This is a genomic window from Cytobacillus oceanisediminis, assembly GCF_003182355.1.
Classification (GTDB): domain Bacteria; phylum Bacillota; class Bacilli; order Bacillales; family Cytobacillaceae; genus Cytobacillus; species Cytobacillus oceanisediminis_A.
In genome coordinates, this window is record NZ_QGTW01000002.1 from 477,666 (window position 1) to 522,283 (window position 44,618).

General features: G+C 43.3%; 36 protein-coding genes (1 of these 36 only partly in view). 33 read left to right on the plus strand and 3 right to left on the minus strand.

From position 1 onward, the window contains the following. The 16 genes from DFO73_RS06525 to DFO73_RS06600 all read left to right on the plus strand — a co-directional run. A protein-coding gene (locus DFO73_RS06525) for a carbohydrate ABC transporter permease (RefSeq protein WP_110063964.1) crosses the window boundary here: on the plus strand, positions 1-610 show its 3' portion. Its footprint begins 281 nt before the window's first position; only the last 610 of its 891 coding nucleotides appear in the window; its start codon lies beyond the left edge, outside the window; the stop codon is at positions 608-610. A gap of 154 nt (positions 611-764) precedes the next feature. Then, on the plus strand, positions 765-1,535 hold the full coding sequence (locus DFO73_RS06530; RefSeq protein WP_258309287.1) for a carbohydrate ABC transporter permease: 771 nt from the start codon (positions 765-767) through the stop codon (positions 1,533-1,535). A 135-nt stretch (positions 1,536-1,670) separates the two neighbouring features. Continuing rightward, positions 1,671-3,134 carry an arabinan endo-1,5-alpha-L-arabinosidase gene (locus DFO73_RS06535; protein ID WP_181395938.1) on the plus strand — a complete coding sequence of 488 codons (1,464 nt, stop codon included), beginning with the start codon at positions 1,671-1,673 and terminating at the stop codon, positions 3,132-3,134. Between the two features lie 25 nt (positions 3,135-3,159). Next, positions 3,160-5,415, plus strand: coding sequence for a glycoside hydrolase family 127 protein (locus tag DFO73_RS06540; protein ID WP_110063967.1), 2,256 nt, complete (start codon positions 3,160-3,162; stop codon positions 5,413-5,415). 496 nt (positions 5,416-5,911) lie between these two features. After that, positions 5,912-7,615, plus strand: a complete 1,704-nt coding sequence (araB, locus tag DFO73_RS06545; protein WP_110063968.1) for a ribulokinase — start codon at positions 5,912-5,914, stop codon at positions 7,613-7,615. After that, entirely contained in the window at positions 7,600-8,295 is a 696-nt protein-coding gene (araD, locus tag DFO73_RS06550; protein ID WP_110063969.1) for an L-ribulose-5-phosphate 4-epimerase, read from the plus strand. The genes araB and araD overlap by 16 nt, the downstream gene beginning before the upstream one ends. A 69-nt stretch (positions 8,296-8,364) precedes the next feature. Beyond that, complete coding sequence (gene araA, locus DFO73_RS06555; protein ID WP_110063970.1) at positions 8,365-9,849, plus strand: L-arabinose isomerase; 1,485 nt, start codon at positions 8,365-8,367, stop codon at positions 9,847-9,849. A gap of 180 nt (positions 9,850-10,029) precedes the next feature. Further along, positions 10,030-11,517 carry an alpha-N-arabinofuranosidase gene (locus tag DFO73_RS06560; RefSeq protein ID WP_110063971.1) on the plus strand — a complete coding sequence of 496 codons (1,488 nt, stop codon included), beginning with the start codon at positions 10,030-10,032 and terminating at the stop codon, positions 11,515-11,517. 21 nt (positions 11,518-11,538) lie between these two features. Further along, positions 11,539-11,811 carry a DUF6171 family protein gene (locus DFO73_RS06565; RefSeq protein WP_110063972.1) on the plus strand — a complete coding sequence of 91 codons (273 nt, stop codon included), beginning with the start codon at positions 11,539-11,541 and terminating at the stop codon, positions 11,809-11,811. A 187-nt stretch (positions 11,812-11,998) separates the two neighbouring features. Beyond that, positions 11,999-13,051, plus strand: coding sequence for an aldose epimerase family protein (locus DFO73_RS06570; RefSeq protein ID WP_110063973.1), 1,053 nt, complete (start codon positions 11,999-12,001; stop codon positions 13,049-13,051). Positions 13,052-13,081: 30 nt separating this feature from the next. Beyond that, positions 13,082-14,308, plus strand: a complete 1,227-nt coding sequence (locus tag DFO73_RS06575; RefSeq protein WP_110063974.1) for a sn-glycerol-1-phosphate dehydrogenase — start codon at positions 13,082-13,084, stop codon at positions 14,306-14,308. A gap of 17 nt (positions 14,309-14,325) precedes the next feature. Further along, complete coding sequence (locus tag DFO73_RS06580; protein WP_110063975.1) at positions 14,326-15,276, plus strand: glycoside hydrolase family 43 protein; 951 nt, start codon at positions 14,326-14,328, stop codon at positions 15,274-15,276. A 27-nt stretch (positions 15,277-15,303) separates the two neighbouring features. Beyond that, a complete protein-coding gene (locus tag DFO73_RS06585; RefSeq protein WP_110063976.1) occupies positions 15,304-16,254 on the plus strand; it encodes a glycoside hydrolase family 43 protein in 951 nt (316 codons plus the stop codon). Between the two features lie 166 nt (positions 16,255-16,420). Then, entirely contained in the window at positions 16,421-17,776 is a 1,356-nt protein-coding gene (locus tag DFO73_RS06590) for an MATE family efflux transporter (protein WP_181395939.1), read from the plus strand. Between the two features lie 41 nt (positions 17,777-17,817). Continuing rightward, on the plus strand, positions 17,818-18,792 hold the full coding sequence (locus DFO73_RS06595) for an aldo/keto reductase family protein (RefSeq protein WP_110063977.1): 975 nt from the start codon (positions 17,818-17,820) through the stop codon (positions 18,790-18,792). Between the two features lie 149 nt (positions 18,793-18,941). Next, positions 18,942-19,856, plus strand: a complete 915-nt coding sequence (locus DFO73_RS06600; protein WP_110063978.1) for an ArsR/SmtB family transcription factor — start codon at positions 18,942-18,944, stop codon at positions 19,854-19,856. Positions 19,857-19,922: 66 nt separating this feature from the next. Here DFO73_RS06600 and DFO73_RS06605 read toward each other — a convergent pair whose 3' ends face one another. Further along, complete coding sequence (locus DFO73_RS06605; RefSeq protein WP_110063979.1) at positions 19,923-22,472, minus strand: LamG-like jellyroll fold domain-containing protein; 2,550 nt, start codon at positions 22,470-22,472, stop codon at positions 19,923-19,925. A 375-nt stretch (positions 22,473-22,847) separates the two neighbouring features. Between DFO73_RS06605 and DFO73_RS06610 the strand changes: the two genes are divergently transcribed. Continuing rightward, positions 22,848-23,789 (plus strand): family 43 glycosylhydrolase, encoded by a 942-nt coding sequence (locus tag DFO73_RS06610; protein WP_110063980.1) that lies wholly within the window; start codon positions 22,848-22,850, stop codon positions 23,787-23,789. A 293-nt stretch (positions 23,790-24,082) separates the two neighbouring features. Then, complete coding sequence (locus DFO73_RS06615) at positions 24,083-26,089, plus strand: methyl-accepting chemotaxis protein (RefSeq protein WP_110063981.1); 2,007 nt, start codon at positions 24,083-24,085, stop codon at positions 26,087-26,089. Between the two features lie 120 nt (positions 26,090-26,209). On the opposite strand, the gene DFO73_RS06620 is transcribed toward DFO73_RS06615, so the two are convergent. Further along, the gene (locus DFO73_RS06620; protein ID WP_110063982.1) at positions 26,210-26,773 is read right to left on the minus strand and encodes a hypothetical protein; all 564 of its coding nucleotides are present in this window, start codon (positions 26,771-26,773) and stop codon (positions 26,210-26,212) included. A gap of 225 nt (positions 26,774-26,998) precedes the next feature. Between DFO73_RS06620 and DFO73_RS29790 the strand changes: the two genes are divergently transcribed. The 11 genes from DFO73_RS29790 to DFO73_RS06675 all read left to right on the plus strand — a co-directional run bounded on the left by DFO73_RS29790 (position 26,999) and on the right by DFO73_RS06675 (position 38,188). Beyond that, positions 26,999-27,112 carry a peroxiredoxin family protein gene (locus tag DFO73_RS29790; protein ID WP_110063983.1) on the plus strand — a complete coding sequence of 38 codons (114 nt, stop codon included), beginning with the start codon at positions 26,999-27,001 and terminating at the stop codon, positions 27,110-27,112. Positions 27,113-27,127: 15 nt separating this feature from the next. Then, a complete protein-coding gene (locus DFO73_RS06630) occupies positions 27,128-27,763 on the plus strand; it encodes a peroxiredoxin family protein (RefSeq protein ID WP_110063984.1) in 636 nt (211 codons plus the stop codon). A gap of 145 nt (positions 27,764-27,908) precedes the next feature. Further along, the gene (locus DFO73_RS06635) at positions 27,909-29,213 is read left to right on the plus strand and encodes a hypothetical protein (protein WP_110063985.1); all 1,305 of its coding nucleotides are present in this window, start codon (positions 27,909-27,911) and stop codon (positions 29,211-29,213) included. An 88-nt stretch (positions 29,214-29,301) separates the two neighbouring features. Beyond that, on the plus strand, positions 29,302-30,417 hold the full coding sequence (locus DFO73_RS06640) for a mandelate racemase/muconate lactonizing enzyme family protein (RefSeq protein WP_110063986.1): 1,116 nt from the start codon (positions 29,302-29,304) through the stop codon (positions 30,415-30,417). A gap of 13 nt (positions 30,418-30,430) precedes the next feature. Continuing rightward, positions 30,431-31,852: a YfcC family protein gene (locus DFO73_RS06645; protein WP_110063987.1), complete on the plus strand. Its 1,422-nt coding sequence runs from the start codon at positions 30,431-30,433 to the stop codon at positions 31,850-31,852. A 251-nt stretch (positions 31,853-32,103) separates the two neighbouring features. Continuing rightward, positions 32,104-32,502: an acyl-CoA thioesterase gene (locus tag DFO73_RS06650; RefSeq protein ID WP_110063988.1), complete on the plus strand. Its 399-nt coding sequence runs from the start codon at positions 32,104-32,106 to the stop codon at positions 32,500-32,502. A gap of 228 nt (positions 32,503-32,730) precedes the next feature. Next, positions 32,731-33,666, plus strand: coding sequence for a 3-hydroxyacyl-CoA dehydrogenase family protein (locus tag DFO73_RS06655; protein ID WP_110063989.1), 936 nt, complete (start codon positions 32,731-32,733; stop codon positions 33,664-33,666). 18 nt (positions 33,667-33,684) lie between these two features. Then, positions 33,685-34,446: an SDR family NAD(P)-dependent oxidoreductase gene (locus DFO73_RS06660; protein WP_110063990.1), complete on the plus strand. Its 762-nt coding sequence runs from the start codon at positions 33,685-33,687 to the stop codon at positions 34,444-34,446. Positions 34,447-34,500: 54 nt separating this feature from the next. Continuing rightward, entirely contained in the window at positions 34,501-35,784 is a 1,284-nt protein-coding gene (hisD, locus tag DFO73_RS06665) for a histidinol dehydrogenase (protein ID WP_110063991.1), read from the plus strand. Positions 35,785-35,835: 51 nt separating this feature from the next. Then, positions 35,836-36,840 carry a LacI family DNA-binding transcriptional regulator gene (locus tag DFO73_RS06670; RefSeq protein ID WP_110063992.1) on the plus strand — a complete coding sequence of 335 codons (1,005 nt, stop codon included), beginning with the start codon at positions 35,836-35,838 and terminating at the stop codon, positions 36,838-36,840. Positions 36,841-36,877: 37 nt separating this feature from the next. Then, positions 36,878-38,188, plus strand: a complete 1,311-nt coding sequence (locus DFO73_RS06675; protein WP_110063993.1) for a GntP family permease — start codon at positions 36,878-36,880, stop codon at positions 38,186-38,188. Here the strand turns inward: DFO73_RS06675 and DFO73_RS06680 are convergent. Continuing rightward, positions 38,171-38,395, minus strand: coding sequence for a hypothetical protein (locus tag DFO73_RS06680; protein ID WP_110063994.1), 225 nt, complete (start codon positions 38,393-38,395; stop codon positions 38,171-38,173). The two genes, DFO73_RS06675 and DFO73_RS06680, sit on opposite strands and share 18 nt — an antisense overlap. A gap of 85 nt (positions 38,396-38,480) precedes the next feature. On the opposite strand from DFO73_RS06680, the gene DFO73_RS06685 reads away from it, so the two are divergent. The 4 genes from DFO73_RS06685 (at position 38,481) to DFO73_RS06700 (ending at position 44,492) form a co-directional block, all read left to right on the plus strand. Beyond that, positions 38,481-40,289 carry a sigma 54-interacting transcriptional regulator gene (locus DFO73_RS06685; RefSeq protein ID WP_110063995.1) on the plus strand — a complete coding sequence of 603 codons (1,809 nt, stop codon included), beginning with the start codon at positions 38,481-38,483 and terminating at the stop codon, positions 40,287-40,289. A gap of 152 nt (positions 40,290-40,441) precedes the next feature. Next, entirely contained in the window at positions 40,442-41,638 is a 1,197-nt protein-coding gene (locus DFO73_RS06690) for an iron-containing alcohol dehydrogenase (protein ID WP_110063996.1), read from the plus strand. 22 nt (positions 41,639-41,660) lie between these two features. Beyond that, the gene (locus DFO73_RS06695) at positions 41,661-43,013 is read left to right on the plus strand and encodes a GntP family permease (protein WP_110063997.1); all 1,353 of its coding nucleotides are present in this window, start codon (positions 41,661-41,663) and stop codon (positions 43,011-43,013) included. Positions 43,014-43,034: 21 nt separating this feature from the next. Then, positions 43,035-44,492, plus strand: coding sequence for a CoA-acylating methylmalonate-semialdehyde dehydrogenase (locus DFO73_RS06700; protein ID WP_110063998.1), 1,458 nt, complete (start codon positions 43,035-43,037; stop codon positions 44,490-44,492). The last annotated feature ends 126 nt before the right edge of the window (positions 44,493-44,618 follow it).

Here is a 44,618-nt window from a genome sequence, read left to right on the forward strand (position 1 = left end):
GGCATTAAATAGAGGGATTCCTGGAACCAATACTTTTAGAGTGCTGTACTATATCCCGGTTGTTTCTTCTATTGCTGCAGTATCGATTTTATGGCAATGGGCTTACAACGGTGATTATGGATTAGTCAATCAGTTTTTGGCTATTTTCGGAATAGAAGGGCCTAACTGGCTGCAGAACACATCTACCGTCAAGCCTGCGCTGATCATCATGGCGGTGTGGAAAGGTTTGGGGTTTACGATGCTGCTTTATTTGGCTGCTCTTCAAAGTGTTCCGGCTACTTATTATGAAGCGGCCAAACTAGATGGTGCTAACGCATTTCAGGCTTTTTGGCATATTACTCTCCCGATGGTAAAACCAGTTACTTTCTTCATAGTTGTAACCAATATTATTGGCGGCGCCCAAATATTTACTGAAATTAATGTTATGACACCAACCGGTGGTCCTGAATATAGTTCTGCCTCTGTTGTATTTTATATCTGGCAAAAAGCATTTGGAAGCTTCCAACTAGGTTATGCATCGGCTATGGCCTTGGTACTTGGGCTTTTCATCTTTATCATTACGCTAATCCAGTTTAGGATAAACGAAAAAAATTCCTTTGACATGGATTAAATAAAGGTGAGTAACTAGCAGAAAGGGGCTTAATAGGATGGAAACTGTACTTGCAGAGAAAAAGGAAATAGTGGCTGCGCTCAGGTCAGAAAAAAAAATAAATAGAACGACAAATATTTTTGTTTTTATCTTTTTAAGTATTGGCGCCGTATTTATGGTAGCGCCATTGCTATGGATGTTCTCGACTTCTATTAAAACAAAAGAAGATGTATTTGCTTTACCGCCGGTTTGGATTCCGGAAACCATTTCGTTCAGTAAATATACAGAGATTTGGGAAATGGGGCCCCTCCTTTCGGGTATTTCAAATAGTTTGATAGTAGCCGTTACAGTAACGGTGATAGGAACCTTCACTTCTAGCCTGGCCGCATTTGCCTTTGCGAAACTTAAGTTTCCAGGAAGAAACAATATCTTCATTATGCTTTTTGCATCCGTGATGATTCCATACCCGGTGGTTATGATTCCCCAATTTATTATGTTTTCAAGTATAGGTTGGGTTGATACATTATTGCCCTTAATTGTACCTGGCCTATTTGGGAATATATTTATGATATTCTTCCTGCGCCAATATTTAACAAGCGTTCCAAATTCAATTATCGAAGCGGCGAAGATTGATGGATGTTCATATTTCCAAATTTTTTACAAGATTATTTTTCCATTAATAAAGCCGGCAGTAGCAGCACAGTTGATTTTATGGTTTATGGGCATTTGGAATGATTATTTGGGTCCGATCCTTTACCTGAACTCACCTGAAAAACAAACACTGCAGCTGGTAATCGCAAACTTTAACGCGTCATATGCGATTCAAAGTGATTATCCATTAATTATGGCGGCTTCAGTGGTTGCTTTGCTTCCAATGCTTATTGTATTTATCATCTTCCAAAAGCAAATAATTGAATCTATTGCCATTTCCGGAGTAAAAGGATAAGCAAATTTAGAAATAATCTTTTTGATGCCATTTGAAAATAAAACAAGGGAAGGCACTTATCATTTTAGCGATAAGTGCCTTTGTTTTAGCAGTTCTCTTAAACAGAACAAAATATATATAAGTGCGGGGATTATTATGAACAAAGCGGGAAAAGCAGCTATCTTTGCAGCGGTCACAGCATTGTTGTTATTTTTAGGCTTTTATCTAATTGATATAAACAATCAACCAGAAGGCAAAGACCTTTCGAATTTGAACCTGCCTTCTCCTCCTGCTGTGAATCCTTTAAACAAGGTAAACACCGATATCCTTTATAAGGAAGAGGCGTGGACGACTAATTTCACTCATGATGGAGCCATTATCAAAACAGGAGATTGGTTCTATGTGTTTTCAACGGATTATATGGTTGGAGCTCCGCCAACACCTGGAATTCAGGTGAGAAAGTCCAAGGACTTAATTCATTGGGAGTTCGTTGGCCGTGTGTTTGATCAGGTCTCTGAAGAGGCATGGAAATGGACAAAAGGAACGACTTTTTGGGCACCAAACATTATCGAGATGAATCATAAATTTTATTTATACTATTCCGTTTCCGAAGTTGGGAAAAGAAACTCGTACATAGGTCTGGCTACCAGCAGCTCCATAGAGGGTCCCTGGAAGGATGAGGGGGTTGTATTTAAGACAAGGGAAGGCGATAAATACACGGTCAATGCGATTGATCCCGATATAGTCATGGGTAAAGGTGAGAAGGCCTGGATGGTGTATGGCTCTTATTTTGGAGGCATTTTTATCACGGAGATTGACCAGGTGACCGGGAAATTGGTAAATCCCAATGAGGAAGGGACGCTTATTGCCCAAAGGAAAAATATGAATTTTGGAATTGAAGCTCCCGAAATTATTTATAACCAGGATACGGATTATTATTATTTAACCGTTTCCTATGAGTGGCTTGAAGATACCTATAATGTAAGGGTAGGCAGGTCAAAAAACGTTACGGGACCGTATACCGATTTCAACAATAAAGATATGACTGATCTCAGTGATGATTCTTTTGATACAGGCATCAAATTGGTTGGAGCTTATTCATTTGAAAACGACACAGGCTGGCTCGGTACGGGCCATAGTGCTTTTTTAGAAGATGACGAAGATTTTTATTTAATTCATAACGCTAGAGCAGGTGAGGATAAATATTGGTCGCATTTGCATGTAAGAAAAATAGTCTGGACTGAAGATGGCTGGCCAGTTGTCTCCCCTGAACGCTATGCAGGTGAAACAGAACAAAAAGTAAAAGAGTCCCAACTTATTGGGAAATGGGAACAGATTATCCTGCCGAGATATGATGATAGGATGCAAGGTTCAGAGAAATTAATCTTAAAGAAAAAAGGAGAAATAGAAGATGAAAGCGGCAGAAGCAAATGGGAGTTAAAAGAGGACAACACACTGATCCTTTCTGTTTATGAGCCAGGTGCAGTTCCAGGCGATTTTTGGACATATAAAGTAAAATTGCTGCCGGCATGGGATTGGGAGAATTGGAATCCGACTTTGATATTCACGGGCATGGATCAAGAAGGAACTGTTATTTGGGGAAAGAAACGATTGGACTAATATATAGCAAAGAGGAGCGATAAATATGAAGGTGAAAGGATTTGACCTTAATAGAGTCCGTATAACAGGTGGGCCGTTCAAGAAGGCAATGGAGTTAAATAAGGAATATTTGCTGCAGCTTGAACCTGATCGATTGCTTTCCCGATACCGTGAATATGCAGGTTTGCAGCCAAAGGCCGAGAACTATCCCGGATGGGAAGCACAAGGCATTTCGGGACATACCCTTGGACATTACTTGTCTGCCTGTTCGATAATGGGCGCTGCCACTGGAGATGAGCGTTTTTTTAAACAAGTACATTATATAGTGGATGAATTGGAAGATTGCCAGATTGCGAATGGCAATGGCTATATTGGCGGTGTTCCGCGCGGGAAAGAGATATTTGAAGAAGTGAAGGCAGGAGACATTCGCTCTCAGGGTTTTGATTTAAATGGGGGCTGGGTTCCGCTATATTCCATCCATAAAATATTTGCAGGCCTGCGTGATGCTTATAAATATGCCAAGAGCGATAAGGCGCTGCAGGTTGAATCGAAGCTGGGGCTATGGCTCAGCGATGTATTTTTAAATCTGGATGACCAGCAGGTACAGGAAGTACTGAACTGTGAATTTGGCGGAATGTCTGAAGTACTGGCCGATCTTGCAGAAGATACTGGGGATGATCGTTTCTGGAAGTTGTCCGAACGATTCCACCATCATGAAATATTAAACCCTCTTGCTGAGGGAATAGATAATCTGGCAGGAAAGCATGCAAATACCCAAATCCCTAAAATCGTTGGTACTGCCCGCCAATACGAATTATCCCAAAATGAAGTTTACCGCCGGACCTCCGAATTCTTTTGGAACCAGGTTGTCCACCGTCACTCTTATGTTATCGGCGGAAACAGCATGAATGAACATTTTGGCCATCCGGGCCAATTAAGTGACCGCCTTGGAGCGAATACATGCGAAACCTGTAATTCTTACAATATGTTAAAACTGACAAAGCATCTTTTTCAGTGGAATGCTCTTGCAGAACAGGGGGATTTCCATGAGCGGGTTTTATATAATCATATTTTAGCTTCGCAGCACCCTGCCGAAGGAACTGTCACCTACTTTGTTTCCTTGGATATGGGCGGCCATAAAGTCTATAACTCTAAGTTTGAAGACTTTACCTGCTGTGTCGGATCGGGTATGGAGAACCATGCGAAGTATGGGGAAGGTATTTATTTCTATGGCGATCAGCAATTATATATCAATCAATTTATCCCATCCAGGCTAGAGTGGAGCGAAAAAGGGATCGTTATCAACCAAAGTACTGATTTTCCTGAAAATGGTTCCGTTAAAATCGAAGTAGAGTGTTCCAAGTCTGCAGCTTTCTCTCTTTTTATCCGCCAGCCATACTGGGCAGAAAAAGGGATGACGGTAAAGGTCAATGGCGATATGGTGGAAAATGATAGAAACCCCTCAAGTTTTATTGAGATTGAACGCCAGTGGAAGAACGGCGATACAGTAGAATTGGAAGTTCCAATGACCTTGCGTGTGGAAAGAATGGCTGACAATGAAAATAGAATGGCCATTATGAAAGGACCGCTTGTTCTTGCTGGTGATCTTGGCCCTAGTGATGAGGGCAATGATAAAACCGATCTTTTATTTACCCCTGTTCTAGTCACAGATGAGGAAGATGTCCTACGCCATTTAAAAATGGTCAAGGATAAGAATCATCATTATGCTATGGACCAGCTTGGTTATCCTAGGGATGTGACGATATCCCCTTTCTACCAATTGCATGATCGAAGCACAACTGTGTATTGGGATGTTTTTACAAAAAAAGAATGGAAAGAGAAAGAGATCTCTTATAAATCCTCTGTTGAAAAGAAACAGGAGCTGCAGCAGCGGACAGTAGATTTTTTCCAGCCCGGAGAAATGCAGCCGGAGCGTGACCATGAATTTGAAGGGGAGCATGTTGGCTATGGAATACTCTCCAACCGAAAATACCGGGATACATGGCCAGGGGGATCTTTTTCTTTTACGTTAAATGTGCTGCCTGACCGGCCCAATCATCTCCTTGTCATGTATACAAAGGAGATTGAAAACATGAATTCCTTTGATTTGACGATCGATGGAGTCAAACTGAAAAAAGGAGAAGTTGTACTAGAAGAATTGAATACGTTTGTATTGGTAAAGTACGGACTGCCACTGCTCAATCTTACTGCAGGAAAGAAAACTGTAAGGGTCCAATTCAGGGCGCATGAAGGGCAAAAAGTGCCGAAGGTCTTTGGGGTACGGGTGTTGAGAGACAGCTAATCAAGGATTTTTTGTAATGTTTAGGCTCTGTTAAGGCTAATTGTCGATTTAGTACCATGTTGATTGGAGCAGAAGGCGCGAGATTCCACGAAAATCATTGGGATTTCCTTCGTGCGATGTATACTCTTTCATGCGGGAAAAGTGTACCCCGCAGGCTTAAAAAGCCGAGGAAGCTCCCGGTAGCCGCGGATAGCGAGTGCCTGCATGAGAAGTCAACACGCGAGTTTTAACAGAGCCATTTTTTAAATTGTTCACACTTATATAAAAACTTTTCAATTAATTTATTAAAAATACCATTGAAAAAATATTCATAGGTGGTAAAATCAAATTAGGTTATACGTACAAGTTGAATATTCATATATCATGTACGGATAAATTTCTATAATTGTGCAAATTGATTTTTCGAGCTTCATAGTTGTTAGGACTAATCTATGAAACTCGATTTATATTTAAGTTTTAATGAAAACGCATTCTTAGTAAAGGCAAGGTGGTACCGATGGCTAAATATTCAATTGGTGTTGACTATGGAACGCAATCAGGAAGAGCAGTCCTTGTTGAGATTGGAACAGGCAAAGAGGTTGCAACAGCTGTAAAACCATACACTCACGGAGTAATGGATGAGTTTTTGCCCGACGGCACAACAAAGCTTGAGCATGATTGGGCCTTGCAGCATCCTTCAGATTATCTGGAAGTTTTACAGATTACCATACCGGAAGTATTAGAGAAAGCACGAGTTTCTCCTGATGATGTGATCGGATTGGGCATAGATTTTACAGCGTGTACGGTCCTGCCGATTGACTCTGTTGGAACGCCATTATGCTTGAAATCGGAATTTGCGGGAAATCCCCATAGTTATGTGAAGCTCTGGAAGCATCATGCTGCACAGGATGAAGCCAATCGCTTGAATGAAATAGCGGAGCAGCGGGGGGAAAAATTCCTGCAGCGATACGGCGGAAAGATTTCTTCTGAATGGATGATCCCTAAGGTATGGCAGATTTTAAATGAAGCACCTGAGATTTATGCTGCAGCTGACCAGATCCTTGAGGCTACTGACTGGGTTATTTATCAATTGACAGGAGGGCTTAAACGAAACAGCTGTACAGCTGGTTATAAAGCTATCTGGCATAAACAGGAAGGCTATCCGTCTAAGGATTTCTTTAAAGCTCTGGATCCCCGTTTGGAGAATGTAGTCGAAGATAAGTTATCAACTGAAATCGTTCCGATTGGATCGAAAGCAGGTGAAATTACGGAGGCAAGTGCCAAGCTGACCGGCTTAAACCCGGGAACAGCTGTTGCTGTTGCCAATGTTGATGCTCATGTGGCTGTTCCAGCTGTTGGGATAACTGACCCCGGAAAAATGCTGATGATTATTGGTACTTCAACCTGCCATATTGTATTAGGAGATAAAGAAGAAGTTGTTCCCGGCATGTGCGGTGTTGTTGAAGATGGCGTGATTCCAGGATATATGGGATACGAAGCAGGGCAGTCTTGTGTAGGGGACCATTTTGAATGGTTTACTGAAAATTGTGTTTCAGATAGCTACCAGGAAGAAGCAAAAGAAAAAGGAATCAACATCCATCAGCTGTTAACAGAAAAGGCAGGTAAATTGATGGTTGGTGAAAGCGGTCTCTTAGCGCTTGACTGGTGGAACGGGAACCGTTCAACGCTAGTGGATGCAGATCTTACCGGAGTGCTTGTGGGAGCTACTTTATTAACGAAGCCGGAAGAAATCTATCGTGCTTTAATTGAAGCTACAGCTTATGGTACACGCATGATCGTCGAGACATTCCGCAGCAATGGTGTCCCTGTTGATGAAATGTTTGCTGCAGGCGGCATTGCAGAGAAAAATGCCTTGATGATGCAAATTTATGCGGATGTATTGAATATGGACATTAAAATATCGGCTTCTTCTCAAACCCCTGCTTTAGGATCTGCGATGTTTGGCGCTGTCGCGGCGGGAAAAGAGCGCGGCGGTTATGACAGCATCCAAGAAGCAGCGAAAGACATGGGAAGAGTTAAAGAAGAAGTTTATAAACCAATATCTAAAAATTCTGAGGTATATGATCAGCTTTTCAAGGAGTATGCCCGCCTTTATGAATACTTTGGCAAGGGTGAAAACAATGTCATGAAAACATTGAAAAAAATCAAAAGCACGAGTGCTGCAGGAAAGAGGGCTGATACAGTATGCTCGACCAATTAAAACAAGAAGTACTTGAAGCAAATCTTGATCTTCCAAAGCATGGCTTGGTCACTTTTACCTGGGGAAATGTAAGCGGTATTGACCGTGAGCAGAACCTTGTTGTCATTAAGCCGAGCGGAGTCCCCTATGAAGACCTGAAAGCGGAAGATCTTGTTGTGGTTGATCTGGATGGAAATATCGTTGAAGGTTCTTTGCGCCCTTCCTCTGATACAGCAACCCATCTTGCACTCTACCGCGCTTTTCCAAGGATCGGAGGAATTGTCCATACCCACTCGCCATGGGCGACAAGCTGGGCGCAGGCGAGCCGTCCCATTCCCCCGCTTGGAACCACTCATGCAGACTATTATTATGGAGAAATTCCATGTACACGGGAAATGACTCAAAAAGAAGTGGAAAGCGCTTATGAATTGGAAACTGGAAACGTCATTATTGAGACTTTCCAAAAGAAAGGCTTGGATCCACTCGCTGTACCGGGTGTACTTGTGTCAAACCATGCTCCATTTTGCTGGGGAAAGGATGCTCATCAGGCTGTACATAATGCAGTCGTATTAGAAGAAGTAGCTAAAATGGCTCTTCAAACATTCCAGCTTAACCCGGCTGTTCAATCAATGGACCAGTTTCTTCTGGATAAGCATTATCTAAGAAAGCACGGGGCTGCCGCTTATTATGGACAAAAATAGCTTTACTTGTACGGATAAGTTTAAGTATTTCGCTTTTAACACTAGAAGACTTATATAGGGGGAGTTACCTTGTTAACTACTAAAGCATATGAATTTTGGTTTGTCACTGGAAGCCAGCTGCTATACGGAGAAGATGTTCTTAAGGCGGTAGAAGAAAATTCAAGGACCATTGTAAATGGTCTGGACGATGATTCTTCTATTACATATAAACTAGTTTTTAAATCAGTGGTTAAGGATTCTGAAGCAATCCGCAGACTGGTCCTTGAAGCCAATGCTGATGAGAATTGTGCAGGGATTATTACATGGATGCATACCTTCTCGCCTTCAAAAATGTGGATTGCAGGATTATCTGCCCTGCAAAAGCCGCTCTTGCATCTTGCTACTCAATTTAACCAGGATATTCCTTGGGATTCCATTGATATGGATTTCATGAACTTAAACCAATCTGCACACGGTGACAGGGAACATGGTTTTATCCACAGCCGGATGAAGATTAAGCGCAAGGTTGTGGTTGGCCATTGGGGAAACCAGGAGGTCAAAGAGCGGATCGGCAGCTGGATGAATACGGCCGCTGCTGTCGCAGAAAGCAAAGTCTTAAAGGTTGCCAGATTCGGTGATAACATGCGCCAGGTAGCTGTAACCGAAGGCGATAAAGTAGAAGCGCAAATTAAATTTGGCTGGACTGTCAATGGCTATGGAGTCGGTGACCTGGTTGAATATATGAATGCCGTCACAGAAGAAGAATTAAATCAGCTAATGGCCGAATATGAAGAGAAATATGACATCTCCCCTGAAGGACGTACTGAGGGTCCTGTTCGGGACTCCATCCGCTACCAGGGAAGAATTGAACTGGGAATGAAAGCCTTCTTAACTGAAGGCGGATACACAGCTTTCACGACAACTTTTGAGGATTTGCATGGCATGAATCAGCTTCCTGGCCTGGCTGCCCAGCGTTTAATGGAGCAAGGCTATGGATTTGCGGGTGAAGGAGATTGGAAAACCGCAGCTCTTGTAAGATTGATGAAAATCATTGCTGGCAACAAAGGCACTTCCTTCATGGAAGACTATACGTATCATTTTGAGCCGGGCAATGAACTTGTTCTTGGTGCCCATATGCTGGAGATTTGCCCGACCATTTCTGCTACGAAGCCAAGGATTGAGGTTCATCCGCTTGGAATTGGCGGCAAGGAAGATCCTGCAAGAATCGTATTTGATGGAAAAGGCGGTTCTGCTCTGAATGCATCGATTATTGACCTTGGACATCGTTTTCGTCTCCTAATTAATGAAGTTGATGCCGTACAGCCGGAAAAGGAAATGCCTAATTTGCCTGTAGCGAGAGTCCTTTGGAAAACCCAGCCATCTTTAAGCCAAGCTGTTGAGAACTGGATTCAGGCCGGCGGAGCGCATCATACTTGCTACTCTTACCATGTCACAACCGAGCAGCTGATTGATTTTGCCGAGTTAACGGACATTGAGGTACTCGTCATTAATAATGACACCAACACGCATGCTTTCAACAACGAATTGCGCTGGAACGACTTAATCTATCGTTAATCATTCATGTTCAAGTGAATCTTTTAAAAGCATTAAAGGCTATTAGAAATAATAGCCTTGATGTTTGCTATAGACCATACATAAAGGTGCATCCCAACACTATTATTAAAGAGCGATGAGCTTCTATAAAGGAATGAATCATTCCCTGTTTTTTCAAAAAAGCATTAGGAGGCAGGTTCCATGGAGAATAAAGTAGTTATCAATGCTGATATAAAAAAGGCAACGATTAATAAAAATATTTATGGCCATTTTGCAGAACACCTGGGAAGGTGTATTTATGAAGGAATTTGGGTGGGAGAAGATTCCTCCATACCGAATACGAAGGGAATCCGCAATGATGTTCTGGAAGCATTAAAGCAAATTAAAGTACCTGTGCTTCGCTGGCCGGGCGGCTGCTTCGCCGACGAATATCACTGGAAAGATGGCGTGGGTCCCCGGGAAGACCGTAAACGAATGGTGAATACGCACTGGGGCGGTGTGGTTGAAAACAATCATTTTGGAACGCATGAGTTTATGCTCTTATGTGAGCTGCTGGATTGCGAGCCATATATTTGCGGAAATGTCGGAAGCGGAACAGTTCAGGAAATGTCTGAATGGGTTGAATACATGACATTTGAAGGCGAGTCGCCAATGGCAAACTGGCGGAGAGAGAATGGCCGTCAGGAGCCATGGAAATTAAAATATTTCGGAGTAGGTAATGAAAACTGGGGCTGCGGGGGCAATATGCGCCCTGAATATTATGCAGACCTTTATCGAAGATATCAAACGTATGTAAGAAATTATGGCGGGAACAAAATTTATAAAATTGCCGGCGGTGCCAATGTCGATGACTATAATTGGACAGAAGTGTTAATGAAAAACGCCCATTGGCTAATGGATGGACTAAGCCTGCACTATTACACGATCCCTGGGGACTTCTGGCTGGGAAAAGGCAGTGCACTTGATTTCCCGGAAGATGAATGGTTCATCACCATGAAAAAAGCTCTTCATATGGATGAGCTGATCACGAAGCATAGCACGATTATGGATAAATACGATCCGCAAAAACGGATAGGCATGATTATTGATGAGTGGGGAACGTGGTTTGATGTTGAGCCAGGAACCAACCCGGGATTCTTGTACCAGCAAAATACCATTCGTGATGCTCTAGTAGCGGGACTGCATTTCAATATTTTCCATAATCATGCAGAGCGCGTCCAAATGACGAATATTGCCCAAACCGTGAATGTGCTGCAGGCAATGATCTTAACTGAAGGCGAAAAAATGATCCTTACGCCAACCTACCATGTATTTGATATGTACAAAGTCCACCAGGATGCTGAACTTCTTTCTGTAGATTCCAAGTTCGGAACATATGAATTGAATGGTGAAACTTTGCCGCAAGTCACGGTTTCCGCTTCTAAAAATGCTGAAGGAAAAATACATGTCAGCTTGTGTAATATTGACCATCAAAATGAAGTTGGGCTCGACTTGGACCTTAGAGGGATTAGTGCGGGTGAGACAAAGGTTAATGGAATAATCATTACGGCTGACAAGATGGACGCCCATAATACCTTTGACCAGCCAGATGCTGTTAAACCGGCAGAGTTTACAGGTGTCAGCATGGAAAATAATAAATTGGCCATCAAACTGCCGCCAATGTCTGTGGTTACATTAGCGATTGAATAGGACCTAAAGGAGAGAAGAGAAGTGAGCAAACGAAATCCATGTAAAGGCTGTGTCGATAGCGTCATTGTCACGGAGGAAGTCATCCGGGAACTCGTGAGGGACACGGAGGAAAATGCGATGCTGATTGTTTCCGAGGAAGTCTATCAGGCCAGAATATCGGCATGTGAAAGCTGCGATTCTCTTCGTTACGGTACCACCTGTGCCCATAGCGGATGTATTGTCCGCTATCGGGCTAAATTTAAAAACAAAAGCTGCCCGTTTTCCGGGAAACCCAAATGGGATAAGGTAAGTTAGTCGAGCGGAATCATGGCATTCTACCTAAACTAGATGTGTTTTAAATTTAGGGAAATGGTCATTCGCCTGACAAAACGTCAATAATGGATACCCTTTCCATATCTTCACTGTCCTCTGTGGCGGTAAAGGTATGGAATGCTTTTATTTAAACGTTTTTTCCATGAAAGAAAGAGGAGGAAGGCAAAGTATGGAGGTAATCAAAGAAGAGTTTGGAAAACTTGGAGAGCAAACCGTCTTTAAATTCACTCTAAAAAATGAAAAAGGTTTGGAATTCAGCTGTCTGAACTATGGATGCGTCATTACAAAAATCATGGTTCCTGACAGGGATGGCAACGTTGAAAATATTGTCCTCGGTTATGACACGCTGGAAGAGTATATTGAGGACTCCTATTTCCTGGGAGCTGTTATTGGACGAGCAGCAGGACGTATTAAGGGCGGTTCCTTTGAACTGGATGGCAAGAGCTATTCATTGGCACAAAATGAAAACACCAATCATCTCCATGGCGGTTTAAAAGGATTTAATCGAATTGTTTGGGATGCAGAAATCTTGAAAAATGAGCAGGAAATTGGTGTCCGCTTTTCATATATGAGTCCGGATGGGGAAGAAGGCTACCCTGGCAACCTGAAAGTTGCAGTTACCTATTCCCTAAACAATCAGAACGAGTTAACCATTCGTTATGATGGAAAGTCTGATCAAAAAACTCTCTTAAATATGACCAACCATTCGTATTTCAATTTGAGCGGGAATCTTAAACGAGATGTTTTACAGCATACCTTGAAAATAAAAAGCGACAAATACCTCCCATTGACTGATGAACTGCTGCCTACAGGAGAAATAGCGGAGGTGCAAGGCACTCCTTTCGACTTAACGGCCAATCGTTTCATCCATACAGGAGCAGCTTCCTCACACCCGCAAACCATCCTGGCAGGGAAAGGGTATGATCATCCGTTCCTATTAAGTGCCCGTCATGACCAGGAAATTGTCTTGACCGACGAGGAAAGCGGAAGGACCTTAACGATTGAAACGGATGAAGCAGGTGTGGTCGTTTACTCTGGAAACCAATTGAAAGAAGCGGGCGAAATATTTGGTGCGCCATGCCGCAAATACCTCGGTATTTGCCTGGAAACACAAGGCCACCCTAATGCAGTTCACCATCCTCAATTCCCTTCGTGGATTCTCGATAAGGATGAAGAATATAAAACAGCCACTGTCTATAAATTTGGAACAGGTGAAAATTAATAAGCCAAATAAGAGCAGGAGGGACGGAAGATGGAAAAATATATGGAGGATATTAGGGACCTTGCCCGAACGTGTCAGTGCGGAAATCCACATAATTATATTCCAATTGAAAAGATCTCCATAGGAAAAGGTGCATTAGCGGAAGCCGCTGCTTACCTGCAAGAGAAGGCATTTAAAAAAGGTGTGATCATAGCAGACGAAAAAACCTTCGCAGCCGCAGGAGAGGGTTTGTCGCAATCGCTAGACAGAACAGGGATAAAGCTTATTGTTAGTCTTATAAGGCCTGACGAAAATGGCGATGTTGCAGCAGATGAGAAATCATTGGTCCAGGCTTTATTGGAGATTCCTTCAGATACGGATGTAATTTTTGCAGTCGGGGCAGGGACACTCCATGATATTGCCCGCTTCTGCAGCGCTAAAATGGATATCCCCTTTATTTCTGTCCCTACTGCCCCTTCTGTTGATGGTTATACCTCAATAGGGGCTCCATTGATCGTCAAAGGTGTAAAGAAAACATTTCAGATGACTTCCCCAATCGCTGTTTTTGCCGATCTGGATATTTTGCTAAAGGCACCAAAGAAAATGATTGCAGCTGGTTTCGGGGATATGATCGCCAAATTTACTTCACTTGCTGATTGGCGATTTGGCCATCTTGCTGCAGGAGAGCCGTATTGTCCTCTTGTGGCGGAAATGACCCGCCAATCGCTGGACTCCTGTATAGCCAGCATCGATCCTATTGCAAAAGGCAAGGAGGAAGGGATAAGGTTATTGATTGAAGCCCTTATCAAATCCGGGCTGGCCATGCTGGTCTTTGGGCAGTCGCATCCAGCTTCCGGCGGTGAGCACCATTTATCCCATTTTTGGGAAATGGCATTTTTAAAACAAAACCGGCCGGCTGTGCTTCATGGAGCAAAGGTAGGTGTATCCGCGGCCTTGCTTTCAGACATTTACAAACAGGAGTTTATCCAGTCTTTAAAGAATCCTGTTAAATTGGAACGAAATTCAGCAGCCAATAAAAATATAGTCAAAAATATCAATGACCATCTTGAGGAAATTCTTGATCTCTATTCAGCTATACCAGGTGCATTCCAAATCCGGGGCTGGCTTGAAGCGCTAGGCGGAGAAAGTTTTCCAAAACAGCTTGGAATTGACCAAGGCCTGGTGGAAAATAGCTTATCGGAAGCGCATCATTTAAGGGATCGTTTTACAGCATTAAAATTTTTAAATGAAGTTATAAAGCCCTCATGTAAAACTTGAAAAGAAAGGTGATATTCATGCAAAAACTAGAAACTTTTCGAAATCCTGTCGTTGAGCAGCGAGCCGATCCATGGGTGTATAGGCATACAGATGGTTATTACTATTTTACAGCCTCTGTTCCCGAGTACGACCGGATTGAATTGAGAAGGTCCAAAAGCATTCAAGGGCTAGGAGATGCATCACCAGTCACTGCCTGGAGAAAGCATGAAAACGGTGCAATGAGTGCCAATATTTGGGCTCCGGAGATCCATTATATTGATGGAAAATGGTATATCTACTATGCTGCTGCCCGTGAGGATGCTATTTTTGACCATCGTATGTATGTCATTGAAAATGACGCCGAGAACCCTTTAGAAGGCAATTGGGTCGAAAAGGGCCAGGTGAAAACAGACTGGGAATCCTTTTCACTTGATGCCACAACGTTTGATCATAAAGGGCAAAGATACTATGTTTGGGCGCAAAGAGACCCTGAAATTGCCGGGAATTCAAACCTGTATATTGCCAAAATGGCCAATCCATGGACGAGTGAAGGGCCACAGGTGATGATTGCAAAACCTGAGTATGATTGGGAAACGATTGGCTTCCTGGTTAATGAGGGAGCGGCTGTTATTAAGAGAAATGGAAAGATTTTTATGACTTACTCTGCGAGTGCAACCGATTTTAATTATTGCATGGGTCTGCTGGAAGCAGATGAAAATAGCGATCTATTAAATCCGGCATCCTGGGTCAAGTCAGAAACACCTGTATTCCAGACAAGTGAGGAAAATAGCCAGTATGGACCGGGGCATAACAGTTTTACGGTCTCAGAGGATGGCAGCCAGGATATCCTTATATACCATGCCCGCAGCTATCGTGATATTGTTGGGGATCCCCTTTGGGACCCGAACCGGCATACACGTGCCCAGGCTTTCTCCTGGAATGAAGATGGGACACCGAATTTCGGTGTACCCGTTCCGGATGAAAAATAGGAACTATACCAAAGAAGGGAGAGAAAAATGATGGATAAAAACGCAAATAAAAATCTGATTATAGAACAGAGAGCCGATCCATGGGTATACAAGCATACGGACGGCTATTATTACTTTACTGCTTCCGTTCCTGAATACGACCGCATTGAGGTTAGAAGGTCAAAAACCATAAAAGGAATCAAGGAGGCAGAACCTGTCGTTGCCTGGAGGAAGCATGAAACCGGGCCAATGAGTTCCTTGATATGGGCACCGGAAATTCATTATATCAATGGCAGCTGGTATATTTATTTTGCGGCAGCCAAATCAAAAGAGATCATCAATGGACTTTTTGACCACAGGATGTTTGTCATTGAAAACAAATCGGCTAATCCGCTTGAAGGCAACTGGGAGGAAAAAGGCCGGATTAAAACCGATTGGGAGTCATTTGCTCTTGATGCTACCTCTTTTGAGCACAAGGGAGTGCAGTATTTGGTCTGGGCCCAAAAAGACCCGCAAATTAAAGGAAACTCAAACCTTTACATTGCTCCTCTGGAAAACCCGTGGTCAATCAAAGGGCCGCAAGTCATGATTGCGAAACCGGAATATGATTGGGAAACAATTGGCTTCTGGGTGAATGAAGGGCCTGCTGTTCTAAAGCGCAATGGGAAAATCTTCATCTCCTATTCCGGAAGTGCGACGGATGAGAATTATTGCATGGGCCTTTTAACGGCAGATGAAGATTGTGATGTATTGGATCCGGGTTCATGGAGCAAAACAGAAGAGCCTGTTTTTAAGACATGCCTTGAGACAGGGCAATATGGCCCCGGGCATAATAGCTTTACAGTTTCCGAGGATGATACGAAGGATATTCTCGTCTACCATGCAAGAACCTATACCGAGATTGTCGGCGATCCATTATATGATCCAAACCGGCATGCCCGGGCTCAGGAGTTTGCCTGGAATGAAGATGGGACACCGAACTTTGGTTTTCCTAAATAACCCGGTTAGTCTTGAAATCTAAAAATATTCTATTAGGGATGGGGGAAGGTTCATATCAAATGTTGGTATGAATCTTTTTCTATCCGCTGAAGGAAGCGTTGGACAGCTAGATGTGTTTGTAGAGGCTGAGCAAGGCGCTTACGCTTTTAATTAGAAGGTGGTCCATATGGGAAACTCAATTGAATACAGCCAAAAGACGCTCTCGCTAAGGGCAATTACATGGCCTCTTTTTATTGAATTATTTTTGCAGATGATCATGGGAAGCACAGATACCATCATGCTTTCCTATGTTTCCGATGAAGCGGTCGCGGCTGTAGGTGTGGCGAACCAGCTTGTCTTTTTTGCCATTTTGATTTTCAGTTTTATCTCAACGGGCACTGCGGTACTGATTTCACAATATTTAGGCGCCAATCGGCAAATGGACGCCAAACAAGCTTCCGGCATCTCCATCACCATCAACCTGGGAGCAGGACTCCTGGTCAGTGTCCTTATGGTTCTTTTTCAAGAGCGCTTGCTAAGTATATTCCGATTGGACTCCTATTTACTCGGAATGGGAATCACCTATTTATCGATTGTGGGTGGAACGCTGTTTTTTCAGGCATTGCTTGTTACTGTTTCTTCTATTCTAAGAGCCTATCAATTTACGAGAGAAGCGATGTTTGTCGCGATTGCAATGAATATTGTCAATTTAACAGGCAATGCTGTGGCGATATTTTTCCTGGATATGGGTGTTCAAGGCGTGGCGCTTGCAACCGCGGTCAGCAGGGCTGCTGCTTTGGGCCTCGCGTTTTATTTCCTATACAGGAGGCTGCCAATAAAAATTGTCTTGAATGATTATGTCAGTTTTCGATGGCAGCAGATTAAAAAGATATTAAAAATTGGTTTGCCTGCAGCCGGTGAACAGATGAGTTATAACACAAGCCAAATGGCCATGACTGCCATTATTGCACTAATGGGGGCTGCTGCCTTAACAACCCGGGTCTATACCTGGAATATCATGTCTTTCATTTTATTGTTTGGTTTAGCGATCGGCCAGGGAACTCAGATTTTAATTGGCTACCGGGTAGGTGCCGGCGATTTTGACGGGGCTTATCGCCAGCTGTTAAAAAGTTTGAAATACAGCTTTATTATTACGATTTTCATAGCAATCCTTATCTCTATATTTAGAGTTGAACTGCTAGGCATTTTTACGGATAACCGGCAGATTATAGAGATTGGCAGCCAATTATTATTGCTTTGCTTAATTCTTGAACCCGGCAGGACACTTAACATTGTTGTGATCAACTCGCTTCGTGCCACGGGTGATGCTGCATTTACGGTCATCTTTGGTGTGATTTCGATGTGGGGCATTGCCGTCCCTACTTCCTATATTTTAGGCATACATATGGGAATGGGGCTTGCTGGAGTCTGGATTGCTTTTATTGCAGATGAGTGGTTTAGAGGAATTATTATGTATTTCAGATGGAGAAGCAGGGCGTGGGAGAAAAAGGTTTTGGTTGATAAACCAAGGGCCGCAGTTTAGCTGGCGTAAGAGGGTGCACTTTTCAAAAAGGAGGAATACTTATGAAATACAGAAGGCTTGGGAATAGCGGGCTGAAAGTCAGTGAAATCGGGTTAGGCAGCTGGTTAACGTACGGAAAGGCTGTTGAAGATCAAACTGCACATGAATGCATTCATAAAGCTTATGAATTGGGGATCAATTTTTTTGATACCGCCAATGCGTATGAAGGCGGAAAAGCGGAAGAAGTACTGGGGGAAGCTTTAAAGGATTACACTAGAAGCAGTTATGTTGTTGCTACAAAAGTCTTTTTTTCAATGGGAAGCGGGCCGAATGATAGAGGGCTTTCCAGAAAGCATATTATAGAGCAATGCAATGCAAGCTTGAAGCGATTGGGCCTGGAGTATATCGATCTCTATCAATGCCACCGCTATGATGCCGAAGTTCCGGTGGAAGAAACGCTTTACGCACTGGATGACCTGGTGAAGCAAGGAAAAATTCTTTATGCGGGAGTAAGTGAATGGAGCGGAGACCAGATTAATAATGCGATAGAAATTGGCAAGGCGAATCAGTTAAGGCCGCTTATTTCCAACCAGCCGATTTATAATATGCTTGAAAGATACATCGAGCAGGAAGTTCTGCCTGTATGTATGGAAAAGGGAATCGGCCAAATTGTGTTTTCTCCTTTAGCTCAAGGCATCCTGACAGGAAAATACAAGCCAAATCAGGAAAAGCCTTTAGACAGCAGGGCTGCTAATGATTCGGTTAACGGAGTCATCAATAGTTACTTCCGGAACGATGTTTTAGAAAGTGTTCAAAGAATCAGCAAGCTGGCTGAGGAGCTGGGAATTACACTTGGCCAATTATCCCTTGCCTGGATTCTGAGGCATCAGGGGATCAGCTCCGCGATTATCGGAGCAAGCCGCCCTCAGCAAATTGAGGAAAATGTAAAAGCTGTAGATGTCGAGCTCGATGAGGAGACACTGAAAAAAATTGATCAAATTTTAGAAGAAATCAAAGGGTTTGCACCATTGAGGTAAGGTGTCCTGAAAAGAGAAAACGAAAGAGCATGCAAGAGCGTGCTCTTTTTTTTGCCAAAAGAGAAATTGAATATAAATATTGTATATCCTCCCCTGTAGATGTATGATAATTAATACATTTATTAACGATTATTAAGGGAGTATTTTACATGAATTTACACCTATCGGAGCAGTCACTGCCCGTCTTTGAAGCACTCGCAAGCAAAGTTCGAATAAAAATGGTTCATTTATTGGCGGAGAAGCCGTTGAATGTGAAGGAATTGGCTCAGTCCCTGGATCTCAGCAGCGCCATTATGACCATGCATGTAAAAAAGCTTGAAAAGGCAGGAATCATTACGACCGAAATGGTCCGCGGAAAAGCAGGAGCCCAAAAAAGATGCATTCTTCGTGTTGAAAAACTGGAGGTTATTTTTCCTTCAAAAGAAAGGGAACAGAAAAAGTTTCACGAGACTGAAGTCTCCGTTGGCCATTATACAGATATACAAGTAGAACCAACATGTGGTTTGGCCACAACAGAAAAGATTATCGGGGAATTTGATGAACCTCGCTATTTCCTTCATTCTGAACGCATGAACGCTAAAATTTTGTGGTTTGGCAAAGGCCATGTCGAGTATAAGCTTCCGAATTTCCTTCTAAAAAACCAAGACCCGAATGAACTTGAAATTTCATTGGAATTATCATCTGAAGCACCTTTTACAAACAGCAATTGGCCATCAGATATCTATTTTTATCTAAACGGTGTTTTATTAGGAAAGTGGACAAGTCCGGGAGATTTCGGAGATAGCCGCGGAAAACTTACTCCTGCCTGGTGGCCAAGCGATGTGAATCAATATGGGCTGTTAAAGCGCCTTCGTGTGGCAGCAGAGGGTACATATATGGATGGAATGAAGATTTCTGAAGTTAGCCTTGGTGACGTTGATATCCGTGAAAAACAGTGGGATTTTCGGATTGCCGTCCAGGAGGACAGTGAAAATGTGGGAGGCGTTACCTTGTTTGGGGCTGGATTTGGAAATTATAATCAAGATATTCTCTTCCGTCTTTACTATGATGAAAAAAGGGATTAGCGTAAAAGGCAAAAACACAAGAGGCTGCATGGCAGCATCTCTTGTGTTTTTTTAAGCTTCTTCTATTTATTTGTTTCCTGCCAAATCAGCAAGCTGTCCAGGTGTTAACGCACCTTCATATACACGTAATTCATCCATCATGCCTTTAAATGGTGTATCCCACCAGTTAACTCCAAGGCTGAATTGAGCATTGCTTGTTGTAAAGATATTTGAGAAGCTGCTTCCAGTGAACTTTTCAGCGCCGTTTACGTAAAATTTAATGACTCCGTTATCCACCGTAAAAGCCAAATGGCTCCATTCGCCCGTTTTAATCGTCATCCCTGCAGGGGCGTCATACCATCTGCCGCTTCCTGACCAGACCATTGTATTTCCGCCGGCCGGGCCATTCGGGACAAGGCTTACCCAGTTATTGCTGTCCTTTGCTCCAAAAAACGCAGTCGTGTACATCGTTAATTGTTCAGGTTTTACCCAAAGAGATACAGAATACTGGTTGCCTGTGATAAGCCCGTCTGGCAAACGTACACCAGATTCTCCATTAAATATAGCGGATTTTCCATTTATGCCATCACCATAAGTAAGGGTTCCGCCAGTATGATCAATCCGATTTCCTGTAACGCTGCCCTCGCCGAACTTTCCGTTGCTGTCATTCAGGCTGTCTTCAAAGCCATAATGGGCAACCAAATTTGCTTCGTCATATGGCAGGATGGTAATGTTGAACGTTTTGGCTGCTGATGCTTCACCCTTTGTAATAGTAGCCGTCAATGTCGCCTGCAGTGGTTCGGCCCCCGCTTCAGGACGGTTGATTTCCCCGGTGTTAGTGATTACATTTGAATTAGATGTTTCCCACGATATGCTGGAGTTTCTTGTCCCAATAACAGGAAGAGCAAGATTAGAAATCACTTGATCCGTATCACCAAGATCCAAATCAGCTACAACATCTGCGACAATTTCTTCGTCTGTTTTATCAGACAGCTTGCTTCCCCAGATAGATTTTCCTTCATCTGACAATGCCGTAAATGTCATCACATAACGTTCTGAAACCGGGTCAAATTGTCGAACGAATACACCTTTATACGTACTGCCATCAATGATGATTTCTGCTTCATTGTGGGCTGTCTTCTCCCAGGTGCCAGTCACATCTCCGGAAATACTGTTGTCCTTATTCAAAGAAATATAAACAGACTTTTCAATTGCAGCAGAATACGATTTCCCTTGATTGATAAATTTGTATTCACCAACCAGGTCTTGCCGGTTTACCTTCTCCAGCGTTTCACCTGTATAACGATACGGTGCAACCACTGGCCATCCATCTTTATTCATGAACATTTGATGAACGCGAACCTCATGGTATTCACCTGTTTGGGGGAAACGGCTATGGAAAACCAAAAACTGCTGTCCTGTTTCTTCGTCCAGAAAGACGGAGTTATGGCCAGGGGATAGATAGCCGACCCCTATTCCTGTGCCTTCATCCCCAACGTTTCGTTCAAACAAAAAATTCCCCATAATTTTATTTCCATAAGGAGAGTTATCTGTATTGGATGGAAGAACAGCGTCCTGTCCGGAAGTATCCAGATAAGGGCCTTCCGGGCTTGCCGCACGGAACTGTCTCATGTTATATCCGCCGTCTGCGCCTAACCATCCATAGGTTACATATAAGTAGTAATAGTCAGTCTCTTTATCATAGACCACATAAGGGCCTTCTCCGGATTTTCCAAAGCCGCCGGCAATCTTTGTTCCAAAATACCGGTCAACCATACGGCCATCAGAAGTCGTTCCATCTTTGCCAGGATAGATCGCTTTACCTGTTGTCTCATCGATCTCAAGGATAAAGATTCCGCCAGACCAGGAACCGTAGGTCATCCATAGCTTTCCGTTTTCGTCATAAAATAAGTTGGCATCAATCGCATTTGGAAATTGTCTGTTGGCATATGATCCATTGCTGTTGAACCAGCCGTCTCTTGGACCGGCTAATGTGCCATCTTCGATAAGCTGGCTAATATTCGTGTTGGTCCATTTCTTATTTACTGTACTGTTATGATCGTACGCTTCTTCCCTTGTAAAACCGGAATAAACAATCGTATCGACATACTTGTATGGACCTTCAATATTTTTGGATACAGCATAGCCAATTGCGGAACGAATATAGGTGGAGGAGGCGCTGTAATAAATCATATAGGCTCCCTTTGTTCCATCCTCATTCAGGTAATTTTCATTCCAAAACACATCCGGAGCCCAGACAGCAAAACCGCCTTTGCTATCCGCGTCGTCTTCGCCGGCCCATTTAAATGAACCCGCGAGGTTTTTGGACAGGTCGCCGTATAGAGAATTATTAGGAGTTGTATAGCCATTCGTAAATGACTCCCAATTGATCAGGTCGGCTGACTTGGCAGCTTCAATGTGAGAACCAAACACATAATAAGTATTACCCTCTTTGATGATGGAGGGATCATGAACCGAGACATTTTGAAAATCAGGCGCAGCCCCTTGTTTATCAAGATAAGGTTTGTTGCTTTTTTCGCTTGGCTGGCCTGAATTCATGCCAGAAACTGAACTTGGGATGATTAATATAAGCATTAAGAATAAAAGAATGAATCTCCGTAATGATTTTCTGTACATATAGGCTTTCTCCCCTCGATTAATTTATAACTATTTACTTGCTGCCGAGCTGGTGTTTCGTTTGCAGTTTTTGTTTATCCCCCCTCATTTTTAAACGCTTACAATTTTCTTAATTATTAATATATTTATTAATATATTAATAATACTAGAAATAATGGTGTTTCACAATGTTACTATTCTCTTAATTTAGATAAATAAGCTGGTTTTTTGAACTAAGTCCAGTCTATTTTTCCATGATTAGTTGGATATAAGCTTTTTTATGCTTTTCTGTTCATATCATTAATATTATACTTAAGTGAGTAATATATAAATTAATCATTTAGGTGAAAAAGAAGTGAAAAGAATAGGAATTGCTAAAAGGAAGGGGAATCCAGGATGTTTAATACAAAAGGTTTTGCGGGCGTAAACTTTTATGAAATGGATTGGGACTTAAAGGGTGATTTATTGGCGCATGACCCTGTCCTCGCAAAGGAAGGAAACAAGTGGTATGTATTTCATACCGGAAATGGAATCCAAATAAAGTCATCCGAGGATGGATTTCAATGGAAACAAGAAAAACCGATCTTTTCTTCTTTGCCGGAGTGGGCAAAGCAATATGTACCAGAAAAAACGGAAGATAGTATTTGGGCTCCGGATATATCCCTGTACAATGGAACTTATTATCTTTATTATTCCGTTTCCACTTTCGGAAAGAACACCTCAGCAATTGGCCTGGCAACGAATACAACTCTTGACCCGGAAAATCCCGATTATGAGTGGAAGGATGGAGGGTATGTAATTCACTCTGCAGCCTCTGATGATTATAATGCCATTGATGCCAATTTGATTGTTGACCAGGAAGGGCTTCCTTGGTTGAATTTTGGTTCATTCTGGTCTGGAATTAAGCTTATAAAATTGGATCCGGAAACCATGAAACCGGCCAAAGGGGCGGAACTTTTGACGATTGCAAGCCGGACGGAGCAGCCTAATACCATTGAAGCCCCTTTTATCGTCTACCGAAACGGTTTTTATTATCAATTTGTCTCATTTGATTTTTGCTGCCGGGGAGTGGAAAGCACTTATAAAATTGTTGTCGGCCGCTCGAAGGATATAACAGGGCCATATGAAGATAAAAGTGGAGTCTCAATGCTGCAGGGGGGCGGAACGGTAATCGACGCAGGCTGTGAACGGTGGATAGGGCCTGGTCATTGTGCGGTGTACTTCTCCGGTGACTCAACAATCCTTGTCAATCATGCCTATGATTCTTTACTGGAAGGGAAGCCCCATTTGCAGATTCGCCCGCTGCATTGGGATGCTGAAGGCTGGCCCTATTTGTAATTGCATTTAATTTGCGGGGGCCTTTTTTAAAAGATATCGTTTGTGAAAAGGTTCCTTATCAAAATATAAATATTCTATAGAGCTTATTTCTAAATTATTATTAGGGTTTTCTAAAAAGAGTTGCTGCCTGATTTGCAGTAACTCTTTTTTTAGCAGATAAAATAACTTTGAAGGAAAAAAGAACTATTTATTTTTGCAGAATTAAGAAAAAGGCCACAAAAAATGACGATTCCTGTCGATATAAATAATGGAGATTTTTAGAGGTAGAGTAAAAGTTAAGAAAGGAACTAGCTATGAATAAGAAAAAACACAAGAAACAGCCGGCAAAAAAATCGCTATTTTCATTTACGATCAGAAAGAAATTAATGCTATCATTCATTATTATCCTCCTTATCCCTTCCATATCAATCGGATACACATCCTATCTAAAAGCACAGGAAGAGATTAAAAATCAGATTGCAATGAGTGCGGATGAAAATGTGAAAATCCTTGATGCATTTATTATGAACTTTATAAAGCCGAAGATGGCAGATACCAATTATTTTTCAACGAGATTAAAAAAGGATTTTTATAATGAAGAAGAGCTGGATGAGACGATTAATTCCTTTAGCCAATATAAAGAGCTTCATCCGGAAGCGGTAGCTATCTATGCCGGTTCTGAAAATGGCGATCTTGTGATCTATCCAAGGGCAGACCTGCCAGATGACTTTGATGCAACGACTCGCCCCTGGTATCAGGGAGCTATGGAGGCAAAAGGCCAAGCCTATATTACTGAGCCATATGTTGATGCAGTTAGCGGAGATATTTTGATAACGGTTGCCCAAAAGCTTGGCGATCGTTCCGGTGTTATAGGGATTGATTTAAGTCTTTCTGCCTTAAGTGAGCTGACAGACAACATTGCCATCGGAAAAGAAGGGTACCCTTTTATCCTTAGTGCAGCTGGGAGCTATTTAGTTCATCCGTCTGAAGAAACGGGAACAGAGGCAGATGCCAGCTGGACAAAGGAAGTGCTGGAAAAGGAGAAAGGTCAGGTTCAATATACATTGGATGGTGTGAGAAAAGAGATGCGCTTTACCACCAATGAACTAACTGGAATGAAGGTTATTGGGACGATGAATTTGGATGAGATTAGTTCGGCTGTCCGGCCTATACTATTGTCCACTATTCTGTTCGTGGGGATTTTCATTTTAGTAGGAGCAGCTATTTCTTATATGATTGTTCGTTCGATCACCCGTCCGCTGAACCAGCTGGTACTGGCAACGGATAAGGTCAGCGAAGGCGATTTGACTCAGAAGTTTGACGTGAAGAATAACGATGAAATCAGTAAGCTGGGCATGAGTTTTAACAAAATGGTTCAATCTTTACAGCACCTGATCAATCAGGTTGGGGAAAAGGCTGTCCATCTTGCTTCCTCATCTGAACAGCTGACAGCCAGTTCCGAGCAAAACAATATGGCAACCGAACAGGTTGCGAACTCCATCCAGGAGGTAGCATCCGCGACAGAACAGCAGACTGAAAAGGTTAAAGAAAGCACGGCTGTGGTAAAAGATATGTCCAGCCGCATTCAGCAAATCATGTTAAATACAAACATTGTGGCAAAGACGGCTAATGAGACAAACGAAGTTGTGGTAAAAGGAAATTCGGCTATTGATTTGTCGACCAGCCAAATGAAGAATATTAATAAAACAGTTAGTGAACTAGGGTCAATCGTTCATACATTAGGGAAGCGCTCGGAAGAAATTGGACAGATTGTCAATGTTATCTCCGAGATTGCCGATCAGACGAATTTGCTGGCACTTAACGCTGCCATTGAAGCGGCAAGAGCGGGTGAACACGGCAGGGGATTTGCCGTGGTAGCTGATGAGGTCCGCAAATTGGCAGAACAATCGTCCAAATCAACCGAGAGCATTCGAGAGTTAATCTCAACCATTCAGACCGACACGAACAGTGCGATCTATTCCATGGAAAAAGGTACGGCCGAAGTAGAAAAGGGCATTGACCTTGTCAACAACGCCGGAGATGCCTTTAGCCATATCCAGCAATTCGCAGATACCGTATCAAGCCAGATTGCCGAAGTTTCGGCTTCAATAAAAGACATGGCTGAGGGAGCCGACCAGGTAGTTGAAATCGTCAGTGCCATTGAGGAAATTGCAGCCGTCACAACTTCAGAAAGCCAGGACGTATCTGCTGCTACGGAAGAACAGCTCGCATCCATGGAAGAAATTGCAGCCTCTGCAGCATCGCTTTCGGGAATGGCCGAGGAATTATTGGATTCTATTAAGAAGTTTAAGGTAAATTAAAAAAATTCGGGTGGTACCAGGTACCACCCGAATTTTGTCGAATGAAATCAATCAAACGTTTGATTGAATTGGGGCAAGACGTTGATGCTATGGGGTTTGATAGAGAATAGGCTGGGCTTTTCATCTAGGTCTTTTTCCAAACAGGGCTTTTATTTTATAAAATATGCTGTCGTTCCCTCTTGCAAATTCATCATGCAAAAAGAATAGTATAGCGCAAATTGCAGCCATCAATCCGAAAGATAAAGAGATCAGGGATGTCAGCAAGCCGAAGCCCAAGTGGATCACTCCAGATACCCAAGCCCTGTTGTTGGGCACCCTGGAGCTAATGACTTCTGCAAGCAAAGACACAGGCAGACCATAGACAAGAATTACAATCAAACTAATGCCAAAAGTAAAAATAAGCCCCGGAATCAGGTCATTCGTCAAAGCCTTTTCAGCAAAAATGGATGGCAATCCAATCAATAACAGACCAGCTGTAAAAACGAAGGCTGTCTGCAAAGACACTTTTAACTTTCTAAGAAATAGATCGTTTGTAAAAACCTTTTTTCTGAATGCGGGGAGCAGAAAAGCAACTGACAATAGGATAGAAAGAATCTTGATAACGGATGAAATTGCCGAAACAAGAATAATAACTAAGAAAACAATAACAGCAAAAACAAGAATGATAGAGTTGTCTTTAAACATAAAAGTTACCACGCTTTTTTCTTCAGTATAAGTGAAAACATATGGAACAGCTATTATTTACTGGCTCTCAAGTCTTTTTGAATTAATTCCAGCTTCTTAATAATGCCGAAACTCCTTTTTTATATGAATGCCAATTTATTCCCTGTCATTTTCTTAATATTTAATTTAATCATTTGAGCTTTCAGCTAATTATTAGTAAACTCAGAGGCAAAGGAGGGGTTAGGATTGTTATTAGAAAAAATGCCTAATGTAGAACTTGTTAGTCTGGATGGAAAGCAGGTTTCTCTTAATGAATACCGCGGGAAAAACACTTTGATTTTCATGTGGGCTTCCTGGTGACGATGCAGGGAACAGCTGTCAGGTTGGCAGCAATTTTATGAGGAGTACCAAAGTGAGGATTTTGAACTCCTGTCTGTTTCGGTTGATATCCAGGGGCCGGAAGTCGTAAAACCTTATGCAGAGGACAAGCCTTTTACAACCTTGATAGACACTGAAAATAAATTGGCCAATTTATTTGGGTTTAAAATCGTACCTAATGGCATCTTTATTGATAAAGAAGGAACCATTCGCCTGCTGAAGCAGGGCTTCCAGGTTTCAAAGGAAGAACATGTTGAGGCTGTTCGAAAATTAATTCGCGGCGAGGTTGAAAAAGTTGAGTTGGAAGATCAGTATTTCAATCCTTCTGCAGCGCCAAGTGATCTTGAACAGCAGCTGGCACAGACTAAATTCAAGTTAGGAATGGAATATGCGAAGAATGGCAACAAAGAAGCTGCCTTAAAAGAGCTGGATGAAGCCTTGCTTCTAGATATGGATAACTTCCTAATCCGCAAACAACGCTGGTATATCCGCCACCCAGAAAAGTTCTCACCGACAATAGACATAGAATGGCAGCAAAACCAGCTAAAAGAAGAAAAAACGAAAGAAGCCCAATTAAAAGGCGAGCTTGAATGCGGGCCTGAGGGCTGCGAAATACCGGGGACATTAAAATAGGTACCAGGTACCACCCGAATTTTGTCGAAAAAGCTTCCTGCCGGTAAAAGGCAGAGGCTTTTTTGCTTGTCTTGAAGTATAGGACTTATATGGTAGTATCAATATAACGAAATTTTAAGGTTTTCTAAAGAAGAAGGTGATTGATTTGCTAACGATTGGTGTTGTTGGTTCACAGCAGTTTATCGCTGAAATCAGTAAATACTATGGCCATTATCCTACATATAAATTGATTTCCTATACATACACTTCTCCAAGGGAGTTAAACACACTGATTGAGCGTGCGGTTAAGGAGTGCAATTTTTTGCTGTTCTCGGGGATTATTCCTTATCATTATGCAAAGAAGCAGCTTGATCAGTATCCAATAGGGTCCAGTTATCTTTCCTTTAATGAAAATATGGTAGCATTATCACTGCTTGCTATTCATTACCATCATTCTTTTAAGCTTAGTGAAATGTCCATCGATCTTCCGAGGAAAAGATTTCTTGAAGGGGTATTGAATGAAGCCGGGATTACAGAGGATGCTGATTATGTAAAAGAGTATCCATGGATTTATGATTTTCAAGAGGAAAGGCAATTATCCATTGAAGACTTCGTGGAATTTCACTCTGTTTTATATGAACAAAAGAAAACCGCTTTTGCATTAACGAGTATTCATGCGGTATATGATAAGCTTCAGGCAAAAGGAATCCCCTCCATGTTTATGGTTCAATCCGTTCCAACTTTGATGGAAGGACTTGAAAAGGCAACTACACTTGCCAAGCTCAATCAATCAAAAAATTCGCAGGTTGCGGCTGTTTGTTTTAATAGTAATAGAAATGATCAGCTTGAACATTTTGCAAAGGCTTTACAAGCGAAGGTTACTCCAAGTGATTCAGGGTTGCAGATGGTTCTTTCGAATCGCGGGGTCCTGCAAACGCTCATTTTAAATCAAAAGCTTGCCGATTTATTAAACGATACTACAAACGATTTTGAAAAAACAGCAGTTGGAATAGGGTATGGCTATACAGTGAAAGAGGCGGAAACCCACGCTATAACCGCGTTTGACTTTGCCGAAAAAAATCGCAGCAAACTGGACCTGGCTGTTTATTTATTGGATGAGGAGAAAAAGCTAACGGGTCCGCTATTTCAAAATGAAGAACAGTACTCCCTTAAAAATGAAGATCCTGTGGTAAAAAAATTAAGTGCCGAGTTGAAAATGAGCAGCAAAAACATTTCAAGGTTTATTAATTTTCTGCAGGTAAATGATTTTAGGCCATTTTCCTCACAGGAGCTTGCCGATTATTTTAGCATCAGCAGACGATCAGCTGAAAGAATGATTAAAAAGCTTTTGGATCAGCAATCACTGCAGGTAGCAGGAGAGGAACAGCCGTATGATCAAGGTCGGCCACGTTCTTTATATCAAGCAGGCTCTATGTTAAAAGGGCTGAGTGAAAATAAAAATGGCTCTTGACCAACACTGAATTTTCAGTATATTATAAAACATAACCAATTAACGACACTTTAACGACAACAAAATTCAAATGTAAAGGACTGATTTTATGAAAATAGTAAAAGCTGAAATCTTTGGGATTCATTTGCCTTTAAAAGAGCCATTCATTATCTCCTATGCCTCCTACGACTATATGCCATCCATTATCGTTCGGCTCGAAACGGATAACGGGTTAGAGGGTTACGGGGAAGCAGTTCCGGATGAACATGTGACAGGGGAATCTTTTCACAGCACCATTTCTATGCTGAAGCATACCATTTTACCTGCTTTAATCGGATTTTCTCCGATCAACATGGAAAAGCTTCACCAGAAAATGAATGAGCTTATAAGCTCCAATCCCTCTGCAAAAGCGGCCGTTGACATTGCCTGCTACGACCTATTGGGAAAATATAAGCAAGAGCCTGTTTACAACCTGCTTGGCGGCCAATATCATGATACTCTTACATACCCAAAGGTACTGAGCATCGAAGAGCCAGACTTGATGGCGAGAAAAGCCAAGAATGCTATCGATCAGGGCTATCAGTCTTTGAAACTGAAGGTAGGGACAAGTTATTTGGAAGACTGCAAGAGGATTGCTCATGTTCGTGAGCAGGTTGGAATGGAAATTCCAATCAGAGTCGATGTGAACCAGGGATGGAGAAATGTCTCTACAGCACTTCAGGCAATTAAGCTGCTGGAGCACCTAAATATCTCTTGGGTTGAACAGCCGATTAAGATGGGTGATATTCACGGCCTGGGAGAAATCAGGCAAAAAACAAGCACTCCTTTGATGGCTGATGAAAGCATTCATGCCGGGGAGGATTTGGTTGAGATTATCCGGAATCAGGCAGCAGATAAAATCAATATTAAGCTAATGAAATGCGGCGGTATTTATCCAGCTATTCATATGGCAAAAGCAGCTGAATACGCAGGAATAGAATGCCAGATTGGTTCAATGGTGGAGTCTTCGATTGGTTCTGCGGCAGGCTATCATGCAGCCATTTCGAGAAAAAATATTATCAGTACCGAACTGACAGGGCCGCTGTTATTCAGTAAAGACATAGGTGATTTGAAGTATGATATTCCGTATGTTCATTTAAGTGATAAGCCTGGACTTGGTATTAAGGTTAACGAAGATGTTTTAAAAGAGTTAACCATTCAATACGATTCTATTGAAAAAGGATAAGGGAGGAACAGGGATGAAAGTGGAATCGCCCCAGCAGGAGGTTGTAGCTGAAAAGAATCGAAGAATTCCTCATACGTATGCCATCATTTTCGCTATCATCGTTCTGGCAGCTATCGCGACTTATATTTTGCCTGCAGGACAGTTTGAAAGAATTGAGCAGGATGGAAGAACCGTTGTGGTTCAGGACAGCTACCAGGTAGTTGCATCAAACCCGATTAGTTTTTTTGAATTATTTAAGGCAATTCCAGAGGGGATGGCTAAAGGGTCTACTATTATCTTTTATATTTTTCTTGTAGGCGGGGCATTTGGAATTATTCGTGAAACCGGAACGATTGAAGCCGGGATTCATAAGGCCGTAAGGAAATTGGAGAAGCGTGAAAAGCTGCTCATTCCGATAACGATGATTATCTTTTCAATTGCTGGAGCCACAACAGGAATGGCAGAAGAGAGCATTATCTTTGTGCCGATTGGTATCGCGATTGCAAGAGCGATGGGGTATGATGCCATTACCGGAACGGCCATGATCAGCATCGGGGCAGCCAGCGGTTTTATTGGCGGAATGATGAACCCATTTACGGTCGGGGTCGCTCAGTCCATTGCAGAAGTTCCCCTGTTTAGCGGAATTGGATTCCGATTTGCCATTTATCTATTTGTACTTTCATTAGCCATTTTCTATGTCATGAGATATGCATCCAAAGTAAAGAAAAATCCTGAAAAAAGTGTCATGTATGATATTGAATTGAAGGAAAAAGAAAAGCAGAAGGAGCAGCCGGCAGGCCAGTTTGAAGAGTTCAAGCTTCGTCATGCTCTTGTTCTCCTGATCATTGTTGGCGGGCTCGCATTTAATATGTATGGTGTGTTTGAATGGGGCTGGTATTTAACTGAGCTGACCGCATCGTTTATTATTATCGGATTTGCTTCTGGACTTGTTGGAGGCATTGGAATCAATCGCTTGTTTGACTCCTTTGTTGACGGGATGAAGCTGGTTGCATTCGGGGCACTTATCGTAGGTTTTGCCCGGGCCATTTTAGTTGTCATGGAAAACGGCGTTATTATTGATACCATGATCAATGGACTTGCCGCCGTCATTAGTGCCCTGCCCAATACATTAAATGTAATTGGGATGTTCTTTGTTCAAGTTGTGATCAACTTCTTTATTCCATCCGGAAGCGGGCAGGCTGCTACGACCATGCCGATTATGACACCTCTTGCCGATCTGCTGGGAATCGAGCGCCAGGTAGCAGTCCTTGCTTACCAATACGGCGACGGTATCACAAACTCCATCATTCCAACCTCCGCAGCCCTAATGGGTTACTTAGCCGTTGCTGGTATCCCGTATGAGCGCTGGGTCAAATTCATCTGGAAGCTTATTATTGGGTGGCTGATCATTGGAGCACTAGCACTTGTTGCGGCAGTGTTGGTAGGGGTACAGTAGAAAAGATGTGGTACCAGGTACCACTCGAATTTTGTCGAATAAAAAGTCTGCTGGATTTTGTGTTCAGCAGGCTTTTTTGTTTGGAATCTATTTTTTCAAAAGGCAGCGGCTGAAAAATGGCTGTCCTGTTTAAAAATGTCCTTCATTACATTTATGAGAGCCGTAATATGCTCTCAACTGTAAAAAGAAGGAATCGAAAGTCAATCATCGAAGTTAAATAAAGCTGGTATTGAATAAAAGGAGTGATATATATGTACAAGACTATTATTGAACCAAGGATTTCTGAAACTGATGGAGTTGGCCATATTAATAATACGACAGTGCCTGTGTGGTTTGAGGCGGGGCGGAATAAAGTGTTCAAGCTGTTTACACCTGAACACACTTTTGAAAATTGGAAATTAATCCTGCTGAAAATGAATGTTGAATATTTAAGCCAGATTTATTTTGGCATGAATGTTGAAGTTAGAAATTGGGTAAAAAGAGTTGGAAATACAAGTTTTGAGCTATATGAGGAGATTCATCAGGATGGTCATTTATGTGCAAAAGGTACTGTTATTTACGTAAATTTTAACTTTCAAACGCAAAGCTCCGAACCTATTCCACCGAGTATAAGAGGTGAGTTGGAAAAGCACTTATATGAGGGGGATTGAAGTTTAGAAGATTAATGCAGGGCAGTAAAACAGCCGCCATGCCAATAGGGCAGAGGGGCAGTAGAATAACCCGCTCTCTTACACACCAACCCCTTTTTTCACCTGTTTTTCTCATGAAATTCCCCAAACATTTTCAATAGTTTAATATTTTCGCTTGAAAGTATAGCGCTTTCATTGTATATTGAATACGTATTCAAAAAGTAGAAATTTCAGAAAGTTGGTGAGCGATTGGAGAGAATAGCTGTGCTTGGGTGCGGCACGATGGGGCATTCAATTGCACTTAATGCGGCATGGGCCGGGTTGAGTGTGAAGATGCAGGGCATCAGTGATTCCGACCTGGAACAGGGCTGGACCAATATGCTGAAAAAGCTTAAGGTTATGCTCAATAACGGTATTTTATCCGATTCGGAAGCTGCCCAAATTCAAGAAAACATCAAAATGACCACTTCGGTTGAAGAAGCGGTCAGAGAGGCAACCTTCGTCATTGAAGCTGTACCAGAGGATATTAGTATAAAAAAAGAACTATTTAAGCATCTTGATGCTCTTTGTGCGCCGGATGTCATTCTTGCCAGCAATACTTCAGGATTGAGTCCAACAGAGATTGCTTCGGAAACAGAACATCCAGAACGGACAGTGGTGACACACTTCTGGAATCCAGCCCATCTTATTCCTCTTGTCGAGATTGTGCGGGGTGAGGAGACAAGTGATGAAGCCGTGGAAAGATCTTTTCATCTTTTGCAGCAAATGAAGAAAAAGCCTATTGAAGTCAAAAGAGAAGTTCCAGGTTTCGTTGGTAATCGCCTTCAATATGCGCTTTTCCGGGAAGCCCAATATTTATTGGAGGAAGGCATCGCGAGCAAGGAAGATATTGATGATGCCGTCACATACGGAATTGGACGCAGGCTGCCGGTTTCAGGGCCCTTTATGACAGCAGATATGGGCGGCCTGGATGTGTTCTCGGCTATATCTGATTATCTATTTCAGCATTTATCCAGTGCAGAGGAATCCTTGCCAACTTTAAAAAAGCTTGTGGCAGAACAAAAACTCGGCGATAAAACGGGTGAAGGCTATTACAAGTGGGACGAGGCTTTTTCCAAAGAGTACAATCAGAAAAGGGAAGCTGAGCTGATCCGTTTTTTAAAGAAGGATTTAGGAATCCAATAAAGCTGATGGAGGAATGGTATGAATAACTTTCCTGACCTTGAGAATAAAGCGGTAATCGTGACGGGCGGAAGTAAGGGAATTGGAAGGGATATCGCCCTTTCCTTTGCCAAAAATGGAGCGAAGGTTGTCATTGTGGGGAGAAACGAAGAGGCCCTCCAGCAAACAACCGATGAGCTGAAAAAAATAAATAGGAATAGCTTTTATGTTTCAGCTGATTTAAACAGTGTTTCAGAGATTAAAAGGATGACAGAAACAGCAGTAGATTATATGGGCTCTCTGGATGTGCTGATTAATAACGCGGGTATTAACCGGGCCAAACCTGCCATGGATGTAACAGAAGAGGATTGGGATCTCACGCTTGATACGAATCTGAAGGCAGCGTTTTTCTGCAGCCAGAAAGCGGCCGAATATATGATTCCCAATAACTCCGGCAAGATCATCAATATTGCTTCCCAGATGGCCTTTGTCGGCTATTACAAGCGGGCAGCATATTGTGCCAGCAAGGGCGGAATGGTGCAGCTGACGAAAGCGCTTGCGGTGGAGTGGGCATCCCATGGGATTAATGTCAACGCAGTGGCTCCAACCTTTATCGAAACGGAACTGACTGCCAAGATGTTCGAGGATAAGGAATTTGAAAGGGAAGTCTACGGCAGGATCCCGCTGGGAAAACTTGCGGGTGCCGAGGATGTTTCTGCAGCAGCCCTATTTCTTTCTTCCAATCTATCAAAGTTTATAACAGGCGATACGATTAAAGTAGACGGCGGCTGGACAGCCATTTAATTTTTGCAGGTTTTTGCATGCGTATTCAAAAATAAAAACAGGAGTGATATCAAAATGGCAACTTTCTTAAAACAAGGCAAAAACGATCAAGAGGTACAGGAAGCAGATGTAAAAGTAAGAGAATCGGTAAGCGCGATTCTTAAAAATATCGAAGAAAACGGAGATGCAGAAGTCCGCAAGCTTTCCGAGCAATTTGATAAGTGGTCACCGGAACAATTCAGATTATCTGAAGAGCAAATCAAGGAAATTGTCGCATCTGTTCCGGAACAAACAATCAATGATATCAAGTTTGCACAGGAACAAATCCGCAATTTCGCTGAACATCAAAAGGCAGCACTAAAGGACATTGAGGTGGAAACATTGCCTGGCGTGTTCCTGGGCCATAAAAATGTTCCGGTAAACAGTGTTGGCTGCTATATCCCTGGCGGACGCTATCCAATGGTGGCATCCTCCCACATGAGTGTTTTGACAGCAAAAGTGGCGGGGGTTAAGCGCGTAATTGCCTGCACGCCTCCAATTAAAGGGGAAATTCCTTCTGCTACAGTTGCAGCCATGCATCTTGGCGGTGCTGACGAGATTTACCTCCTCGGCGGAATCCAGGCGATGGGTGCCATGGCAATCGGAACAGAAACGATCGAACCGGTTGATATGCTAGTAGGACCAGGAAATGCGTTTGTTGCGGAAGCGAAGCGCCAATTATACGGAAGAGTCGGAATTGACCTGTTTGCAGGCCCAACTGAGGTTCTTGTAATCGCTGATGAAACAGCAGATGCGGAAATGGTCGCAACGGACCTTTTAGGACAGGCAGAGCATGGACCGAACTCTCCGGCATGTCTTATTACAACTTCAGAGAAATTAGTGAATGAAACAGTAAAAGAAATTGAGCGCCAGCTTGAAACATTGCCAACAGCGGATGTTGCGGGCGTGGCATGGAAAGACTACGGTTCCGTTATTCTTGTGGACAGTCTGGAAGAAGCAGTAGTGGAAGCAGATAAATTGGCTTATGAGCATGTGGAAGTTTTAACGGAGGATCCAAACTACTTCCTTGAAAACATGACAAACTATGGTGCTCTTTTCCTTGGACCAGAAACGAATGTCGCTTATGGCGATAAAGTAATTGGCACAAACCACACGCTGCCAACGAAAAAAGCGGCCCGCTACACAGGCGGACTATGGGTTGGAAAGTTCCTTAAAACTTGCACATACCAGAGAACAACTCCTGAAGCGAGTGCGAAAATTGGTGAATATGCATCCCGTCTATGTGACCTGGAAGGCTTTAAAGGCCATCAGGCACAGGCAGATCTTCGTGTGAAGCGCTACGGCAGCCTCGTTAAGTAAGCGAAATCTGTTATAATTTCTCTGTCTAGATTCAGGCAGGAGGAACATGCATTGAAAAATAAAAAAGTTACAGCTGTGGATGTCGCTCGGTTGGCAGGAGTTTCCCAATCGAGCGTATCCAGGGCTTTTAGTGAAAATTCAAGTATCTCATCTAAAAAGAAGAAGCTTATTCTGGAGGCTGCAGAACAGCTGGGCTATCAGCCGAATGCCATTGCACGGGGCCTGATCACAAATCAGTCCCGCATCATTGGCATTGTCATGCGGAATATCCAGAACCCTTTTTATCCGGAAGTCCTCGATAAGTTTTACAGCAGGCTTGCCGAAAAAGGGTATCAGGTGATGTTTATCAACTCTCAGAATAATGAAATCCAAGAGGACGAAGTGAGTCATTTAATTGAGTACAGTGTAGAGGGAGCCATCATTACGGATGCGCTTTTGACGTCTTCGACTGTACAGAAATTTACCCGTAATGGCATCTCGGTCGTCCTGTTCAACCGATATGTGAACGATTCCTTAAGCAGTGCTGTTGTTTGCGATAACTTTGCTGCCGGGAAAAAGATTGGGCACTACCTAATAGAAAAAGGACATGAAAATCTCGCCTTTATCTCCGGACCGATGAATACATCAACAACAGTTGATCGAAAAAATGGATTCCAGGAAGCTTTGGCTGAACACGGCATCTCTTCCTTTTTAACAGAAAACGGCCTTTATTCGTATGAAGGAGGATTTGCAGCAGCGGAAAAGTTGCTGGAACGTGATAAAAATATAGACGCCATCTTCTGTGCAAATGATATTTCGGCTTTTGGTGCAATGGATTATCTGAAAAAACAGGGAATCAGAATCCCGGAGGATATTTCCGTCATAGGCTTTGACAATGTGGCGATGTCAGATTGGTCATCCTATGAATTAACAACGTGGCACCAGCCGATTGATGAAATGGTCGATGATTCTATTAACCTTCTGCTGGAGCATATCACAGGGGATATAGACACCCCTGAGATCCAAAGAGTAGAAGGACATTTAGTAGAAAGAGGATCCGTAAAGGACAGAAGGTGATGGAGAGAAGGCAGGGTTTTCGGGATAGGAGGATTTTATGCTAAGTATGATTGGATTGCTTGGGGGTATCGCACTGCTCATCTATCTGACAATGAGAGGGATGAACCTGCTGCTTGCTGCCCCTCTTGCCGCTTTTATTGTTGCAATATTTAGCGGATTGCCAATTTTTCCTCAGCTGGCAGGCGAGGGGGAAGCCAATTTTCTAACGAATTATATGAACGGATTTGCCGGATTTATCACATCCTGGTATTTGATGTTCTTATTCGGTGCCATTTTCGGAAAATTAATGGAAGACAGCGGAGCAGCAGACAGCGTTTCCAAATGGATAATCGACAAAATTGGCATGAAGCGGGCGGCGTTAGCCGTTGTGATTGCCTGCGCGGTTCTAACATATGGCGGCGTAAGTCTATTTGTAGTCGCTTTCTCCGTTTATCCGATGGCGCTAAGCTTGTTTAAGGAAGCCAACCTGCCAAGAAGGTTTATACCGGCAGCTCTTGCCTTCGGCTCCACTACATTTACGATGACATCAGCTGGTTCACCGGAAATCCAGAACTGGATTCCGATCGAATTTTTAGGGACTTCTCCTTATGCAGGCTGGGAAGTGAGCTTGATTGTTGCAGTCTTTATGATGGTCTTTGGTTACTGGTGGCTGAAGAAAATGATCAATAAGGCCGTCCGCAATGGGGAGAAATTTGAGGCAAGGGAAACCGATTCTACACTGATTCGTGAAAACCTGCCAAGCCCTATGGTAAGCATGATTCCGCTGCTGGTCGTTCTTTTGATCTCATTTATTTTCCATGATTCATTGGCGCAGTCAGCACTCATTATTGCTTTATTGAGCGGCTGTATTGCCACCTATTTTCTAAACCGGAAATACTTTGCGAATGCCTGGGGAGCGGTATCGGAAGGAACGATTGGCGCTCTGATCGCCATTGCCAACACATCCGCCGTTGTCGGCTTTGGCGGTGTGGCAAAAGCAACTCCAGCCTTTGCCAGTGCCGTTGATGTGATGACAAGCATTCCGGGAAGTCCGCTAATCGGAGGAGCTTTAGCTGTATCCGTTATTGCCGGACTGACCGGATCTGCATCTGGCGGACAATCGATCGCTCTGCCGCTGCTTGCCCCGCATTATCTGGATATGGGTGTCAATGCAGATGAGCTGCACCGTGTGGTGGCGATTTCTTCAGGATCGATTGATTCCCTGCCTCATGGCGGATATGTTGTTACAACCATCCGTGCGATTGCCGGTGAGTCACATAAGGATGCATATCCTGCATTTGGCGCATTGACAGTCATTGTGCCGATCCTAGGTGTCATTCTGGCAGTTGTTTTATTCTCGATTTTCTAAAAAAAAGCCTTGCAGAAAGACAGAGAGGGAAGAACTCTCTGTCTTTCTTCTTATTAAAACTAGATGATAGCCGATCCAAACGGGTTTATTTGCAAGTTTTTTGGCTCTATTTGCAAGAATCAGGGATTTATTTGCAGGTTTCAGCAGGCTATTTGCAAAATTGGTCATTCTATTTGCAGGTTTAACCGTTTTATTTGCAAAGTTCACAATTGGGCATCACATCCTCTGCAGTTTTTACATCTTTTAAATAGTGTTATAATTTAGAAAATTAAGACTCATGGAGGGATCCGACATGCCTCAAGCCATATCAGAAAAGAAGCATGATTTACATAGTGATGAACGATTCCATGTAAAAAATTGGATGACACCCAGCCCTTATTGCATTCAGCCGGGACAGACATTAAGGGAGGCTTCGAAAATGATGGTGCAGCTTCGTCTGGATAGCTTGCCTGTTGTAGATGAAACCAATCAGTTAGTCGGGATGATTACATCGAGAAGGCTGCTGAACTATTTTGCGCAGGGCAATCGGGGAGATGCGCTGATCGGCAGCATTCCGAAAGCAAATCTGGCTTCTGTTCGCCCGGATGATTCCATTCTTGATGTGTTATCGCTTCCGTATGATCAGCTGCCTGTGATGGATGAGGCGGGAAAACTGCTTGGCATCCTGACAACCAGGGACATCCTTGATGGACTTTCCAAATATATTTATAAGCTGAAGCAGCAGCAAAATTCTGCCGGAGCCCTTGGAGCCATTTTGGAAAGTGCCTATGAGGGAATAGCGGTTGTGGATGAAAATGGCATACTTCAGGAATTCAATGAAGCCTATAGCCGTTTTACGGGGATCAGAAGAGAGGATGCGATCGGCAGGCATGTAACCGAGGTCATTGATAACACTCATTTGCACGAAACAGTGAAAACCGGGATCCAGGAACGCGGAGTTCTGCAGAACATCCAGGGGCATGATATGGTGGTCCACCGGATTCCAATCTGGAAGGAAGGCCGGATTGTTGGCGCCATCGGGATGCTGATATTTGAAGGAGTAACCGAGGTTTATAAAATCTATGAAAAACTGCAGGAAAATCAAACACCAAAACCGGATCTGTTAACAAAGAAAAAGGAAAGCGACAGCCGGATTACCCTTGATCAAATTATAGGAACGAGCGAGGGAATCACGGAGGTTAAACGGCTGGCACGAAAAGCGGCAAGAACGGCAGCCACCGTTCTGATTACAGGTGAAAGCGGAACGGGAAAAGAGATGTTCGCCAAAAGCATCCACCACCTAAGCCCCTATTCGACCGGTCCGTTCATTAGCGTAAACTGCGGCGCCATTCCTGAGCATTTATTCGAGTCCGAGCTGTTCGGGTATGAAGAAGGAGCGTTTACCGGAGCGAAAAAAGGCGGGAAGCCCGGGAAATTTGAATTGGCCGACAATGGTACGATTTTTCTCGATGAAATCGGGGAAATGCCGCTTGTCATGCAAACAAAGCTACTGCGGGTTCTTCAAGAAAAGGAAGCCGAACGTGTTGGCGGGGTAACAAAATATCAAATCAATGTGAGAGTCATCGCTGCGACAAATCGTGACCTCAAGCAAATGATCGAAGACGGGGAATTCCGGGAGGACCTATACTACCGGCTGAACATCATCCAGCTCCATATCCCGCCCCTGCGCGAACGAAAAAAGGACATCCCGGTCCTGCTGGTTCATTACCTGAGGGAAATCTGTGAACGGTACAAGACACCTGGAAAATTATTCACATCTGAGGTAGTGAATGCTTTTGTCCAGCATCCGTGGAGAGGGAATATTCGGGAGATGGTGAATACGGTTGAGCAGCTTGTAACGCTTGTGGATGGGAAAGTCATAGACTACAGCCATTTGCCAGATTCTTTGAAAATGGCAGAAACCTCTATTAAAAAAGGGAAGGAACCTTCCATGGCAGCTGGATTAATAGACGAAGCCAAGCTTCTTGGAAATCAAAGGGAGTCTGAATTGATTCTTGATGCATTAAGAAAAGCGGGAGGGAATAAATCAAAGGCAGCCGATTTGCTTGGGATCCATCGAACCACCCTTTACCAAAAGCTGAAAAAGCATGGAATTTCTTGAATGAAGTGTAGTGGTTTCGCTACAAAAAATCTACAATTGTAGTGTAGTGACTACACTTTGAAAATCCAAAAGCACTGATTTAAATAGGTTTTCAAAGTTGGCACGCTCCTTGCAAGTATAGTAGTAACCGAACAAAAGGGGTGGAATGTTCAATGGAGAAATCAGCAGTTTTCCGTGTGCCGGAAGCGATTTTTTATGGAAGAGGCTCTTCTGAAAAGGTTGGAGCTGAAGCGGCGCTTAGAGGGAAAAAGGCATTAATAATCAGTGATAAAATAATGGATCAGCTTGGGTATGTAAGCGAATGCAGAACCTATCTTCAAGAAGAGGGCGTTCAAAGCGAGGTTTATCTTGGGGTAGCTTCTGAACCGACAGATGAGTATGTAGCAGAAGCATTGGAGCTTTTCCAGAATGAACAATGTGATTTGGTCATCTCAGTAGGAGGCGGCAGCTGTATTGATACGGCAAAGGCGATAGCGGTTCTTGCAACCAACGGCGGCTTTATTGGTGATTATATGGGAGGGAAGAAGCTGGCCAAGCATGCACCAGTTCCTCACATTGCGATACCAACCACAGCGGGTACAGGCTCTGAAGCCACGGATGTAACGGTCATCACGAACTCATCCAATGATGTGAAAATGATGATTAAGCAGCCTGCTTTTATGCCTAGTGTGGCCATCGTAGATCCATTGCTGACGATTTCTTCACCGAAGAATGTCACTTCAGCAACAGGAGTGGATGCCTTAAGCCATGCGGTCGAAGCTTATCTTTCCAAAAAAGCTCATCCGATGACAGACACAATGGCGATATCGGCTATGAAGCTGATCGTGAAAAATATTTTAACCGCTTACAATGAAGGAGACAATGTCGATGCCCGTGAGGCAATGAGCCTTGGGTCACTCCAGGCCGGAATGGCGTTTTCAAATGCTTCTGTATGCCTTGTGCATGGCATGAGCCGTCCAATTGGAGCCTTATTCCACGTCCCGCATGGAATCTCAAATGCGATGCTCCTGCCGGCAGTATTGGAATTCAGCCAGGAAGCATGTGTAGACCGCTTGGCTGATATCGGCAGAATTTTTCAGCCTGACAATGAAAGCCTTTCCAACGAAGAAGCGGCTGAGATTGCTGTTCAATCCGTTAAAGACTTATGCCTGAAATTAAATATTCCTAACTTAAGAGGATGGGGAATTGACCAGGAAGCGTTTAAGACTGCTGTTGGAAAAATGGCTACGGACGCAATCGACAGCGGCAGCCCGGGTAACAACCCAAGAGTGCCAACCCAAAGCGAACTGGAAGCGTTATACCATATTTGCTATGATTATCAGTTTTCCTCTGAAACAGAGAAAGTATAACAGGGGACGGGGGATATAACAGATGATCGGAATGCTTGGGTTAATTGCTTCACTGCTTCTATTAATGTATTTGACTATGAAAGGCATTAATATCATTATTGCCGCCATCATTAGTGCAGTAGTAGTGGCTCTAACAGGGGGATTAAATCTGGAGACTGCCCTGACAGAGCACTATATGACAGGTTTTACAAAGTATTTTTATTCCTGGTTCTTAATCTTTTTGCTGGGAGCGATTTTTGGAAAAATCATGCAGGTAACGAAAGCAGCTGATAGTATTGCGAATTGGGTTAAGGATACGCTTGGCCCATCCAGGGCAGTATTTGCAGTCGTGGCTGCAGCGGCGATTATGACATATGGCGGCGTCAGCCTGTTTGTCGTAGGTTTTGCCGTCTATCCAATTGCTGTTTCCTTATTTAAGGTGGCAAATCTGCCGCACCGCTTCATCCCTGCTGCATTGGTGTTTGGATCGATATCCTTCACGATGACAGCGCCGGGTTCACCGGAAATTCAAAACCTGATTCCAACAGAATTTTTCGGAACGAAGCCGACTGCCGGCGGGATTATTGGGGTGCTAATGGCACTCTTGATTATGGTTGTGGGCGGGCTGCTGCTCAGCAGAATGGTGAAAAAAGCGGTTCAAAATGGGGAGGTATTCTCCCTGCCAAATCAGCCGCCAAGTGCAGCCAATGAATCTGCAGCAGCTCTCGATGCAGAGCTGGCCATGCAAAGGCCTGATGCTGTTTCAGCCGGAAAAGATTATCCGCATGTCATTATGGCCATTTTGCCGTTAGCAGCCGTTATTGCGATCTTAAACACAGCCGCCAATTTCACCTCTTCAACGGCTGCGGCACTGATTTCTTTGTCCAGTGGCATTATTCTGGCGTGTTTATTGATGATTAAATATTTGGTTGGATTCTGGGAAGCACTTGCAAAGGGTGCCCAGGATGCTTTAGTAGCCGCAGCCAATACTTGTGCGGTTGTAGGGTTTGGCAGTGTTGCTGCACAAGTAGCAGCATTTGGAACCTTTGTAGATGCTTTGGTCAATATTCCGGGGCCTCCGCTTATGGGGCTGGCCATTGCCGTCACCCTGATTTGCGGTATTACAGGCTCGGCTTCTGGCGGCCTGGGAATTGCACTTCCTATTTTGGCGCCCATGTATATGTCGCAAGGTTTGGATCCTGGTTCGATGCACAGAATCTCGGCCCTGGCTTCAGGCGGATTGGATTCACTTCCGCATAATGGATACGTCGTTACGACGATTCGGGCCATATGCGGTGAAACCCATAAACGTTCCTACTGGCCAATTTTTATTCTAAGTGTAGCGATGCCAACGGCTGTATTAATCCTGGCAGTGATCCTATATTCAATCTTTTAAAATAGAAAGGGGATTTTACTTATGACAACCACAACAACAAAGGTATTAAAAAACTTTATTAACGGTGAATGGGTGGACGCAAAAACGGATAAGTTTGAAGCGGTGCCTAACCCGGCAACTGGGGAAGAGCTGGCACGCACACCGATTTCGACACGGGAAGATGTAGATGCTGCCGTCCAGGCAGCGAAAGAAGCCTTTAAAACCTGGAGCAAAACGCCGGTGCCAAAGAGAGCAAGAATTCTATTTAAATATCAGCAGTTATTAGTAGATAACTGGGACGAACTGGCGAAATTAATTACACAGGAAAACGGCAAAAACTTTAAAGAAGCGTATGGAGAAGTTCAGCGCGGAATTGAATGTGTGGAATTTGCTGCAGGTGCTCCATCCCTAATGATGGGCAAGCAGCTTCCGGACATTGCGACAAATATTGAATCAGGCATGTACCGTTATCCAGTTGGAGTTATTGGCGGCATCACGCCTTTCAACTTCCCGATGATGGTTCCTTGCTGGATGTTCCCGCTTGCGATTGCGTGCGGAAACACATTCGTGTTAAAGCCATCTGAAAGAACACCAATCTTGGCTAACCGCCTGGCAGAGCTGTTCACAGAAGCAGGCCTTCCGGCTGGCGTGTTCAATATCGTTCACGGTGCCCATGACGTGGTAAACAGCTTAATTGACCATAAAGATGTACCGGCTATTTCATTCGTCGGTTCCCAGCCTGTTGCCGAGTATATCTATAAGTCTGCAACGGCTAACGGCAAACGCGTTCAGGCGCTTGCTGGAGCAAAAAACCACTCCATTGTTTTACCGGATGCAGATATGGATACAGCTGTAAAGGAAATTATCGCAGCTGCTTACGGTTCAGCGGGAGAAAGATGTATGGCTTGTTCCGTTGTTGTAGCAGTTGACTCTATTGCGGATGAGCTTGTAGAAAAACTTAATGAGCAAGCAAACCAGCTTACAATTGGAAATGGATTGGACGAAGATGTATTCTTGGGGCCAGTCATCCGCCAGGAAAACAAAGAGCGCACAAGCAGCTATATAGAAATCGGCGAAAAAGAAGGAGCTTCCCTAGTAAGAGATGGCCGCAAAGACGAAGCTTACCACGAAAATGGATACTTCATTGGACCAACTATTTTTGACAATGTTGACCCATCCATGAAAATCTGGAAAGAAGAAATCTTTGCACCAGTCCTATCTGTTGTACGCGTGAAAAACCTTGAAGAAGCGATTGAGCTTACAAACAAATCAGACTTCGGAAATGGGGCTTGCCTATTCACGGACAGCGGAAGCAGTGTTCGCTACTTCAGAGAAAACATCGAAGTCGGCATGCTCGGCGTCAACATCGGCGTTCCCGCGCCAATGGCCTTCTTCCCATTCTCCGGCTGGAAAAATTCCTTCTACGGAGATCTTCATGCCAACGGAACAGACGGCGTGGAATTCTATACAAGAAGAAAGATGCTCACTGCTCGCTGGTAATATAAAAAATAAGAAAAGGTCACCTGTTAATTGAACTGCACCCTATAAAGTAGACAGTTTAATAAAAAGAGATGCTGCTATCTACGCAGCGATGAGATGACTTCGGTAAGCTGCCGGAGTCATCTT

Coding starts and splice junctions, on each gene's coding strand:
- DFO73_RS06620 (WP_110063982.1), bottom strand. CDS start 26,773: ATGTTTAAAGACAACTCTATCATTCTTGTTTTTGCTGTTATTGTTTTC.
- araB (WP_110063968.1), top strand. CDS start 5,912: ATGGCTAAATATTCAATTGGTGTTGACTATGGAACGCAATCAGGAAGA.
- DFO73_RS06535 (WP_181395938.1), top strand. CDS start 1,671: ATGAACAAAGCGGGAAAAGCAGCTATCTTTGCAGCGGTCACAGCATTG.
- DFO73_RS06695 (WP_110063997.1), top strand. CDS start 41,661: ATGATCGGAATGCTTGGGTTAATTGCTTCACTGCTTCTATTAATGTAT.
- DFO73_RS06530 (WP_258309287.1), top strand. CDS start 765: ATGGTAGCGCCATTGCTATGGATGTTCTCGACTTCTATTAAAACAAAA.
- DFO73_RS06560 (WP_110063971.1), top strand. CDS start 10,030: ATGGAGAATAAAGTAGTTATCAATGCTGATATAAAAAAGGCAACGATT.
- DFO73_RS06590 (WP_181395939.1), top strand. CDS start 16,421: ATGGGAAACTCAATTGAATACAGCCAAAAGACGCTCTCGCTAAGGGCA.
- DFO73_RS06610 (WP_110063980.1), top strand. CDS start 22,848: ATGTTTAATACAAAAGGTTTTGCGGGCGTAAACTTTTATGAAATGGAT.
- DFO73_RS06585 (WP_110063976.1), top strand. CDS start 15,304: ATGATGGATAAAAACGCAAATAAAAATCTGATTATAGAACAGAGAGCC.
- DFO73_RS06690 (WP_110063996.1), top strand. CDS start 40,442: ATGGAGAAATCAGCAGTTTTCCGTGTGCCGGAAGCGATTTTTTATGGA.
- DFO73_RS06685 (WP_110063995.1), top strand. CDS start 38,481: ATGCCTCAAGCCATATCAGAAAAGAAGCATGATTTACATAGTGATGAA.
- araD (WP_110063969.1), top strand. CDS start 7,600: ATGCTCGACCAATTAAAACAAGAAGTACTTGAAGCAAATCTTGATCTT.
- DFO73_RS06645 (WP_110063987.1), top strand. CDS start 30,431: ATGAAAGTGGAATCGCCCCAGCAGGAGGTTGTAGCTGAAAAGAATCGA.
- DFO73_RS06575 (WP_110063974.1), top strand. CDS start 13,082: ATGGAAAAATATATGGAGGATATTAGGGACCTTGCCCGAACGTGTCAG.
- DFO73_RS06600 (WP_110063978.1), top strand. CDS start 18,942: ATGAATTTACACCTATCGGAGCAGTCACTGCCCGTCTTTGAAGCACTC.
- hisD (WP_110063991.1), top strand. CDS start 34,501: ATGGCAACTTTCTTAAAACAAGGCAAAAACGATCAAGAGGTACAGGAA.
- DFO73_RS06700 (WP_110063998.1), top strand. CDS start 43,035: ATGACAACCACAACAACAAAGGTATTAAAAAACTTTATTAACGGTGAA.
- DFO73_RS06570 (WP_110063973.1), top strand. CDS start 11,999: ATGGAGGTAATCAAAGAAGAGTTTGGAAAACTTGGAGAGCAAACCGTC.
- DFO73_RS06640 (WP_110063986.1), top strand. CDS start 29,302: ATGAAAATAGTAAAAGCTGAAATCTTTGGGATTCATTTGCCTTTAAAA.
- DFO73_RS06675 (WP_110063993.1), top strand. CDS start 36,878: ATGCTAAGTATGATTGGATTGCTTGGGGGTATCGCACTGCTCATCTAT.
- DFO73_RS06540 (WP_110063967.1), top strand. CDS start 3,160: ATGAAGGTGAAAGGATTTGACCTTAATAGAGTCCGTATAACAGGTGGG.
- DFO73_RS06615 (WP_110063981.1), top strand. CDS start 24,083: ATGAATAAGAAAAAACACAAGAAACAGCCGGCAAAAAAATCGCTATTT.
- DFO73_RS06580 (WP_110063975.1), top strand. CDS start 14,326: ATGCAAAAACTAGAAACTTTTCGAAATCCTGTCGTTGAGCAGCGAGCC.
- DFO73_RS06650 (WP_110063988.1), top strand. CDS start 32,104: ATGTACAAGACTATTATTGAACCAAGGATTTCTGAAACTGATGGAGTT.
- DFO73_RS06660 (WP_110063990.1), top strand. CDS start 33,685: ATGAATAACTTTCCTGACCTTGAGAATAAAGCGGTAATCGTGACGGGC.
- DFO73_RS06595 (WP_110063977.1), top strand. CDS start 17,818: ATGAAATACAGAAGGCTTGGGAATAGCGGGCTGAAAGTCAGTGAAATC.
- DFO73_RS06605 (WP_110063979.1), bottom strand. CDS start 22,472: ATGTACAGAAAATCATTACGGAGATTCATTCTTTTATTCTTAATGCTT.